We start from the raw sequence: 54,832 nt of genomic DNA on the forward strand, positions 1-54,832 counted from the left end.
TGTGAAAGTAGGTCATCGTCAGGCTCTTATAGCAAAGCAAACCCCCAGTCCCAAAAGACTGGGGGTTTTTTTGTGTAGCTGCAGTCGCTGAAGAGCTGGGCACTGTTCGCCGGTTTATGGCAAAAAGTGTCTTGTGTGCTGCGGCAGCAGCTATTGGAATGAGTGGTTTAGAAGTTTTGGTGGACGTTGGGTGATCTGATGATGCAACTTCAGGATATTTTGTATTCGCAGGGCTTTGGTATTCGCCGGGTGTGTTCGGGCTTGGTACAGCAAGGTTGGGTTGAGATTTGGGATAGCGAGCAGCAGGCGTTTGTGCCGGTGCGCGATTCGATGCTGGAGCTGGAGCCAGTGGGGTTGCGTTTTCGCGTGCAAGGTGTGGAGTGGCACTACCAAGCCAAGGGCTACATCATGCTGCACAAGCCGGCTGGAACGGAGTGTTCGCAAAAGCCTTCTGCCTGGCCGAGTATCTACACTTTGCTGCCGCAGCCGTTGCGCCAGCGGCCTTGCAAGGGGGCCATCCAGGGAGTGCAAGCGGTGGGGCGGCTGGACCAGGATACGACCGGGCTGCTGCTGCTCAGTGATGATGGCCAGTTTATCCATCGCATGAGTTCGCCCAAGAAACATGTGCCTAAGGTGTACCGGGTGACGGCCAAGCATCCAATCACAGCGCACATGGTGGAGCGTTTGTGTGCGGGAGTTGTGCTGGACGATGACCCCCGGCCGGTGCGGGCGGCCGCCTGCGCATTGGTGTCGGACTGCGTCCTGGATCTGACGCTGACGGAGGGCAAATACCACCAAGTCAAGCGCATGCTGGCGGCGGTGGGTAACCGGGTGGAGGCGCTGCACCGTTGGAAGATTGGCGATCTGGTCTTGCCAGAGGATTTGCCCTCAGGGCAATGGCGTTGGCTGACGGCGAAGGATTTACAGATGCTGGGCTTCCAAGGCGCGTAAAGGCATGTTGTAGCCACGCTCCAGCCACGCGATTGCCAGCGGGGGTTTTGGAATTTTTGCGCAAGCTGGTTTAACGCGGCTTGCGCTTTTTCTTTTTGGCTTTGGCCAGGGCCTCTTTGCGGGCCAGGCGCTCGGCATCGGCAATGGCGGCGATGGCCGCCCATTCGGCAAATTCTTCTGGGGTTTCCAGGGTGATACGGCCCAGGGCGTGGGTGCGGTAATCGGTGATCACCAACTCAGCTGCTTTTTGCATGTTTACGTGGCCACCGGTCATGACGGCACCGCGTTTGCGGCCGATCAGCTCCAGCAGGGCATCGTCGTGCAGGGCGGCGATTTCTTCTGGACTGTGCTCGAGTTTGTAGCGCGCTTGTAGCTCTTTGGCGTAGTGTTTTTGCAGATAGAGCAGTAGCTCCAGGGCGACCAGCTCCTCATCGTAGGCATTGCGGCCAATGGAGCCGCTGGCCGCCAGATTAAAGCCGCTTTGGCTGATGGAGATGCGCGGCCAGAGCATGCCGGGGGTGTCCCACAGGTAGAAATCGTCGTCCAGCACGATGCGCTGCTCGTCTTTGGTGATGCCGGCTTCGTCAGCGGCTTTGGCTTGTTTTTTCCCCGTCATGGTGTTGATCAGGGTGGATTTGCCGACGTTGGGGACACCGCAGATTAAAACCCGCATGGGCCGGGACATCCCGCCGCGCTGGGGGGCCAGCTCGCGGCACAGGGGGATGAGGCGGCGGGCGGGGGCCGGGTCACTGGCATCCATGGCGATGGCGCGGGTGTCCGCTTGGGCGTTGTACCACTGCAGCCAAGCCTGGGTTTGCACCGGGTCGGCCACGTCTTGCTTGTTGAGCAGCTTGACGCGGGGCTTGTGGCCGGTGAGGGTTTGCAGCAGGGGGTTGAAGCTGGAGCCAGGGATGCGGGCATCGAGCACTTCGATGACGACATCGATGGCCTTGATGCGCTCCTCAATCAGCTGGCGCGTGAGGTGCATGTGGCCGGGGTACCACTGGATGAACGACATGAAAATCCTTTATTTTAATAGCTGCTTCCGCTTTAAAACAAAGGGTTTCAGTGGTTTTTAAACTGGAAGTTGTTTGTTTATCAGCGGAAAGTGCTCGAGAAAATTTTCTTCTTAGAGAAGATTGGCCACGTCCATGTAGCGCAGACGCCATTCTTCAAAGCTGCCAGTATCGGCTTTTTCAATCTCGCGCTGGGCTTGGATGGAGGCGCGGCTGAGCTGGGCGAAGGTTTTTTCCAGTGCGGCATTGCGCGGCAGGCCCAGCAGGTATTTTTTGCTGGCGTGGGTTTGGGCCAAGCCAAAAGATTGGAAGTTGTTGCTGTATGCGCGGGTGCCGTCCAAAACACGCGCAGAGGGCGTGAGGTGGGGAAATTGCACGACATCGTGTGCGGCCAGGAGGGCTTGGCTGTAATCGTCGCTGCCATGGGTGGCATCCAGGGCTTGGGCGATGGGGTGGCAGGCGGTCAAAATTTCATGGGCCCACTCGGTTAAGAGAACTTCTTTTTTACCGCGCAGGATGCGCAAGCCTGGCTCGCGGCCACGTTCGGCAGTGCGCAGCTGGTTTTCTTTGAGCGCTTCAATTTCTTCCGGCGTATCCAAGGGGCTGTCGGTGAGCAGGCAGTGCAGCAGGAAGATATCGAGCATGCGCATGGTGCTGGCACTGATGCCGATGGGCTCAAAGGGGTTGATGTCCATCAGCCGCACTTCGACATATTCGACACCGCGCTCGCGCAGCGCGTGCAAGGGACGTTCGCCCCGGCGCACGGTGCGCTTGGCGCGGATGGGGCTGTACAGCTCGTTTTCGATTTGCAGCAAGGTGGTGGCCAGCTGGTTGTAATCGCCACCAGGGTTGCGCACGCCCAATTGCTCGTAGGCCGGGTAGGGGCGGGTGAGTGCCTCCTGCAGCGAGTTGGCGTACTCATCCAAATCGTTAAAGCTGGCGTTGATGCTGGACTGTGCCTCGCTTTGGTAGCCCAGACGGCCCATGCGCAGTGATGTCGCATGCGGTAGGTACAGCGCCTTGCCTTCGGTGCCCAGGGGTTGCAGGTGGTGTTGGCGCCCTTCCACGAAGCATGGGCACAGGGTGGGCGAGGCGCCAAAAAGGTACAGCAGCAAGAATGCTTGGCGGCGGAAATTTCGGATTAAGCCTAAATATTCAGCACTGCTGACACCTGGCAGCGACCAGTTGTAATGAATGCCTGAAATGGTCTGCATGCGCCGCCCATAGCGGTGGCCTAAACCCATGCGGTAAATGCTTTTAGAGCGGCCAATGTGCGAGTTGCCATAGCGCCCCAGCGGGATGGTTTCATCCGTGGGCAGGGTGCAGGGCATGCTGGCGGCCCACATCATTTCCTCGCCTTCAGCGGCCATGCTGCGGTACACGTATTGGTGGATGGCTTGCAGCTCGTCCAGGCAATCTTGTACGCCCAAGTGGGCACCGGTAATCAGCTCCAGTTGCGATTCGCTGTAGTCGGTGGTGATCAGCGGGTGGGTCAGTGCTGAGCCCAGGGCTTGGGGGTGGGGGGTGAGCGCCAGAGCACCATTGGGCAAGACCCGCAGGCCTTCTTTTTCAATTCCACGGCGAATTCCTGCCAGGCGTTCAGTTGCCAGAATAGAAAAAGAGGGTGTCTGCACAATCATGCCGATAGATGAGAGAGTGGGAAAGAGGGGCGAAGTTACCACGCTCGGGCTAGGCTTGGCCTGCGCAGGGACTAGAAATGGGTGGATTTTTCGCGATTTTTTTAGGAGGTCGCTCGGCGATAGGTTTATCCCCGGCTGGGCGGCACAATGCTGTGGAAAACCCTGAACAACTGCGCAACAACTGGGGCAAAGGCTTGTTTTGCAATGAAAAAGAGAAATTGATTAAAAAATAGTCAATTTTAAAAAAATACTGCCAACTTGTTCGTCTGAAGTCTGTACAAACTTGTGCATAAACACGCTGAAGTCTTTTAATTTGCTTGTTAAGTTATTGAAATAAAACTAAAAAAATCAATCTGCTGAAAGTTTTAGCAGTGCTGGTGTCGGTTTGCTACTGGGCGGTAGGGATGTGCGCGTGCGATGGGAGGATCTGTGCTGGTGGCGGGATTATCCCCGTTCACTAGGGATAAACTTGTGGATAACTGTGGTGTGCCATGCACAGGGGCGCGTCAGCATTGGCTTTTTGGCGTTCAACCCTGGGGTGCGGAAAAAATGGGCAGCTCTGGTGCGTTGGAAAACAGGCACAATGCGCGGTTGTTTTGTTTTTTCTTGTTGGCATGGCTGCAGTTTCCTCTCCCGAATTTTTTACGGCCCAACTCGATCCTAGCGGTGAGCAATGCGATGCGTGGGCCAATCAACCACTGTTGCACTCTTTGGAAGCCGGTCGCATTGATTGGCCCAGTTCTTGCCGCAATGGCACCTGCCGCACCTGCTTGGGGCAGCTAAAAAGTGGTCGTGTGCGGTATGAGATTGAATGGCCAGGCTTGACCACCGAAGAAATGGAAGAGGGCTGTGTTTTGCCCTGTGTGGCTTATCCCGAGAGCGATGTTGTCTTGCAAGACCCGGGAAATTAAGGTGCTGCGCTGGGCCAGGGCTGCAAGCTCAGGTGGGAGCCATTAAAATCTGCAGCACTTGTGTTGTAAGTTATTTGCAAAATTCTCAGGGCCGGCAGCGGCCCGCATCTTTTTATGCAGCGCAGCGCTTGGAATCAAGTGCCGTGTGCTGTCACCGTTCTTAAGGAACAGTCATGACAAGCCCTTTTACCCCTGTGGCAATTTCTCCAATTGAAGAAATTGTTGCTGATATGCGTGCTGGCCGCATGGTCATTTTGGTCGATGAAGAAGACCGCGAAAACGAGGGTGATCTGATTTTGGCTGCGGACCACGTCAGTGCCGAAGCCATTAACTTCATGGCCAAGTTTGGCCGTGGCCTGATTTGCCTGACGCTTACGCGTGAGCGTTGTGAGCACTTGCGCCTGCCTCCCATGGCCGCACGCAATGGCACGGTGTACAGCACGGCGTTTACGGTGTCGATTGAAGCGGCTGAAGGTGTCACCACCGGCATCAGTGCGGCAGACCGTGCCCGCACGGTGCAGGCAGCGGTTGCGCCCCAGGCTCAGGCCAGTGATTTGGTGCAACCAGGCCATATTTTTCCCCTGCAAGCGGTCGATGGTGGGGTGTTGATGCGTGCTGGGCATACTGAAGCGGGGTGTGACCTGGCTGCTTTGGCCGGGTGCAGCCCCTCTGCCGTGATTTGTGAAATCATGAAAGACGATGGCACCATGGCCCGCCTGCCTGATCTGCAGGTGTTCGCGGCCGAGCATGGCCTGAAGATTGGCACGATTGCCGATTTGATCCAGTACCGCAGCCGCACCGAATCGCTGCTAGAGCGTGTAGGCACCCGTGCCCTGCAAACGCACCATGGCGTGTTTACCGCCCATGCATTTGTGGACAAACCCAGCCAGTCGGTGCACTTGGCTTTGGTGCGCGGCAACTGGACGGAAGCAACAGAGGTGGCTGTGCGCGTGCATGAGCCTTTGTCTGTTTTGGATGCCCTGGAAGTGCGCCGCCCGATGCACTCCTGGAGTCTGGATGAGAGCTTGTCTTATTTGGATAAAACCGGCAGTGGCGTGGCCGTGCTCCTGAACTGCGGGGAAAGCGCCGCCCAACTGCTGGATCAGTTTGAGGGCAAGGCCCGCTCCGCCCATGCCCCTGAGCGTGGACGGATGGATTTGCGCTCGTATGGCATTGGTGCCCAAATCCTGCGCGAGGTGGGGGTGCGCAAAATGCAGCTGCTAGGCCAGCCCCGGCGCATGCCCAGCATGGCTGGCTACGGGCTGGAAATTACCGGATACATCACGAAGGAATAAAAGGATACCTCCATGCAAAAAGCAGAAAAAGGCCAAGGGCCAGAACTAAGCGGTGTTGGCCTGCACATTGGGATTGTGCAAGCGCGCTTTAATGCCGACATTACCGATGCTTTGGCCGATGCCTGCAAAGAAGCGCTTTTGGATTTGGGCGTGCAAGAGGAAAACATCACCTTGGTGCAAGTGCCCGGTGCCTTGGAAGTACCCATGGGCCTGATGGCCTTGGCCGAGCGCGATGAGTTTGATGCCTTGGTGGCCCTGGGGTGCATCATTCGAGGTGAAACCTACCACTTTGAATTGGTTGCCAATGAATCGGGGGCCGGTGTCACCCGTGTCGGGCTGGACTATGGCATTCCAATTGCCAACGCGATTTTGACGACCGAAGATTTAAGCCAAGCCATTGCCCGCCAAACTGAAAAAGGCCGGGATGCGGCCTATGTTGCTGTGGAGATGGCACAGCTATTGACGGATTTGGCCCCCAGCGAATAACAACAAAAAAACAACAAAAAACAACCAAGCAACTCTATGCAAGACGCAACCCCCTCGAAACGCCCCCCACGCCAACAGCGCAAGGGCTTGACCAGCACTGGCGTGCGCAAAGCCGCCTCTAAATCGGCCCGCAGCCGCTCGCGTGAATTTGCGTTGCAGGCGCTGTACCAGTATGTGGTTGGTGGCAACGATGTCGCCAGCATTGACCAATTTACGCGTGAATTGATCGGCTTTCATAAGTGCGACGCAGCCCACTACGATGCGCTGGTGCATGGCTGCATTGAGCAGCAGGCCGATTTGGATGCGTTGATCGCGCCCAAGCTGGACCGCAACCTTGGCGAGTTATCGCCAATTGAGCACATTTGCATGTGGATTGGCGCTTATGAGCTGCTGCATGCGCTGGATGTGCCTTGGCGCGTGGTGATGAATGAAGCCATTGAGCTGGCCAAAGAGTTTGGCGGCACCGACGGGCACAAATACGTCAATGGTGTCTTGGATGCCTTGGCACCCGCGCTGCGCACTGCAGAAGTACAAGCCGATCTGGCGGCAAAAAATAAAACAGATCACAAAGTGGATAACACAGCAGATTAATTCTGCGGCAAACCTAGGGATTGAGTGGTTTCATGCAATTTGCTGCACGTACAGAAAAGATAGAGCCCTTTTATGTCATGGAGGTCGCGAAAGCGGCCCAAGCGCTGGCCGCTCAGGTGGCAGATAGCGACAACCCCATGATTTTTTTGAATATTGGGGAGCCAGACTTCACTGCCGCGCCGCTCGTGCAGCAAGCCGCCCAAACCGCAATTGCCCAAGGGCAGACCCAGTACACCAGCGCCTTGGGCTTGCCTGCGCTGCGCACGGCCATTGGCCAGTGGTACGCCGATCGCTTTGGCGTGCAGGTGGATGCCGGGCGCATTGTGGTGACCGCTGGGGCCAGCGCTGCTTTGCAGTTGGCCTGTCTGGCTTTGGTGAATGCGGGCGATGAAGTGCTGATGCCCGACCCTAGCTACCCCTGCAACCGCCACTTTGTCAGCAGTGCCGATGGGGTGGCGCGCTTGATTGCCACCACGCCAGACCAGCGTTACCAACTCACCAGCGAGCAGGTGCAGGCCCATTGGGGAGCCCAAACACGCGGTGTGTTGCTGGCCTCGCCCTCCAATCCCACGGGCACCTCGATTGCTCCGGATGAATTGCAGCGCATCCACGCCGTCGTGCAAAGCAAAGGGGGATTCACCATTGTTGATGAGATTTACCTCGGCTTGTCGTACGAAGAGGCCTTTGGCCGCAGCGCCTTGGCTTTGGGCGAGGACATCATCAGCATCAACAGCTTTAGCAAATACTTCAGCATGACCGGTTGGCGCTTGGGCTGGATGGTGTTGCCACCGGCCATGGTGCCGGTGGTGGAGCGCTTGGCGCAAAACCTGTTTATTTGCCCTTCGACCATTGCCCAGCATGCCGCCTTGGCCTGCTTTGCTCCAGAGAGCTTGGCCTTGTATGAGCAGCGCCGGGCGCAGTTTAAAGCGCGGCGGGACTTTTTTATTCCTGCGCTGCGCGAGCTGGGGTTTGGCGTACCTGTGATGCCCGATGGCGCGTTTTATGCTTGGGCCGATGGCCGGGCTTTGTTCCCCAAGCTGGGGGTGAGCAACAGCTGGGATTTTGCCTACGCCTTGATGGAGCGGGCCCACTTGGCGGTCACCCCAGGGCGGGACTTTGGCGCTAGCGATACGGGGTGCTACATACGTTTTTCAACGGCCAATGCCATGGAGCAGTTGCAAGAGGCGGTGCAGCGCATGCGCCGTTTGTTTGCCTGATGCCCGCTGTGCTGGCTGCCGACACCGCTATGCCAACCTTCTCTTTGCCGATCAGGGTGTATTGGGAAGACACCGATGCTGGTGGCATCGTTTTTTATGCCAATTACCTGAAATTTTTTGAGCGGGCACGCACCGAATGGTTGCGCAGCCTGGGCTGGAATCAGCAGCAGCTGCGCGACACCGACGGCGGCATGTTTGTCGTCACCCACGCCCAATTGGAATACCTGCGCCCGGCGCGGCTCGATGATGTGCTGCACGTGACGGCCAAGCTTGAAGCGGCAGGCCGTGCTTCGCTCACGCTGGCCCAGCAAGCTTTTTTACAGCCGCTGTCAGCCGATAGCGCTGCACAACTGTTATGCCAAGGCTCGGTGCGCTTGGGGTGGGTTGATGCAACCAGCCTGCGCCCGGCCCGTATCCCTTCTTCTTTGATTGAACAACTGTCCTCACTGCCATGAACCCTTCTCAAGACATGTCCATCCTCTCTCTTGTGCTGCAGGCCAGCTGGGTGGTGCAACTGGTGATGTTGATTTTGGTGGCAGGCTCGGTGGCCAGCTGGGCCACGATTTTTCGCAAAGCGGCCGCGCTCAAGCGCGTGCGCAAATTGAATGAAGAGTTTGAAGAGGATTTTTGGTCGGGCAACAGCCTGAATGACCTCTACACCCGCGCCACCCAAAATGCCAAAACGGGCGGCCCCATGGAGCGTATTTTTGCCAGCGGCATGCGCGAATACCGCAAACTGCGCGAGCGCCAAATTCACGACGGCACCACCTTGCTTGACGGCACCCGCCGCGCAATGCGGGCCAGCTTTCAGCGGGAAATGGACCAGGTGGAATCTGGCTTATCGTTTTTAGGCACCGTTGGCTCGGTATCACCCTATATCGGCCTGTTTGGCACCGTTTGGGGGGTGATGCACGCTTTTACTGGCTTTGCGTCCATGGAGCAGCTCACCTTGGCCACCGTGGCCCCAGGGATTGCTGAAGCCTTGGTGGCCACTGCCATGGGCTTGTTCGCGGCCATTCCGGCGGTGACGGCTTACAACCGCTATGCCAACCACATTGACCGCGTGGCCAGCGCCCAGGAAACCTTTGTGGAGGAGTTTTCTAACATCTTGCAGCGCAACATCAATAGCCCGGTGCAGGCCACGGCCTCGGGGCATTAAGGCGCAGCCGCTATGAGTACCGAAAGTTTTCGCAGCCCCCGCCGTCGGCGCACCGTCAATGAAATTAATATGGTGCCCTTTATTGATGTGATGCTGGTGCTGCTCATCATTTTTATGGTCACCGCCCCCATGCTGACCCCCGGCGCCATCAATGTGCCCAGTGCCGGCAAATCAACCAAGCCGCCCATGAAGCATGTAGCCTATGTTTTGTTGTCAGAAGACGGCAGTATCCGGCTCAAAGCCGGTAAAAATGAACAAATCCTGAGTTTGCAAGACTTGGGTGCGGCTACCGTCAGCTGGCAGGCACAAGAAAGCGAAGAAAGTGCCGTTTTGATCCAGGCAGACAAAACCCTGGCCTACGAGCATGTGGTGGCCGCGATGGGAGAGCTGCAGCGTGCCGGGGTCAAGCGCATTGCTTTGGGCGTGAAATCAGCCGCCAAATAGCCCCAGACCAACCTCACACGATAGAACCCCTGCGCATGTCTGCCCACCTGGATCACGACCCTTTTGCCCCGCCCCGCGCTCAGCCCAAGTTGCTCAGCTGGGTTTTGGCGCTGCTGGCCCATGCGCTTTTGGTGGGGGCGTTTGTCTGGAAAATTACCCCGCCGCCCACAAGCAGTGAAGAAGCGGTAGAGGCGGAGCTGTGGGCCGAGCAGTTTGAGCAGGCGGCACCCTTTGTGGCCCCCGCTTTGCCCAAAATAGAACCCAAACCTGAGCCTAAGCCCGAGCCTAAGCCCGAGCCTGAGCCCAAGCCAGAACCAAAACCTGAGCCCAAGCCAGAACCTGTGCGTCCCACGCCGGCAGAACTGCAAGCGCAGCGCGATGCCGAGCTGGCCCTGCAAGAGCAGAAAAAGCAACAAGAAAAGCGCAAAGCCGAAGAAAAAGCCCAGCAGCTAGAGCGCGAACGCAAAGAGCAGGAGCGCCAAGAAAAACTAGAAAAAGAAAAGCTGGAGAAAGAAAAGCTGGAGCAAAAGCGCAAAGCCGAGCAGATGGAGAAAGAAAAACGCGACAAACTCAAAGCCGAACAGGCCGCTAAAGACAAGGCCGCCAAAGAAAAAGCGGAAAAAGAGCGGCTTGAAAAAGAGAAGCTCGAAAAAGAGAAGGCGGCCAAAGCCGAAGCTGCGAAAAAAGCCGCAGAAGACAAGCAAAAGAAAGAACAAGCCGCCAAAGAGGCCAAAGAATCTGAAGCCCGCCGCAAAGAGCAGATGGCACGCATGGCTGCCATGGCTGGCTCGGGGGGCACCGGCAGCGCGGCGCAAAGCAGTGGCCCCAATGGCGGCAAAGGCACCGGTGGCGGTACCGTCGGCACGTCCGCAGGGTACGGTGCCAAAGTGGCCGCCAAGGTCAAGCCCAACATCGTGTATCCGGACATGGTCAGCGGCAACCCCCGTGCCGAAGTGCGGGTGCGCGCGGCCCCCAGCGGAGCGATCTTGAGTGTGCAACTGACCCAGTCCAGCGGCAACCCCGCGTGGGATGAAGCCGTGGTGCGGGCGCTGCACAAAACCCAAACACTGCCGCCCGATGTGGGCGGGCGCGTCCCCAGCGATTTGCTGATTGGTTTCCGACCGAACGACTAAGCTTTCTTAAAAATAAGAGCTGCCTGCGCTTTTAAATAAAGGGTTTCATGGGGTTTTAATAAAAAATCCCAATCTTTTAAAGCGCAAGCAGCTCTTTATTTTTGTTGATTGTTCTCGTTTTGGAAATAATGAAACCTGCTGGATGTGATTTTTCTTATCGGCCCAGACCCCGACAATGCACGCCATGGATTCTTTATCTTGAATTTTTTTTTGGAGATTGATCTTGAAACTGCTGCACATTGACTCATCCATCACCGGCCAAAATTCTGTTTCGCGCACCTTGAGCGCCAACATTGTTGCTGCTTTTAAAGCGGCCAACCCGGATGTGAAGGTGGATTATTTGGACTTGGCCGCCGATGCCCCGGCACACTTCACCATGGATGCGATGTGCCCCCGCACCGGCCAGACGGACAACTTAAGCCCTGCACAAGTGGCGGAAAATGCCGTCTCTGAAAAACTGGTTGAGCAATTTTTGGCGGCCGATGTGGTGGTCATTGGGGCACCGTTTTACAACTTCGGCATTCCATCCCAGTTGAAAGCGTGGATTGATCGCATTGCCCAGCCAGGGCGTACTTTCCGCTACACCGCCCATGGCCCTGAGGGCTTGGCCGGTGGCAAAAAAGTGATCATCGCCTCTTCGCGCGGCGGGGTGTATTCCACCAGCCCCCAAGGCCAGGCCCTGGAGCACCAAGAAAGCTATTTGCAAACTGTGCTGGGCTTTTTTGGTGTGACCGATATTCAATTTATCCGTGCTGAAGGGGTTGCTTTAGGACAGGAAAGCAAGGACCAAGCCATGGCCCAGGCCGCACAAGCTATTGAACAATTGATGGAAGAGCAACTGGCCGCTGTGGCCTGATCTGGCACCACCAGCCTGGGGGCCGGATTGGTGCAACCTAAGGTCATAATTCAGGCCATGACCGATGCCCATCCTGCCTCTCATCCTGCCCCTTCTTCGTATGTGCTTGCCGCCCCTCGCCACCCGCACTATGTGCGGGTGTTGTCCATTGCGGGGTCTGACAGTGGCGGTGGCGCCGGCATCCAAGCCGATTTAAAGACGTTTTCTGCCCTGGGTTGCTATGGCATGACGGCCATTACCGCCATCACCGCGCAAAACACGCAAGGTGTGCGGGCCATTCATGGCATTCCCGCAGCCATGCTGGGTGCGCAAATCGATGCGGTTATGCAAGATATCGGGGTCGATGCCGTCAAAATCGGCATGTTGTCCACCCCGGATGCCGTGCGCGTGGTGGCCGACAGCATCCGGCGTTACGGTGTGACCCAGGTGGTACTGGATCCGGTGATGGTGGCCACCAGCGGTGATCGCTTGATTGCCGAAGAAACGGCCCAGGCCCTGGTGCAAGCGCTGTTTCCCCTGGCCTCTTTGATTACGCCCAACCTGGATGAAGCCGGGTGGTTGATCCAGCAAACCCTCAGCACCACCGAGGCCATGCAGGCTGCAGCGCAGCAGCTGCAGGCAATGGGGGCGGCCAATGTGTTGGTCAAAGGCGGGCATTTACCGGGCAATGAGGTGGTCGATGTGCTGCTCTTGCAAGACGGTAGCACCCGGCAGCTGGCCAGCCCGCGTATTGCGACCCACAACGGCCACGGCACGGGTTGCACCCTGTCGTCGGCCATTGCGGCGTATTTGGCCCAGGGGGTTGCCTTGCCCGAGGCGGTGCAAGCCGGGCGCAACTACATCTTGGGGGCCATTGCCGCCGGTGCCCACGTTTACACCGGGCAAGGCCAGGGGCCGCTGAACCATGGCTTTGCCCCGTGTGTACAACGGGTTTGCGCATAAAGCGCACCGGCAGGCGCTTGGATCGGGTTGGCCATGGCTGAAAACAATCACTCCCCTGAATTGCTGGCACAAGTAGCGGCGTTGCCTGGACTACCGGGGGTTTATCGCTACTTTGATGCGCAAAATCAACTGCTGTATGTGGGGAAAGCTCGCAATTTAAAGCGGCGGGTGAGCAGCTATTTTCAAAAAGACCATGGCGGCACGCGCATTGGGCACATGGTCAGCAAAATTGCTCGGCTGGAAACCACCGTGGTGCGCACGGAGGCCGAGGCGCTGCTGCTGGAAAACAACCTGATTAAAACCCAGCACCCCAAGTACAACATCCTGTTTCGGGACGATAAAAGCTATCCCTACCTGAAAATTACCGGCATCGCCGCACAAGACGGGCAAGGCGATGCGCCAGGCCAGCGCTTCCCGCGCATTGCCTACTACCGGGGCAGCACCGACAAAAAGCACCGCTACTTTGGCCCTTACCCCAGTGCCTGGGCGGTGAAGGAAACCATCGAGTTGCTCCAAAAAGTCTTTCGCTTGCGCACCTGCGAAGACACGGTATTTGTCCACCGCACCCGGCCCTGCTTGCTCTACCAAATTCGCCGCTGCACCGCCCCTTGCGTGGGGTACATCAGTGCGCAGGCCTATGCCGCCGATGTGGCCGATGCCCAGGCGCTGCTGGCAGGCGAAACCTCCACCTTGCTGGCGCAGTTGCAAGAGCGCATGCTGGCGCATTCTGAAAAGTTCGAATACGAGCAGGCTGCGCAAATTCGCAATCAAATTGCCGCTTTGGCCAAGGTGCTGGAGCAGCAGGCAATGGAGTCGGCCGATGAGCGCGATGTGGACATCCTGGCCGTGCACGTGCACGGGGGCCGCGCCTGCGTGAATCTGGCCATGGTGCGCGGGGGCCGCCATTTGGGCGACCGGGCGTACTTCCCCAGCCAGTTGGAGGATGCCTTGGCCCTGGCCAGCGCCAGCGAGCAGGCCGGGGTTACCGAAGATGCCGATGGTGTGACCGTGGGAGAAGAAGGCCACAGCGGCTGGCACAGCGCCCAGGCGCAAATTTTGAGCGCCTTCATGGCACAGCACTACGCCGACCAGGCCTTGCCCAGCGCGATTGTTTTGAGTGATGCGGTCGATCCCGTGCTGCTGCAGGCCTTGAGTGCGCAAGCGGGCCGCAAAATTCTCACCACCACCCAGCCGCGTGGCCAGCGGCGCATCTGGCTGGAGCTGGCCCAGCAGGGCGCGGCCCTGCAATTGACGCGTTTGCTGGCGGAAGAGGGCTCCCAGCAGCAGCGCACCCGCGCCTTGGCCCAAGCGCTGGATTTGCCCCAAGAGCAGCTCGATGCTTTGCGCATTGAGTGCTTTGATATCTCCCACACCGCGGGCGAAGCCACCCAGGCCTCCTGTGTGGTGTTTGCCCAACACAAGCTGCAACCGAGCCAGTACCGACGCTTCAATATCCAGGGCATTACGGGGGGGGACGATTACGCGGCCATGCGCCAAGTGCTCACGCGCCGTTACCAGCCTGTGGCCAACGCCTTGCAGGCGGCCGGTGGTGCGCCACTGCCTGCCAATGCGCCGCGCTTGCCCGATATTGTGCTGGTCGATGGTGGCAAGGGCCAGGTTAGCATGGCACGTGAAGTGTTTGAGTCCTTGGGCCTGGACATTGGCCGCATCATTGGCGTAGAAAAAGGCGAGGGCCGAAAAGTAGGCCTTGAAGAGCTGGTTTTTGCCGATGGCCGCGCCAAGGTGTACCTGGGCCACGATTCGGCAGCGCTGATGCTGATTGCCCAAATCCGCGACGAGGCGCATCGCTTTGCCATCACCGGCATGCGTGCCGCCCGCGCCCGGGTGCGCACCGGGGGCAGCAGTTTGGAAGAAATTCCCGGCATCGGGCCCAAACGCCGCGCAAGCTTGTTGCAGCGTTTTGGTGGCGTGCGCGGTGTTGCCAATGCCAGTGTGCAGGAGCTGCAGACGGTTGAAGGCATTTCAGCCCAATTGGCGCAAGAGATTTACCGGGCACTGCATTAAGAATCCCCGGCCCACGTGCCACAATCTGGCCCCATGTTCTTAACCATTCCAACCGCCATGACGTGGACGCGCATTGTCGCGATTCCGCTAATTATTGGGGTGTTCTACTTGCCGCTGCCCATGGCCATGTGCAACACCATTGCTGCCATTTTGTTCATGGTGTTTGCCGCCACCGATTGGCTGGATGGTTTTTTGGCGCGGCGTTTGAACCAAACCTCTTCGTTTGGTGCTTTCTTGGACCCGGTTGCCGATAAATTTCTGGTATGTGCCAGCCTGCTGGTGCTGGTGCATTTGCAGCGTACCGATGTTTTTGTCGCGCTGATTATCATTGGCCGAGAAATCGCCATCTCCGCCCTGCGCGAATGGATGGCGCAGATCGGTGCCAGCAAAAGTGTGGCCGTGCACATGTTGGGCAAACTCAAAACGGCAGTGCAAATGGTGGCCATCCCCTTTTTGCTCTACGACGGGGTGGTGTTCCAAGTGGTGGACACCCATTTTTGGGGCCAAATTTTGATTTGGCTTGCGGCCGTGCTTACCATCTGGTCGATGGCGTACTACTTGCAAAAAGCAATCCCAGAAATTCGGGCCCGCGTCAAGCGTTAAAACCTTGGCACAGCCAGCCTGTGGCTCAAGGTATAAATGCAAGTTTTCCTAGCTCTAAAAAATTTTTATTTTTTCCCAAAAACTTGGCGAAAACCCATCTAGAATCTCGGCCATCGTGCAAACGACGGCTAAGACGCCAGGACAAAACCACTTTGAAAGGCATCTTGTGAACAAGACAGAATTAATCGAATACATCGCCAAGGATGCAGATATCTCCAAGGCCACAGCAACACGTGCTGTGGAATCTGCGATTGAAGCAGTCAAAAAAACCTTGAAACGCGGTGGTACGGTTTCTTTGGTTGGTTTTGGTACTTTCTCTGTCGGTAAACGCGCTGCCCGCACTGGTCGCAATCCTCGCACTGGCGAGTCGATCAAAATCAAAGCAGCCAAAGTTCCCAAGTTCCGTCCTGGCAAAGCGTTGAAAGATGCAGTGAATTAAGTTTTTTCGAGTGGGTGCTTAGCTCAGTTGGTAGAGCGGCGCCCTTACAAGGCGTAGGTCAGCGGTTCGACCCCGTTAGCACCCACCACTCAAAATTAAAAGAAATCAAGGGCTTAGAGAAATCTAAGCCCTTTTTCTTTGTCTGGCGATCCGGCAGTTTTTTATTGATAGCTGTCAATGCTCATCTGGTAAGCATTGACAGCCAGTTTTACTGATGTTTGCTTATTTGTTTTCGCTTTCCAGCTGCGCCAAAGCGGTGGTGCTGTTCAGGGAGAGCAGACCGGCCTTGGCGTAGATGGCCAGCTTGTCGCGCGTGTCCATCAGGTCCAGGTTGCGCATGGTCAGTTGGCCGATGCGGTCCAGGGGGCTGAACGGTGCGTCTTCCACTTTTTCCATGGACAGGCGCTCGGGCGCGTAGGTCAGGTTGGGCGATTCGGTGTTCAAAATGCTGTAGTCGTTGCCACGGCGCAGCTCCAGCGTCACGGTGCCAGTGACGGCGCGGGCCACCCAGCGCTGAGCGGCTTCGCGCAGCATGATGGCCTGGGGGTCGAACCAGCGGCCTTGGTAGAGCAGGCGGCCCAGTTTCAGGCCGTTGATGCGGTACTGCTCAATGGTGTCTTCGTTGTGGATGCCGGTGACCAGGCGCTCGTAAGCGATGTGCAGCAGGGCCATGCCGGGGGCTTCGTAGATGCCGCGGCTCTTGGCTTCGATGATGCGGTTTTCGATTTGGTCGCTCATGCCCAAGCCGTGGCGACCACCAATGCGGTTGGCCTCTAGGAACAGCTCCACCGGGTCGGCAATGGCTTGACCGTTCAAGGCCACGGGGCGGCCTTCTTCAAAGGTGACGCTGACCTGTTCGGCCTTGACTTCCACCTCGGGCTTCCAGAACGCCACGCCCATGATGGGTTGCACGATGTGCATGCCGCTGTTCAAGAACTCCAGGTCTTTGGCTTCGTGGGTGGCACCCAGCATGTTGCTGTCGGTGGAGTAGGCTTTTTCGGCGCTCATTTTGTAGCCGAAGCCTTCTTTGGTCATGAAGGCCGACATTTCAGCGCGACCACCCAGCTCGTCGATGAAGGCGTTGTCCAGCCAGGGTTTGTAGATTTTCAGCTGCGGGTTGGTCAGCAGGCCGTAGCGGTAGAAGCGCTCGATGTCGTTGCCCTTGAAGGTGGAGCCGTCGCCCCAGATGTGGACGTCGTCTTCCTTCATGGCGGCCACCAGCATGGTGCCGGTCACGGCGCGGCCCAGGGGGGTGGTGTTGAAGTAGGCGATGCCGCCGGTGCTGACGTGGAAAGCCCCGGCCTGGATGGCGGCGATGCCTTCATTGGCCAGCTGGGGGCGGCAGTCGATCAGGCGGGCTTTTTCTGCGCCGTATTCCATGGCTTTGCGTGGGATGGCGTCGTAGTCGGCTTCGTCGGGCTGGCCCAGGTTGGCGGTGTAGGCGTAGGGCTGGGCACCTTTGTTTTTCATCCAGCGCAGGGCGGCGGAGGTGTCCAGGCCACCCGAGAAGGCGATGCCGACTTTTTGGCCGACGGGAACAGTTTGCAGAATGGTTTGCATAATGGGCTTTCGTGCTTCTAAATATATAGCTGTTAGCGCTTGATGGGTAAGCGTTTGATGGTGATTTTGTTTAAATACTCCTCGCCCTGCGCAGGGGCGGGTGCAGGAGGCGAATCAGCCCGGCATTTTAGGCCAGGGCTGGCCGCTGGGATGCCGCCGCCGTGGGCCATTGCCTAGTGTTTGGGGCGTGGGGCGGGTGTGGTGCCGGGGACGGTGATGGGCGCGGTGCGCAAATCCAGCACGATGGGGATGTCTGGCTGGGGGCTGCGGTACTCGATGCTCTCGGTGCGCCCAGCCACCGGGGCAGAGCCATAGCTTTTGCGCCCGGGGTGTACGGTTTCGTGGTTGGGTTGCGAGCTGTACTGCTGGGTGGCGCGTGGCGGTTGCACGATCACGGTGGGGCCGGGGTCGTACGGCAGCTCGGTGGTAAAGCGCCGCCCCCGGTATTCGTAAGTTACCTCGTAGCCTTGCGCCACTTCCTGTTGCACGGTGGTGGTTCGGCAGCGCTGGCGCTGCTGGGGCAGGTCAATGCAGTCTTCTTGGGGGACGGCCTCTTGCACCAGGATGGGCACCACCGAAATGACCTCGGCCAGCTCGGTGGGGGCAGGTTGTGCCCAGGCGGGGCTGATCGCCAGGCCCAAGCAAAGGCAAGTGGTGTAAAGGCAAGTGGTAGGGGCTAGGCGCATGGCGCTCTCTCTGTTGCGTGCGGTGGATCTTCAGCCCGCGTGGGTCAGCAGCTGCTGCCAATCCTCGGCGTTGAAGCCGATGGTGATGGTGCCGCTGGGCCACTGCACGACAGGGCGTTTGATGGCGCTGGGCTGTTGCTGCAAAAAAGCGGCAGCACTGGCCGCGTCGGTGATGCTGGCCTGGGTGGCAGCATCGAGCTTGCGCCACGTTTGCCCTTGGCGGTTGAGCAGTTTTTCCCAGCCCACGGCCTGCTGCCAGCGGGTGATGTCGGCGGCCTGCGGTGCGGCTTTTTTAAAGTCGTGAAATTGGTAATCCTGCCCTTGGTCGGTGAGCCATTGGCGGGCTTTTTTTACGGTGCTGCAGTTGGCAATGCCGTACACCTGCAAAGCGGGATCGGGAGTCAAGGTAGTCATGCTTGCGATGATGGCATGCTTTGCTGCGTCACAATCGCGGCCCTATGCAAAGCACTTATTTCTCTACCTTGGCGCAGTGGCTGGAGCACTGCGAGCGCATTCACCCGGAAAACATCAGCTTGGGGCTCGATCGGGTGCGCGAAGTGGCCCAGCGCCTGCAATTGACCATGCCGTGCCCGGTGATCACGGTGGCCGGCACCAACGGCAAAGGCTCCACCTGCGCCATGCTGGAGGCGGTGGCCCTGCAGGCTGGTTACCGGCCCGGGGTGTACACCTCGCCACACCTGGTGCATTTTGAGGAGCGCTGCCGCGTGCATGGCGAGATGGTTGCTGCCGATGCGTTGCTGCCGCACTTTGCCGCCGTGGAAGCGGCCCGCCTGGCGGGTGAGGAAGTGCTGCTGACTTATTTTGAATTCACCACGCTGGCGATTTTGCGGCTGCTCAGCCAGGCCAAGCTGGATGTGGCGATTTTGGAAGTGGGGCTGGGCGGGCGGCTGGATGCCACCAATATCATTGACGCTGACTGCGCCATCATCACCAGCGTGGATGTGGACCACACCGCATTTTTGGGCTCTGACCGCGAAACCATTGGCCGCGAGAAGGCCGGCATCATGCGCGCAGGCCGCCCGGTGGTCGTCAGCGACCCGGTGCCGCCGCAAAGCGTGATCGACCATGCGCAGGCCATTGGTGCCGACCTGTGGCGTTTTGGCCAAGATTTCAACTACAGCGGTGATCCGCAGCAATGGGGCTGGGCCGGGCGCGGGCGGCGCTACGCCGGCCTGTCCTACCCCGCGCTGCGCGGTGCCAATCAGCTGGTGAATGCGGCCGGGGTGCTGGCCGCGTTTGAAGCCTTGCGCGACAAAGTGCCGGTCACGGCCCAGGCCGTGCGCACCGGTTTGGCGATGGTGGAGTTGCCCGGGCGCTTCCAGGTTTTGCCCGGCGAGCCGGTCTTGGTGCTGGATGTGGCACACAACCCGCACTCGGTGGCGGCCTTGGCGGCCAATCTGGATTCGATGGGGGCGACTTTTCCCACCACCCATGCCGTCTTTGGTGCCATGGCCGATAAAGACCTGGCCCCGATGCTGGAAAAAATCAGCCCCTTGATCAACCGCTGGTATTTCACCGATTTGCCCGTGCCCCGTGCCGCCAAGGCCGTCGATTTGCAACGCCAGTGGCGCAGTCTGGAAAAGAACGCCGCCCCGCACGATGCCGTGCCGCCCGAAGCCGTTTTCTCGGAAAAAGCCGACCCTGCGGTGCGCTTGAGTGTGCACCGCAATAAATCTGCCCAGTCGCCCCAAGGGCAGGCCCAGGCGGCCCAAAAATTTAGCCAAACCTTTGCCCAGCCTGAGCACGCCTTGAAGGCCGCCCTGGCTGCGGCAGGCCCGGCTGATAGAATTGTCATTTTTGGTTCCTTCTATACGGTAGGCGAAGTGGTCAAAGACGGGCCGCCGCGCCTGCATGCCAAACACTTAGGCTAAGGCCTGCCGACGCAGCATTTCATGGCATTTTTCAAGTTTCCCTGGTTTGGCAAGCGCAGCGATGGCGCAGAGCCTGCGCCCCTGCGCCACTCCTCGCGGGCGGCGCAAGCCCAAAGCGTCGAACAATTGCGCCAGCGGGCACGGCACCGGTTGATGGGCGCTGCGGTCTTGATTGGCTTGGGGGTGATTGGCTTTCCCATGCTGTTTGACTCGCAGCCCCGGCCCATTCCGGTGGATATTCCGATTGAAATCCCCGATCGCAACCAGGTTGCGCCCTTGGTCGTGCCCGGTGAGCAGGCCACCACCCAGACGGACACCCCGGATATGCAGCGCGTGGCCAAAGCGCCGGGCCAAGAAGATCCAACCGATGATTCCTTGAGCGACAGCGAAGAGTGGGTGCCCCCGGTGGCACCGATTCCCCAGCCGCCGCGCATTGTTCCTGCCGCGCAGCCGCAAACCAAGCCGGTGGAGGCCAAAGCACCCGCCCAGCCCAGCGTAAAAGCGGAGCCCAAGCCTGAGCCTAAACCAGAGCCCAAGCCCGAGGCAAAGCCGACCCCTAAGCCTGCCCCCGCCACCCGCACGGTAGAGCAAGAAACCGCCCGCGCCAAAGCGATTTTGGAAGGCCGCACGCCGCCGCCTGCTACCGCACCTTCTGCACCGGCAGCCGCCTCCGGCGAGCGCTTTATTGTGCAAGTGGGGGCCTTTGCCGATGTGTTTGCCGCCAACGAGGTGCGCCGCAAGCTCGAAGGAATAGGGCTGAAAACCTATACCCAAGCCGTCAATACGAAAGATGGGCAGCGCATTCGCGTGCGTGTTGGCCCATTTACCAGCCGTGACGAAGCGCAAAAAGCCGCCGATCGGGCCAAAAGCTTGGGCTTGGCCGGTGCGGTATTGACGCTGTAACCCCCCTCAGCAAAACCCCTGGCCCCACAAGCGGCAAGATAAGCGGCAAGAACACACAAGCATGCTGGCGATGGCAACTTTGGACTGGATCGTGCTGGGCGTGCTGGCCCTGTCGTTGGCCGTGGGTGCGTGGCGCGGCCTGGTGTATGAGCTGTTGTACGGCGTAGGCTGGGTGGTGGCGTTTTTTATTACGCGTTTGTTGGTGCCCCAGCTGGCCGCTGCTGTGCGCCCTTACGCCAGCAGCTGGAGTCCCACCGTGCTCTATGCCGCAGTGTTTATCGTGCTGTTTATTGCGCTGGTTTTTGCCTGGGGGCTGGTGGCCGTCCTGGCCAAAAAGCTGGTGCAAATGGCCGGGCTGCGCCCGGTGGATCGCGTGCTGGGCGCTTGCTTTGGGGCTGTGCGCGGCGTGGTGGTGCTGCTGGTGCTGACCCTGGCCGTGCAGGCCGGGCGCTGGCACAGCGATGGCTGGTGGAGTCAGTCGTATGCGGGCCCGCGGCTGCAGCAAGTGTTGGCCTATGCCCTGCCGTATGGTGGTGGGCTGGGCGGCGCGGCGGGCTGGGATTGGCAGCGCTGGGTGCCCGGGCCGAGCTAGCGCGGTGATGTGTGAGAAATTTCGGGCGGCTGGCCAGGCCTTGCGGCCGGGGCAGTTGCCCAACAACCCAACGCGGGGCGTGCCCCGCACAATGATGGAAAACTTCCTATGTGTGGAATTGTCGGTGTTGTAAGCACCACTCCTGTCAATCAACTGATTTATGACGCTTTGCTGCTGCTGCAGCACCGGGGCCAGGATGCCGCAGGCATCGTCACCCAGCAAGAGCGCAAATTCTTCATGCACAAAGCCAAAGGCATGGTCAAAGACGTGTTTCGCACGCGCAATATGCGTGGGCTGCCGGGCCTGGTCGGTTTGGGGCAGGTGCGCTACCCCACGGCGGGCAATGCGGCCAGCGAAGAGGAGGCCCAGCCGTTTTACGTGAACGCGCCGTTTGGCATCGTCATGGCGCACAACGGCAATTTGACCAATGCCCGCCGCCTGCGCCGCGAGCTGTTCGATACCGACCACCGCCACACGAACACCGAAAGCGATTCCGAGGTGCTGCTCAACGTGCTGGCCCACGAGCTGGGCCGCGCCAACAGCGGCACCCCTTTGAAAACACAAGATGTTTTTGCCGCCGTGCGGGCCGTCCACCAGCGCGTTCAAGGCTCGTACGCTGTGGTGGCCTTGATTGCCGGCTATGGCCTGCTGGCGTTTCGCGATCCCTTTGGCATTCGACCGCTGTGCTTGGGCAAAGGCCCGGGCGGCACGGTGATGGTGGCCAGTGAGTCCGTCGCGCTGGAAGGCACCTTGCACACTTTAGACAGTGACATTGCCCCGGGCGAGGCCGTATTCATCCATTTGGATGGCCGCATCGAGCGCCAGCAGTGCGCCCAGCACAGCCAGCTCTACCCCTGTATTTTTGAATACATCTACCTGGCCCGCCCCGATTCGGTGATGGATGGCATCTCGGTGTACCAAGCGCGTTTGAACATGGGCGAGACGCTGGCCAAGCGCGTCATCTCCACCGTGCCACCCAACCAGATCGACGCCATCATTCCCATCCCCGAATCCAGCCGCCCCAGCGCCATGCAGCTGGCCCAGCGCCTGGGCATTCCCTACCGCGAAGGGTTTGTGAAAAACCGCTATGTGGGCCGCACCTTCATCATGCCGGGCCAGGCCACGCGCAAAAAATCGGTGCGGCAAAAGCTCAACGCCATCGGCAGCGAGTTCAAGGGCAAAAGCGTGCTGCTGGTGGACGACTCCATCGTGCGCGGCACCACCTCCAAAGAAATCGTGCAAATGGCCCGCGATGCCGGTGCGGCCAAGGTGTACCTGGCCTCGGCGGCGCCGCCGGTGCGTTACCCCAACGTGTACGGCATTGACATGCCCACCAGCGAAGAGCTGATTGCCCACAACCGCACTGAAGAAGAAATTCGCCAGTGGATTGGCTGCGATGCGCTGATTTACCAAGACCTGGAGGCCATGAAACAAGCCATCGCCCAGGTCAATCCCGCCAACGCAGGCTTTGAGGCCTCGTGCTTTGATGCGCAGTACATCACCGGCGACACCTCGGACGAGCCGCGCACCCATTGCCAGCAGCCAGTCAGCGCCGATGGCGAGGACGATGGCGAAGGCAGCTCGCGCCTGTCCCTGCCCAATGCGCAGCACTGAGCTACCTTGCAACTTCTGATTAAAAAGTGAGCTTGTTGCGCTGAAGGTATAAAGATTTCAAAGTAATAAGCTTCTGAAATTATTTAAATACAAGCGGGATAAGCTCTTATTTTTTAGCATTCAAGGAACCGCCGTGACCCACCAACCTTTGCCTGCGGGCCTGCATCCCGAAACCCTGGCCGTGCGCCAGGCCCAGCCGCGCAGCCACTGGGGCGAGCATTGCGAGGCGCTGTTCATGACCAGCAGCTTCGTGCAGCCCGATTGCGCCACCGCCGCCGCGCGTTTTGCCAATCCGCAGGAAGGCTTCACCTACAGCCGCACCGGCAACCCCACGGTGGCCAGTTTTGAAGAGCGTCTGGCCGCCATGGAAGGCACCGAATGCGCCGTGGCCACCAGCACCGGCATGAGCGCCATCTTGCTGGTGGCGCTGACCGCCCTCAAAGCCGGCGACCACATCGTTGCCAGCCAGTCAATGTTTGGCTCCACCATGAAACTGCTGGGCACCGAAATGGCCCGCTTTGGCATTGAAAGCACCTTTGTGCCGCAAACCGATGCCCAGGCGTGGGCTGCCGCCATCCGGCCCAACACCAAACTGCTGTTTGCCGAGACACCGACCAACCCGCTCACCGACCTGTGCGACATCCAGGCGCTGGCCGACATCGCCCACCACCATGGCGCTTTGTTGGTGGTGGACAACAGCTTTGCCACCCCGGTGTTGCAGCGCCCAGTTGAATTTGGCGCGGACATCGTCGTGCACTCTGGCACCAAGTTTTTGGATGGCCAGGGCCGCATCATGATTGGCGCTGTCTGCGGCACCACTGCTTTGGTCGATAAGGTCATGGGCACCTTTTTGCGCAGCGGCGGCCTGAACGCTGCCCCGTACAACGCCTGGACGGCGATGAAGGGGCTGGAGACGCTGGCCCTGCGCGTCAAGGCCCAAAGCGCCAGCGCCCTCACGCTGGCCGCGTGGCTGCAAGACCACCCCAAAGTGGCCCGCGTCTATTACCCCGGCCTCCAAAGCCATCCCCAGCACGCCCTGGCCATGCGCCAGCAAAACGGCATGGGCGGGGCCGTGCTGGCCTTTGACGTGGTGGGGCAGGGCGCAGAGCAATTGCGCCGCAACGCCTTTCACGTCATCGACAGCACCCAAGTCTGCTCCATCACCGCCAACCTGGGCGATGTGAAAACCACCATCGTCCACCCGCCCACCACCTCGCATGGCCGCTTGACCGAAGAGCAGCGCCAGGCCGCTGGCATTCAGCAAGGGCTGATTCGCATCAGCGTTGGCCTGGAGCACCTTGACGACCTGAAAGCCGACCTGCTGCGTGGCCTGGACAGCCTGTAATTCCATTTCTGAAAAATCCATGACTTCCAAAATTCGTACCCGTTTTGCCCCTTCGCCCACTGGCTTCATTCATTTGGGCAACATCCGCTCGGCCCTCTACCCCTGGGCCTTTGCCCGTGCCAACGGCGGTGACTTCATCCTGCGCATTGAAGACACCGACCTGGAGCGCTCCACCCAGGCCAGCGTGGATGTCATTTTGGAAGGCATGGCCTGGCTGCAACTCACGCATGACGAAGGCCCGTTCTACCAAATGCAGCGCATGGAACGCTACAAAGAGGTGCTGGCCCAGTTGCAAGCCAGCGGCCACGTTTACCCCTGCTATATGAGCATGGCCGAGCTGGACGCACTGCGCGAGCGCCAAATGGCGAACAAAGAAAAACCGCGCTACGACGGCACCTGGCGACCCGAGCCCGGCAAAACCCTGCCGCCCGTGCCCGAAGGCGTGCAGCCCGTGCTGCGCTTTAAAACACCCAAAGACGGCGTCGTCGCCTGGGACGACAAATGCAAAGGCCGCATCGAATTTCAAAACAGCGAGCTGGACGACCTGGTCATCGCCCGCCCGGACGGCACCCCCACCTACAACTTCTGTGTCTGCGTGGACGACATGGACATGCAGATCACCCACGTCATCCGTGGTGACGACCATGTGAACAACACGCCGCGCCAGATTCATATTTTTGAAGCCCTGGGCGCTGCCGTGCCGGTCTTTGCCCACCTGCCCACCGTGCTCAACGAGCAGGGCGAGAAGATGAGTAAGCGCAACGGTGCCAAAGCCGTCACCCAGTACCGCGACGAAGGCTACCTGCCCGATGCCATGGTCAATTACCTGGCCCGCCTGGGCTGGAGCCATGGCGATGATGAAATCTTCAGCCGCCAGCAGTTTTTGGAGTGGTTCAACCTGGATCACCTGGGCCGCAGCGCCGGCCAGTTCGACGAAGCCAAGCTGCGCTGGGTGAATGCCCAGCACATGAAGCTGACCGATAACGCGCAGCTTGCTGAGCTGGTCAAGCCGTTTGTGCTCAAGGCCGGGATTGCTGCCGACGTGCTGGATGCCCGCCTGCCCGAGATTTGCGCCTTGTTCAAAGACCGCTGCGAAACCTTGGTCGATCTGGCCGCCTGGGTGCGCCGGTTCTACCTGGACACCATCGAGCGCAACGCCGACGACTATGCCAAACACGTCACAGCCGAAGCCGCCCCTTTGCTTGATGCCTTCGTCGCGACATTGCAAACCGTGGAGTGGAGCCAAGAAGCCATCGCTGCGGCCATCAAGCAAGTGCTGAAAGAGCAGGGCGTGAAAATGCCGCAACTGGCCATGCCGGTGCGCGTGCTGACTCTGGGGACGGCACAGACCCCCTCGGTGGATGCCGTGCTGTTTTTGCTCGGAAAAGAAAAAGTTTTGGCGAGTTTGCAAAACCGCTAAAAACCTGTCTATAATTCGAGTCTTCGCAAACAACGACAAATTAATTTGAAGTTGAATGCAAAGGGGGTATAGCTCAGCTGGGAGAGCGCTTGCATGGCATGCAAGAGGTCATCGGTTCGATCCCGTTTACCTCCACCAAAAAATTGAAGAAATCGAGAAATCGGTTCCTAGGATTTGACCCTATCGTCTAGAGGCCTAGGACATCACCCTTTCACGGTGAGTACCGGGGTTCGAATCCCCGTAGGGTCGCCAAGTTTGAAACGCTTGATGCTACGAAAGTAGATGCAAAGTTTCCTGCCAGGAGTGGTAGTTCAGTTGGTTAGAATACCGGCCTGTCACGCCGGGGGTCGCGGGTTCGAGTCCCGTCCACTCCGCCAGTTTTGATAATGCTTTTAGATCAGCCAAGTGTGCGAAGGCAATGTGCGGCCATACTGAAGTACGGCAAGCAGCGCCGGCAAAGCAATTGGTAGGTATAAAAGCATTGGGGGGTATAGCTCAGCTGGGAGAGCGCTTGCATGGCATGCAAGAGGTCATCGGTTCGATCCCGTTTACCTCCACCAAAATAAAGACGCCAAGTTGCAAAACTTGTACCGTTCTAGGATTGACCCTATCGTCTAGAGGCCTAGGACATCACCCTTTCACGGTGAGTACCGGGGTTCGAATCCCCGTAGGGTCGCCAAGTTTGAAACGCTTGATGCTACAAAAGTAGATACAAAGTTTCCTGCCAGGAGTGGTAGTTCAGTTGGTTAGAATACCGGCCTGTCACGCCGGGGGTCGCGGGTTCGAGTCCCGTCCACTCCGCCAAATTTTGAAGGGACTGCATCACTGCAGTCCCTTTTTTATTGCCGGTTTTGTCCACTTTCGCCTGTTTGCTGGAGACGTTGCCATGGCCATCGCGCATTACATCAAAGAAATTGGCCGAGGTGCCCGGGGTGCCAAGGCGTTAGAGCGGGCGCAGGCCGCCGACCTCATGGGGCAGCTGCTCGATGGCCAGTTAAACGACCTGGAAATCGGTGCCTTTTGTGTCGCCATGCGCATCAAAGGCGAAACGGTGGAAGAAATGTGCGGCTTTCTGGATGCCGTGCAAGCGCGCAGCCAGTTATTGCCCGCCACAACGCGCCCGGTCATCGTGCTGCCCAGCTACAACGGTGCCCGCAAGTTACCAGTGCTTACACCGCTGCTGGCGCTGCTGCTGGCACGCGAGGGCTTTCCGGTGTTGCTGCACGGTATGCGCACAGAAGCGCGGCGGGTGTTGGCCAGCGAGGTGCTCCAGCGGCTAGAGGTGCCGGCTTGGGGGCAAATGCAGCCGCTGGCGGTTGGCCAGGTGGCCCATGTTGCTACCGAGGTGCTGCACCCTGGCTTGGCCCGTTTGCTGGCGGTGCGGCAGGTGCTGGGCCTGCGCACGCCGGGGCATAGTTTGGTCAAACTGCTTGCGCCGTGCGCAGGCCCGGCAGTGCTGGTGGGCAGCTACACCCATCCTGAATACAGCGGTTTGATGCGTGATGTGCTGATCGCACGGCAGATGACGGGCCTGTTGTCGCGTGGGTTAGAGGGCGAAGTGGTCTGCGACCCGCGCCGCCAGCCACGCTACGACGCCGTTTGGCAAGGGCAGGCGTATTGCGTGGCGGAGCAGCAAGCGGGCACCTTGGCCGCCGTGCCGGGGCTGCCGCAGGCGATTGATGCCCAAACCACCGCGGATTACACCCGTGCTGTGCTGGCAGGGCAGCTCCCTGTCCCCCAGGCGGTGGCCGCGCAGGTGGCCCATATCACGGCATTAGCACAGCGCTGAATCGGGTATAAAAAGAGATAAAAAAAGGCCTATAACGTAGGCCTGATAAGCGGTGTTAGCTATCAATAATGGGGTGGCAGTTCATCACGCAGGTTGTGCTGGCCGGGTGGGCCGGCTTCGGGCATGCGCTCCCCCAGCTGGCGCACAGTGGCCTGCAAGCTGTCAATCAGCTGCTGTTGGCGGTAGAGCGTGAGGTTCAGGGTTTCGAGCAAATCCTCGTGAAAGCTGGCTTTGATCTCCAGCGCCTCGATGCGCGCTTGTAGCTGGGCGGGGGTGCTGGTGTCGGTCATGCCAGCGCCTTGGCAAGGCAGCGAACGCCTTCGCGTATTTTTTCTTCATTGACCGTGGCAAACGACAGGCGCAGGCTGCTGGGATCGGGGTTTTGGCTAAAGAAGGGGGCCCCCGGAACAAAGGCTACGCCCTGCTCGATGGCGCGTTTGGCCAGTTCTGCCGCATCGGTCAGTTTGCCGTTGGCACCGGTTAGGCGCAGCCACAAAAACAGGCCGCCTTGTGGGGCGGTAAATGCCACGGCAGCGCCCAGTTCCTCACGCAGGGCCTGCATCATGACCTGGGCCCGCTGGGCGTACACCTTGCGCACCTTGGCCAGGGCCGCAGGCATGTGGCCTGCAGCCAGGTAGTGCGCTGCGGTGGCTTGGGCAAAGGTGCTGGTATGGGCATCGGAAAACTGTTTGCACATCACGGCCTTGGCCAGCAGGGCCGGGGGGGCGATCAGCCACCCAATGCGCAAACCGGGGGAGAGCACTTTGCTCAGGCTGCCGCAGTGGGCCAGAAAATCACGGCTGCCAGGGATTTGGGCGGACAGCGCCAGCAGGCTGGGTGGGGGCGGGGCATCAAAGTACAAATCGCCATACGGGTCGTCTTCTACGATCAGCACCTGGTAGCGCATGGCCAGTTCTAGCAGGCGTTGGCGCCGTTCCAGGCTCAAGGTGGCCCCGCTGGGGTTGCCAAAGGTGGGGATGGTGTAGATCAGCTTGGGGCGGTGCTCGATGATGAGCTGCTCCAGCTTATCGATCTGCATGCCTTCGGCATCAATCGGGGCGCTGATGACTTCAGCGCCGTAGAGCCGAAAGCATTGGATGGTGGCCAGAAAGGTGGGGCCTTCCACAATCACTTTATCGCCTTCATCAATCAGGCACTTGCCCATTAAATCAAGTGCTTGCTGGCTTCCTGTGGTGACGATCAAATCTTGTGCGGCCAGGGTTGGCACGCCTTTGGCCTGCATGAATTGGGCAATTTGCTCGCGCAGCGGTTGGTAGCCCTCGGTGGCACCGTATTGCAGGGCCGCGCTGGGTTCTTGCGCTAGGGCCTGCTGGCTGGCAGTTTGCAGGCCGGCTACGTCAAACAGGGTGCTGTCGGGAAACCCTCCCGCGAAACTGATGATGCCGGGCTTGCCCAGCAGTTTGAAAAGTTCGCGAATCGCCGATGTTTCTACTTTGTTCAGGCGCTGGGCCAGTTGTCCCTCTTGCATACCGCTTCCTTGTTTTGTCAAAGCGTGGAATCTTAAAGCGGTTGTGCCCTTTCTTCTTTGTATGACAATCGCCCCCTTATGAAGAAGTCCGACATCAGCGCTTTTTTTGCCATCTTGCAAGCGGCCAACCCACACCCGAAAACGGAGCTGGAATACTCCAGCCACTTTGAGCTGCTGGCGGCCGTGCTGCTGTCAGCCCAGGCCACAGATGTGGGGGTGAACAAGGCCACGCGCAAATTGTTTGCGGTGGCCAATACGCCGCAAGCGATGCTGGATTTGGGGCTGGAAGGCTTGGAGGGGTACATCCAGACCATTGGTCTGTACCGCAGCAAGGCCAAGCATTTGCTGCAAACCTGCCAAATTTTGCTCGATCGTTTTGATGGCCAGGTGCCCAATACCCGTGAAGCGCTGGAAACCCTGCCCGGGGTGGGGCGCAAAACGGCGAATGTGGTGCTGAACGTGGCGTTTGGCCAGCCGACCATGGCGGTGGATACCCATATTTTCCGGGTGAGCAATCGCACCGGGCTGGCACCTGGGGCGACACCGTTGGCGGTAGAGCAGGCCCTGCTCAAACGTGTGCCCAAGGAATATTTGCAGCATGCCCACCATTGGCTGATTTTGCTGGGCCGTTATGTCTGCCAGGCCCGCAAACCACGCTGCTGGGAGTGCAGCGTAGCGGCGCACTGTGATTTCAAGCCCAAAACGCCACTTAAAACGCCGCTCAAAACGCCACTTAAAACGCCTGCGTCGTGAGCAAAGCAAGCGGGCGCGCTTGCGTCGCTACCACCGCCCCAATTGTTTAATCGGCGTTTCTTAAGGGATCAGCGCCTGCGGTGGCGTTGGTTTGTATCAATTCGATTTTGTAGCCATCGGGATCGGTCACAAAGGCAATCACGGTGCTACCGCCTTTGACGGGGCCGGGCTCCCGGGTGATTTTGCCTCCGGCGGCGCGAATTTTTTCGCAAGCGGCGTAGGCATCGGGCACGCCCAGGGCAATGTGGCCGTAGGCGGTGCCCAGGTCGTAGTGGTCGGTGCCCCAGTTGTAGGTCAGCTCCAGTTCGGCTTGGGCCGGATTGCCGCCGCCAAAGCCTAAAAAGGCCAGCGAGTATTGGTATTGCGGGTTTTCTGAGGTGCGCAGCAGCTGCATGCCCAAGACCTGGGTGTAAAAATCAATCGAGCGTTGTAGGTTGCCAACGCGAAGCATGGTGTGAAGAAATTGCATACCCGCTATTGTCCAATAACGTGCGTATTCGATGTGCGTAGCGCAGAAGAAACCGAAAATACCCTCCTATGCACCTTCCTGAAAAACTTTCTTTGCCTTGCCAGCCCCGTGTGGTGGCCTTGCTCATGAATGAGCTGCGCAGCACCAACCCCAGTTTGCGCCGGCTCAATCAGTTGTTTGGCAGCGATCCGGTACTGGCCGCGTGGCTGCTGGAGCAGGCCAATGCCGGCATTTACCAGCTCAGCGGCATGGTGCAGACCATTCCGCAGGCGGTGGCTTTGCTGGGGGTGGCGCAGCTGCGCAATCTGCAAAAAAGGGCTTTGGGGCATATCGCCCAGAGAATCCCGGGCCTGGAGCAGCTGGGGCCGTTTAGCTGTGATTGCGCCCGCTTGGCCCGCAGCTTTGCCTCTGCATTGTCGCTGGATGGCGGCCTGGCGTATACAGCGGGCTTGCTGCATGGCTTGGGGCAAATTGTTTTTCTGCAAACCCAGCCCCAGGTGCAGGCGGTGACCAAGATGGAGTCGTGGGCGATGGGGCCTTGGGACCCTTTGCGTGCGCAATGGGAGCGCAAACATTTTGGCTATACCGCCACCCAAGCCTGTGCCAAGTTATTGGCGCAGTGGGGCATCCCCGCGCCGGTCACGCAGCTGATTGATGCGCTGGAGCAGCCTTTGGAGATGGCCGATTTCGATCCCTTGGTCGCCGTACTGCATCTGGCCGTCTGGGTGCAGCGTGGTCACTATTCGAAATGGACAGACCGGGAAATGGTGCGCAACTTCCCCATTGAAGTGGCCTTGGCCATTGGCCTGGACATGGATGTGGTGCTGCAACAAGAAGCGCCCGATTGGTCGCAATCGGTTTATTAACCTAACCCCCCCTCTTTTTTCTTTACTTGCAGCGATGGAAACCTTCCCTTTGACCCCGGCCATGGCCGGTGTTTTGCGGGGCCTGCACCGGGCCAAGCGCCCCGCGTTGCACAGCTTAAGCCCCGCGCAGGCCCGCATCGCCTATGCCGCAGGCAGCGATGTGCTGGAGCTGGACAAGCCGGCGCTGCCGTGGGTTGAGGCCTTGCGCATCCCCGCGCGGGATGGCACGGCTTTGCCAGCGGTGCTGTTTGCGCCCCGCCAGGCCACAGAAACGGCGCATCTGCCCGTGCTGCTGTATTTGCACGGTGGTGGTTTTACCGTGGGCAGCGTGCAAACGCACGAAGTGTTGTGCCGCAGACTGGCCCAGCAGGCCGATTGCGCGGTGGTATCGCTCGATTACCGTTTGGCACCGGAATTTAAATTTCCCACCGCACTGCACGATGCCTGGGATGCGTTGCAGTGGCTGTCTGTGCATGGCCCGGCCTTGGGCTTGGATACGGCGCGTTTGGCCGTTGGCGGCGATAGTGCGGGCGGCACGCTGGCGGCGGTGTGCGCAGCCTTGGCGCGGGATGCGGGGCTTGATTTGGCGTTGCAGCTGCTCATCTACCCTGGCACCAGCGCCCACCAAGACAGCCCCAGCCAGCAGCGTTATGCCCAGGGCTTGGTGCTGGAGCGGGCCGCCATTGACTGGTTTTTTGGCCACTATCTAAACACCCCGGCCGATCGGGAAGATTGGCGCTTTGCCCCCTTGCTGCTGCCCGATGCCCAGGGCCTGGCCCCAGCGCATGTTTGTCTGGCCGAGCTGGATCCCATGGTCGATGAAGGCGTGGACTATGCCGACTTGCTGCGCATGGCCGGGGTGCCGGTCAGTTTGGAAATTTACAAAGGCGTGACCCACGAATTCATCAAAATGGGCCGCGCCATTCCTGAGGCACGGCAGGCCCAGCACGATATAGCGCAGGCACTGCGCCAAGCTTTTGCTATTAATTTTGTGATTGAACAATGATGCAGACAACACCTTCTTTTGAGATTCGCCAAGGCGCTTGGAACGATTTGGGGCGCATGGCCGGGGCTTTGCGCACGGCGGTTTTTGTGCGCGAACAAGGCGTGCCACCAGAGCTGGAGATGGATGTGCTGGACCCGCTGTGCCTGCATGTGCTGGCACTGGCTGCCGATGGCCAGGCCGTGGCCACCGGCCGCTTGGTGACAGAGGCCCCCGGCATTGCCCGCATTGGCCGCATGGCCGTGCGCCAAAGCGTGCGCGGGCAGGGCGTGGGGCGCTTGGTGTTGCACGCCTTGCTTAACGCCGCCCAGCAGCGCGGGGACCACGAAGCGGTGTTAAGCGCCCAGTTGCATGCCCAGGGGTTTTATACCCAGGCGGGATTTGTGGCCGAGGGCGATGTGTACGACGATGCGGGCATCCCCCACATCACCATGCGCAAAAAATTGAACGCTTAAATATCGTCCAGCAAAGGGTAGGGCAGGGGCAGCACCGTCAGTGCTACGCCGTTGGATTGCAGCGCGTGCGCTGCTGCATTGGTTTGAATAGCTATTACTGCAGACCATTGGCCATTTTTATACGGGTTTGGTGCTGAAATGACGACTAAACCTGCGGGTTCATCTACATTATTAATAGCAAATACTTCGTCCCCAGGAGCCACCGCCCCAGCCGCCTGCGCCAGGTAAGCGCGGCGTTTGAGCGTGCCGCGAAACTGACTGCGGACCACCACCTCTTGGCCGGGGTAGCAGCCCTTTTTAAAGTTCACGCCGCCCACCGATTCGTAATTGAGCATTTGGGGAACGAATTGCTCGTACACCGCCGCCGACACCAAGGGCACCGCGCTCATCACCTCCAGCCATTGCCAGGTGGCCGCGGGCAGCTGCGGAACTGGGGGGGGCGCAGTGTCGGCGGGGGCCAGCCACAGGGCGCGGGCATGGTCGGCCCCTGGGGGCAGGCCAATGGTGTGCGCCGTGCCATCGCTGTGCACCTGCCAGGCGCTGGCGCAGGGGGCGGGCACGCTGGCACCGACCAGGCCCCACAGGGCAAAGGCCTCGCTGGCATCGTCGAGTTGGCATTGGGCCCGCAGCACAAACATGCGCAGGCGCTTGAGTGTTTGCGCCAAGAGGCTGCGCTCGCACACCAAAAGAATCGTCTGCGCATCGGGTTTGATGCCAATAAAACTGGCCTGCATGCGCCCTTTGGCGTTGCAAAACGCGGCCAGCCGGGCCTGGTCCGGCCCTAGCAACACAAAGTCTTGCGAGAGCTGGCCATGGATGAATTGGGCGGCATCGGCCCCCCGGGCACGGATAACGCCCCAATGGGGCAAAGGGCTTGCGCCTGAAAAAGTCTCGGTCATGGGTGAATTATCATCCCGGCTCTTTCCCTTAAAAGGCATGGGTTTGTGCGACGTATTTTTCAATTTCTTTTCTTGAGCCTGGTGCTGCTGGCGTGCGCAGCAGGCGCAGCGGCGTGGTGGTTGAGCCAGCCGCTGACTTTGCGCAACCCCACGGTGGAGCTAGAGATTGAGCCCGGCACCGCCCCGCGCGCCGTGGCCCAAACGGCAGTGGCCGCTGGGGTCCAGACCGATGCGCGGCTGCTGTACGCATGGTTTCGCCTTTCGGGCAAAGACCGCCAGATTCGCGCCGGCAATTACGAAATTTTGCCCGGCACCACGCCCTACAGCCTGCTGCAAAAACTGGTGCAAGGCGATGAAAGCCTGGTGGCCATCACCTTTGTGGAGGGCTGGACATTTCGCCAAATGCGTGCGGCCATCGCCAAAGAGGCCACTTTAAAGCCCGACATTGCAGCGCTGACCGAGGCGCAAATCATGGCCGCTTTGGGCAAGCCCGGTGTGCCGGCAGAGGGGCGCTTTTTCCCCGATACCTACACCTACGCCAAAGGCAGCAGCAGCCTGGCCGTGTTGCGCCGTGCGGCCGCAGCGATGGACAAGCGCCTGGCCCAGGCCTGGGAGCTGCGCGACCCCGCCACCCCCTTGAAAACGCCGGAAGAGGCGCTGATTTTGGCCAGCATTGTGGAAAAAGAAACCGGCCAAGCCAGCGATCGTGCGCAGGTGGCGGGCGTATTCACCAACCGCCTGCGCAAAGGCATGCTGCTGCAAACCGACCCCACGGTGATTTACGGTCTGGGCGAAAACTTTGACGGGCGGCTGCGCAAAGTGCATTTGCAAACCGACACGCCATGGAACACCTACACCCGCCCCGGCCTGCCGCCCACACCCATTGCCATGCCGGGCAAGGCCGCGCTGCTGGCCGCCGTGCAGCCGGCCAACACCCCGGCTTTTTATTTTGTTGCCCGGGGCGATGGCAGCAGCCAATTTAGCGCCACCTTAGAGGAGCACAACCGGGCAGTGAACCGCTATATCCGGGGCAAGGGCACCGCCCCTCAAACACCATTAGCACCCTGAATACCCCGAATCCAGCATCGCCATGGGCCGTGCGCAACACCTAAGCAATGAATGAGTAACACCGGCTTTTTTCTGAGTTTTGAAGGCATTGATGGCGCGGGCAAATCCTCGCACCTGGATGCCTTGGCCGCCGCCCTGCGCCAAGCGGGGCACACCGTCACCCTAACCCGTGAGCCTGGCGGAACGCCGTTGGCCGAGCAGCTGCGCCATTTGCTGCTGCACCACGCCATGGATGCGCACACCGAGGCCCTGCTGGCCTTTGCCGCGCGGCGCAACCACGTCTGCCAAGTCATCGCCCCGGCCCTGGCACGCGGCGAGGTGGTGATTAGCGACCGCTTTAGCGATGCCACCTTTGCCTACCAAGGGGCCGGGCGGGGGCTCGATTGGGATCTGCTCCTGCAATTAGAGCGCCTTACGCTGTCTGGATTTGGGCTAAACCCCGATTTTGTTCTCAAACCAGACTTAACGCTGTGGTTTGACCTGCCCGCTGCGGTGGCGGCCCAGCGCCTGGCCAGCGCGCGCCTGCCCGATCGGTTTGAAGCACAGCCGACCCCATTTTTTGCTGCCGTTGCCGGGGGCTATGCCCGCCGCTGCGCGGAAGATGCGCCGCGCTTTGCCCGCATTGAGGCCGATGCCCCGCGCCCCGCCGTTTGGCAGCAGGTGCTGGCCGCCGTGCAAAGCCGGGGCTGGCTGAAGGAGGGCGCGTGACAAGCGCCAGCCGCACCGCGCCACTGCCCCCTTGGTTGGCCAGCCAACAAAGCGCTTTGCTGCGCCAGCGTGGCCATGCCTGGCTGCTGCAAGGCCCGGCCGGGCTGGGGCAGTGGGAGCTGGGCCTGGCCCTGGTGCGCGCCTGGCTGTGTGAAAGTGCCGGGGCCGCCACCGAGGGCGCGTGCGGCCAGTGCCCCAGCTGCCATGCCATTGCCGTGCATGCCCATGCCGATCTGCTGGTGCTGATGCCTGAAGTGCGCTTGCTGGCGCTGGGCTGGCCCTTGCCAGAAAAAGCCCAGGCCGAGATTGACGACAAAAAGCGCAAGCCCAGCAAAGAAATTCGCGTCGATGCGCTGCGCCAAGCGGTCGAGTTTTGCCAGCGCACCAGCGCCCGAGGGCGGGGCAAAGCCGTGTTGGTGTACCCGGCCGAAGACATGAACGCCATTGCCGCCAATACCCTGCTCAAAACCCTGGAAGAGCCAGCGGGCAGCGTGCGCTTTGTGCTGGCCACCGAAGCGGCCCACCAGCTGCTGCCCACCATTCGCAGCCGCTGCCTGGCCCACACCATGGTCTGGCCGCAGCCGCTGGCCGCCCAAAGCTGGCTTGAAAGCCAAGGCCTGTCGGCCGCCGATGCCCAACTGGCCCTGCGCGCCATGGGCGGCAGCCCCCAGCAAGCCCTGGCCCTGGCACGCGCCCCCCAGGGCTTGCAGCTGGCCCATGATTTTGCCCAGTGGGTGCGGGCGGGCGACATGGCGGCCCTGGGCAGTTTGGCCCCCCAAGAACTGCTGGGTTGGTTGCAGAAGCTGTGCCACGATTTGATGTGCCTGGCCCAAGGCGCTGCGCCCCGCTACTTTTTGCCCGCCCATTTGCCCCCTGCGCCGCGCTTGGCCGTGCTGCTGCGCTGGTCGCAGGCGTTAAACCAAGAAATGCGGGTGGCCGAGCACCCTTTTCAGCCCGCTTTAACGGTGCAGGCGCTTGTCGTGCAGGCCCGTAGCGTCCTACACTCTAAAAACTAAAGCATTGAGAGACTGTTTCCCCGTATGAATGCACCTGCCACTCCCCGTCCCAGCGTTTTGCAACAAAACTTGAAAGAAAAAGGGGCCTTGTATGCCGCCTATATCTCTTCGTTTGCCAACGGGGGTATTTTTATTGCCACGGACCGCGAGTTTCGCCTGGGCGACGATGTGTATTTGCTCTTGAGCTTGCCGGACGATGCCGTCAAACACCCGATTGCCGGCAAAGTCGGCTGGGTGAACCCGGCCGGGGCGGGGCACCGCTCGCAAGGCATTGGGGTGGTTTTCCCGAAAGACCCAAAATGCGAGGAGCTCAAAGCCCGCATCGAAAATGAGCTGGGCACCTGGCTGGGCTCTGACCGCCCCACCCAAACCATTTAATTTTTTCTTCTGCCTACTCCGACAGCTCCGCAAGGGGCTGTTTTTACTGCATGTTTACCGATTCGCACTGTCATTTGAATTTTCCTGAGCTGCACCACCAGCTGCCCGCCGTATTGCAGGCCATGCAAGCGGCACAAGTGACCCGCGCCCTGTGCATTGCCTGCACCATGGAAGACTTCCCCCAAGTACACGCCCTGGCACTGGAGCATCCCCATTTATGGGCCACGGTGGGCGTACACCCTGACACCGAGGGACTGCACGAGCCCAGTGTGGATGAGCTGCTGGCCGCCGCCGCCTTGCCCCGCGTGGTGGGCATTGGCGAGACGGGGCTGGACTACTACGGCATGCAAGAGCGCAAGGGCGGGCGCAGCATTGCCGATTTGGAGTGGCAGCGCCAGCGCTTTCGCACCCACATCCGTGCGGCCCAAGCCTGCCGCAAGCCTTTGGTGATTCATACCCGCGCCGCTGCCCAAGACACCTTGGCCATCTTGCGCGAAGAGGGCGAAGACGGCAGCAGCCGCAGCGCTGGCGGGGTGTTTCACTGCTTTACCGAGAGTTTGGCCACCGCCAAGGCGGCGTTGGATTTGGGGTTTTTTATTTCGTTTTCCGGCATCGTGACCTTTAAAAATGCCCAGGATTTGCGCGATGTGGCCGCGTATGTGCCCTTGGATCGTTTGCTGATTGAAACCGACAGCCCCTACCTGGCCCCCGTGCCCTACCGGGGCAAGCTCAATAGCCCGGCCTATGTGCCTTACGTGGCCCAGTGCTTGGCCCAGCTGCGCGGTATGGCGGTAGAAGACATGGCCGCGCTGACGAGCAGCAATTTTGACCGCCTCTTTCCGTGCGTCACGCAAGGGGGCGGCGCATGATGGGGCGGCGGCCCCTGGTGCTGGGCTGTGCGCTGGGGCTGGCGCTGTCGGCGCTGTCTGCCCACGGTGGGGCTTTGGAAGACTTTCAAACCGCCATCGTGCGCGACAACGACCGGGCGATCGTCAATTTGCTGCTGCGCGGCATGGACCCCAACACCGTTGATGCCCAGGGCCAGCCCGCCTTGGTCAAAGCCTTGCGGCTGGAGTCGTGGCGGGTGGCCGATGCCTTGCTGCTGGGCCCCAAACTGGATGTGAACAAGGCCAATCCCCAAGGCGAAACGCCGTTGATGCTGGCCTGCATCAAAGGGCGGTTGGATTTTGTCGAGCGCCTCTTGCAAAAAGGGGCCCAGGCCAACCGCCCCGGCTGGACTCCGCTGCACTACGCCGCCAGTGCCGACCACCCTGACAGCGTGGCCATTGCCCGGCTGCTGATTCAGGAGCATTACGCCTACATTGATGCCCAATCCCCCAACGGCAGCACCCCGCTGATGCTGGCGGCGCAATATGGCTCCCAAGCCATGGTGGAGTTGCTGCTGGAAGAGGGGGCCGATAGCCACGTGCGCAACCAGTTGGGCCTGACGGCGCAGGATTTTGCCCAGCGCTCGCAGCGCGACTATTTGGTGGAGCTGTTGCAGGCGCAGCGGCGCAGCAGTCAGCGCGCGCCAGCGTCTTGGTAAGACTTGTTTAAAAGAAGCTGGTTGCGCATAATTTATAACGGTTTTGAATTGTTTTTAATTAAAATTACTTGTAAATTATGCGCAAACAGCTCTCTTTTTTATAGTTAGTGCTCAACGGCACCAAAAGCCTGCAAGCGGGCGTACAAGCCATCGTGGGCCAACAGCTCGGCATGCGTGCCTTGCTCCACGATGCGGCCTTGCTGCATCACCACCACCCGGTCGGCATGCTCAATGGTGGAGAGCCGGTGGGCAATCACCAAGGTGGTGCGCCCTTGCATCAGGCGCTGCAGGGCTTGCTGCACCAGGCGTTCAGATTCGGTGTCCAGGGCGGAGGTGGCCTCGTCCAGAATCAAAATCGGCGCATCTTTGTACAACGCACGGGCAATGGCCAAGCGCTGGCGCTGGCCGCCGGACAACTGGCTGGCGTTGTGCCCCAGCGGGGTGTGAATGCCCTGGGGCAGGGCACGCACATGCTCGGCCAAATTGGCCGCCTCCAGGCACTGCCACACGCGCTCTTCGTTGATGGACGCACTGCCCAAAGCGACGTTGGCGGCCACGCTGTCGTTGAACATCACCACGTCTTGGCTGACCATGGCAAATTGCTGGCGCAAATAGGCCAAATCCCACTGCGGCAGCGGCACGCCGTCAATCAAAACTTGCCCGCTATTGGGCTGCAAAAAGCGCGGTAGCAAATTCACCAAGGTGGTTTTTCCCGCCCCCGAGGGGCCCACCAGGGCCACCACCTGGCCGGGCTGCACATCCAGGTCAATGTGCTGCAGCGCCGGGGCCAGGTCGTCTCCAAACTGCAGGCCCACTTGCTGCAAAACAATGTGGCCGCGAACCGGCGCGGGCTGGGCAGTCCCGCCAGTCTCGGCCAGGCTGCCTTCGAGCAGGGCCAAGCCGCGCTCTAAAGCGGCAACGCCGTGCGTCAGGGGCTTGGCCACGTCGGCCACCCGGCGCAGCGGCGCAATCAGCATCAGCATGGCGCTGATAAAAGCCACAAAACTGCCCACCGACACCGGCTCGCCCGCGCTGCCCGCCTGGCGGCCCTGCCACAGGGCAATGCAAATGACCGCCGACAAGGCCATGGCAGCCAGCAGCTGGGTGGTGGGTGTCATGGCCGAAGAGGCAATCGTCGATTTAATGTTCAAGCTGCGCAATTGGCGGCTTAAATTCCAAAAGCGCTGGTTTTGCGCCGCTTGCGCCCCATGCAGGCGCACCATGCGGTGGGCCAGAACGTTTTCCTCCACCACGTAGGCCAGCTCATCGGTGGCTTGTTGGCTGATTTTGGTAATGCGGTAGAGGCGCTTGGAGAGGGTTTTCATAATCCATGCCACGCCAGGCACGATGACTGCGACAGACATCGTCAGCTGCCAATTGAGGTAGAGCAGGTAAGCGAGCAGGGCCACCAGGGTAAAACCATCGCGCGAGATCACCAAAAAGGCTTGCACCAACTGCTGCGCCCCGGTTTGCACCTCGTACACCACCGTGTTGGACAAGGCACTGGCCGAATGGCGTGAAAACAGTCCCATTTGGGCTTGCTGCACCCGCTCAAACAAGTCTTTGCGCAGGGCCAGCATGCCATCATTGGCAACGCGGGCCAGCGCGTATTGCGCGATAAATTGCGCAACCCCACGCACAAAAAACAAGCCAATGATGAACACCGGAACCAGCCACAGGTTGAGGTCACCCTGGGTAAACCCATTGTCCAGCAAGGGTTTGAGCAGCGCGGGAATCAATGGCTCCGTGGCTGCACCCACCAGCGTGGCCAACAGCGCGCCAGCCCAAGTCCAACGCAAATTACCCCAAAAGTAGGGGGCCACCCGGCGCAGGCGTTGGCGCAAAGGCAGGGATTGAATCCCCGAGAGGGCATTGCTGGGCACGGCGGCAGTGGGTTCAGGCATGGCGCGGGATTCTAAGTGGTAACCCTTGATTTTTTCGGGTCAGGATGCAGTTGGATACGGGTTTGCCCAGGATGTTGGGCAGCAGAGGCGATAACTATGTGTACCATCTATGTGTACCATATTCGGTGGTAGAGGCTTGCAAGCTTCTTTTGAGCGGATATTCATGACACTCACTTCTCTTTCTTCTGTGCACTCCCCGGTTCTTTCTTCCAGCGTTGTAGCCACTTCGCGGCGCAGCGTGTTGGCCTTGCTGGCCGCAGCCCCAGCCGCTCCGGCGCTGGCGCAATTTCGGGTGGAAATTTCAGGCGTTGGCCTGCGCCAGCTGCCCATTGCCCTGCCTGCGCTGCGCGGTGAAGGCACGGCGCCGCAAAAAATCTCGCAAATCATTCAAGCCGATTTGGAGCGCAGCGGCCTGTTCCGTGGCGTGCCCGCAGGCGATGTGCAGCTTGATGAAAACTCGGTCCCCGACATGGCCCAGTGGCGCCAGCGTGCGGCGGATGCTTTGTCCTGCGGCAGCCTCACCAAACTGGCCGATGGCCGCTACGACGTGCGCTTTCGGTTGTGGGATGTGGTCAAAGCCCAAGATTTGGGTGGCCAAGGCTTTGTGGTGGTGCAAGGCGACTTGCGCTTGGTAGCGCACCGAATTGCCGACTACATCTACGAAAAACTCACCGGCGAGCGCGGTGTTTTCTCCACCCGCATTGCCTATGTCACCAAAGGCGGCAGCCGCTATGTGCTGTGGGTGGCCGATGCCGATGGGGAAAATGCCCAGTCCGCCTTGGCCAGTGCCGAGCCGATTATTTCCCCCGCTTGGTCGCCCAACGGCACGCAGCTGGCCTATGTGTCGTTTGAATCGCGCAAGCCGGTGGTGTATGTGCACGATGTGGCCAGTGGCCAGCGGCGCATTGTGGCCAATTTCCGGGGCTCCAACAGTGCTCCAGCGTGGTCCCCCGACGGCAGCCAATTGGCCGTGACCCTGAGCCGCGATGGCTTGTCGCAGCTGTACCTGATTGATGCCCAAGGTGGCCAGCCACGCCGCTTGATGCAAAACAGCGGCATTGATACCGAGGCTACTTTTGCCCCAGATGGGCAAAGCCTGTACTTTGTCAGCGATCGTGGTGGATCCCCCCAAATTTACAAGGTGGGGGTCGGTGGGGGCAATGCCCAGCGCGTGACGTTCAGCGGCAACTACAACATCTCGCCCAGCATCAGCCCAGACGGTAAAACCTTGGCCTATATCTCGCGCGTTGGCGGCGCGTTCAAGTTGCATGTGCTGGATCTGGACTCTGGCACCGTCACAGCCTTGACCGATACCTCTGACGATGAAAGCCCCAGCTTTGCGCCCAACAGCCGGTTGCTGGTGTACGCCACCCGCCAGGGCGGTGAAGCATTGATGACCACGACGCTGGACGGCAAGATCAAAGCCCGGTTGGCGGGCAAGGGTGGGGATATTCGTGAACCGGCCTGGGGCCCCTATCAAAAATATTGAAATTGCCCAGAATTTTTGCGTCAACCCTTTCCTCTGATTAACCGTTTTTTACCGTTCTAGGATTTTCTAGGCTTGGAGTAATTTTCTATGAAAACTTTTCAACGTATCGCCTTGATGGCTGCTTCTGCAGCGGTGATGGCCGGTTGCAGCTCGGGGGTCAAACTCAATGATGCTTCGGTCGAAGATCGCAACGCCAATGCCAACGCCACCAGCGGTGTGACCGGTGTGGACTTGACTGGTAAAGACATCGCTCCCGATGGCGGCCCGGCCAACGTGGGCCGCGTGGTGTACTTTGACTTTGACAGCTACGTGGTCAAGGCCGATGCCCAAGGCTTGATCGATGGCAATGCCCGCTTCCTGAACGCCGATGCCAACCGCAAAGTGGTGGTGGAAGGCCACACCGACGAGCGCGGTGGTCGTGAGTACAACTTGGCCCTGGGTCAAAAGCGTGCTGAAGCCGTGCGCCGCTCGCTCAATCTGTTGGGCGTGCAAGACAGCCAAGTCGAAGCCGTGAGCTTTGGCAAGGAAAAACCCGCTGCTGAAGGCGCGAATGAGGCCGCTTATTCGCAAAACCGCCGCGCTGAACTGTCTTACCGTCGTTAATTTTTCTTAGCCGATGCAGATACTCATCCCCTCTTTCCATCCAATCGTACGTGCCATCGCTGTACTGGGAGCCAGTATGGCTTTCCTGCCCAGCGCCCATGCGCTGTTTGAAGATGCCGAAGCCCGTCGTGCCATTTTGGAGCTGCGCCAACGCTTTGATGCCAGCGCCCAAGAAAATGCACAAATGCGCCGCAGCCTGCTCGATTTGCAAGCACAAATCGAAACCTTGCGCGGCGATTTGGCCCAATTGCGTGGCCAAAACGAGCAGCTGGCCCGTGAAGCTTCGGAAATTCAGCGCACACAAAACGACTTGGCCCAGGGGGTGGATGAGCGTTTGAGCCGGTTTGAGCCGGGTGAAGTGCAGGTCGATGGCCTGCGCTTCATCGCTCAGCCGCAAGAGCGCAATGATTTCGAGGTGGCCTTGGAGCAGTTTCGCGCGGGCAATTTTGCCGCTGCACGCAAATCCTTTGCCGCCTTTATCAATACTTACAAGCAAAGTGGCTACCTGCCCTCAGCCCGGTTTTGGCTGGCCAACACCCAGTACGCTGATCGCGACTATAAAAACGCCGTACAAAACTACCGGGCCGTGGTCAATGCAGGGCCCCAGCACGAAAAAGCGCCAGAAGCGGCCTTGTCTCTGGCGAACTGCCAATTGGAGTTGAAGGACAGCAAGTCGGCCCGCCAAACCTTGGAGGCCTTGCTGCGTGATTACCCCAGCAGCGATGCTGCCGCCACGGGCAAGTCATTGCTCAATAGCTTGAAATAAAGCATGGCTGGTTTTGCCCCTGCTATCGCCGACCCTGTCGGCGATTCTTTTTTTACCAAGCCCGGCCTTGATGCTGAGTCTGCAGCGGATGAACAGCGCCGATTTGGTGGTCTGCAGCGTCTGTATGGACTGAATGGGGCCCAGCAGATCAGGGCTAGCCACGTGGTAGTCGTCGGTATTGGGGGGGTTGGATCGTGGGCAGCCGAGGCCTTGGCCCGCAGCGGCGTAGGGCGGCTGACGCTGATTGATATGGACCATATTGCGCCATCCAATATCAACCGCCAAATTCACGCGCTTACGCCCACCATTGGCCAGGCCAAGGTGCTGGCCATGCAAGAGCGCATTGCCAGCATTCATCCAAGCTGCCAAGTTATTACGGTTGATGATTTTGTAACCCCTGAGAATTGGCCTGGCTTGCTCACCCATCCGGTGGATGCCGTCATTGATGCCTGTGACCAAATGAGCGCCAAATTGGCGATGGCACAGTGGGCGCGCAAAACCGGGCAATGCTTTATCACCGTAGGGGCTGCGGGCGGCAAACGTTTGGCACACAAGGTCGATATTGATGATCTGGTAGCCACCACCCATGACCCCTTGCTGGCCCAGTTGCGCTACCGTCTGCGCAAGCACGATGGGGCACCTCGCGGGGGCAAAAAAATCGGTGTACCGTGCGTTTTTAGCCGCGAGGCTGTAGCCGGCCCCGATGCCTCATGCCAGTTGGAGGCAGGCGGCAGCCCCGATGGCAGCCTCAATTGCCATGGTTACGGTTCGGTGGTGGCCGTGACGGCCACTTTTGGGCAATGTGCCGCCGGTTGGGTGTTGGATCGATTGGCACACACCAAGCCGCAGCAGGAAAAAAATCATGGTTTTTCCTAGGCGCCAAAAAAATACTGCTAGAATATCGGTCTTCGCTGGTTAGGATGATTTTTAATTAACTTGATTAGCATGGGTCTTTAGCTCAGCCGGTAGAGCAGCGGACTTTTAATCCGTTGGTCGCGAGTTCGAATCTCGCAGGACCCACCAAACTATTTCTTTGCAATCGGGCGCATGCCCAGTTGCTTGGGTCTTTAGCTCAGCCGGTAGAGCAGCGGACTTTTAATCCGTTGGTCGCGAGTTCGAATCTCGCAGGACCCACCAAACCATTTCTTTGTAATCGGGCGCATGCCCAGTTGCTTGGGTCTTTAGCTCAGCCGGTAGAGCAGCGGACTTTTAATCCGTTGGTCGCGAGTTCGAATCTCGCAGGACCCACCAAACCAAAAAGCATCTCAATCCACGATTGAGATGCTTTTTTCATGCCTATGCCCGGCACAGATGGCACCGGTGCGCTGATGCTTCCTTTATGCGCGTAAAGCCGTATGGCGCATTTCTGACAGGAATTCAATAATTTTTTATGGAATATCCGTTGGAAATAGCTGCTTTGGAGGGGACGCTATGCAAAAAATCGCTGTTGTCGGGGCGGGGCGCATAGGCACAACGATTGCCAGTATGTTGGCGCATACCGGGGATTACCACGTTCATGTCCTGGATCCTCATGACCAGGCTTTGGCCGCTTTACCGAAGCATGCGGCGATTGTGCCGGTGCAACTCACGCCGCAAATGGAGGGTACTGATTTAGCAGCGCTGCTGGCGGGCAGTTTTGCCTTGTTGAGTGCCGCACCATTTCACCAAATGCAACGCTGGGCCCAGGCGGCGGTGGCCGTGGGGGCGCATTACCTGGATTTGACCGAGGATATTCAATCGACCCAGGCAATTGCCGCGCTGAGTCAGCAGGCCAGCACGGCCTTGATTCCCCAGTGCGGGTTGGCACCGGGCTTTGTCTCAATTGCTGCGCACCATTTGTGCCAAGCGTTTGACGCTTTGGATACCGTGCATTTGCGCGTCGGAGCGTTGCCGCGTTGTGCCGATAACAGCTTGGGCTACCAGCTGTCCTGGAGTACCGAGGGGGTCATTAACGAGTATTGCCAGCCGTGCGAGGCGATTGTGGATGGTCAGCGGCAATCGCTGCCGGCCTTGCAAGGGCTGGAGCGGCTGCGGGTGCTGGGCCAAGATTACGAAGCCTTTAACACCTCGGGCGGCGTAGGCAGCTTGGTGCAAAGTTTGGCCGGGCAGGTGCGCGAACTCAATTACAAAACCTTGCGCTACCCCGGTCACGCTGAGCGCATGCGCTTTTTGCTGGATGAACTGCGGCTGCGCGATCAGCGGGAGTTACTGCGGCAAATTTTGGAGCAAGCCCTGCCAGCGACGGAGCAAGACGTGGTGGTGATTTTTATCAGCGTCAGTGGCCAGCAGGGTGGGCGCTTGCTGCAGCGCCATTACGCCCAAGAGATTTACGGCACCACGCTGCATGGGCGCGCGATCAGTGCGATCCAGAGCAGCACAGCTTCGAGTATTTGCGCGGTGCTGGATTTGCTTGCCCAGGGGCAGCTGCCGCAAAGCGGTTGGGTGCGCCAAGAAGCGATTGCCTTGCCCCTGTTTCTGGCCAACCGCTTTGGTGCGGTGTACGCCCCGAAGGTTGATTGCGCCCACTCTGCAGATGTTGCAGACCCTGCCCATTTCCGTTCACTCTAAGCTTTGGAGGTCACGCCATGCCGCAGCAAACCATTCAATATTCAGAATATGCCAGCACCGCTGCCCATATTTTGCAAACCCTGGGGGTGGCGTTGCCACCGCTGGAGGCCGCAGGCCCCCATTTATTCATCCACAGCCCCATTGATGGCCAGCGCCTGGCACTGCTGCAATGCACCACGGTTGCGCAAACGCGGCAGCAGGTGGCGCAAGCACAACAAGCCCAAGCGGCTTGGCAGCACGTCCCCGCCCCCCAGCGCGGGGCGGTAGTTCGGGTGTTGGGTGATTTGGTGCGCCAGCACAAGGCGGCATTGGCCGAGCTGATCAGTCTGGAAGTGGGCAAAATCCGCAGCGAAAGCCTGGGCGAGGTGCAGGAAGTGATCGACATGTGCGATTTTGCCCAGGGCCTGTCGCGCCAGCTGTATGGGCTGACCATGCCCAGCGAGCGCCCCGAACACCAACTGCGCGAGACTTGGCACCCGCTGGGCGTGGTGGGCATCATCACCGCGTTTAACTTTCCCATGGCCGTGTGGGCGTGGAATGCGGCCTTGGCCCTGGTGTGCGGCAATGCCCTGGTGTGGAAACCGTCAGAGAAAACCCCGCTGTGCGCCCTGGCCTTGCACCAGTTGCTGCAGCAGGCGTTGCAAGCAGAAGGTCACGCGCCAGCCATTTCCAGTGTGGTGCTGGGCCATGCCGATGTGGGCCAGGCCTTGGTCGAAGCGCCTGCGGTGCGCCTGGTCAGTGCCACCGGCTCCACCCCAATGGGGCGGGTGGTGGGGCAAGCCTGTGCCCAGCGTTTTAAACGCAGCTTGCTGGAATTGGGCGGCAACAATGCGGCGGTGGTGTGCGCCAGTGCTGATGTGGCCCTGGCTTTGCGAGCGGTGGTGTTCGCGGCGGTGGGTACGGCGGGGCAGCGCTGCACCACGCTGCGGCGTTTGTTCATTCACCGTTCCTTGTACGCCGATTTTGTGCAGCGCTTGCAAGCGGTGTACGAGCATTTGCCCGTGGGCAACCCGCTGGCCGCTGACACGCTGGTGGGGCCGTTGATAGACAGCCTGGCGTTGGAATCCATGCAGGTGGCGCTGCTGGAGGCCCAGGCGCTGGGGGCGCAGGTGTACGGTGGGGAGGTGCTCAGCCATGGCCGGGGCAGCTATGTGGATCCGGCCCTGGTTGAAATGCCCAGCCACAGTGGGCCTATGCTGCGCGAGACGTTTGCGCCGATTTTGTATGTCTTGCCCTTTGATACGCTGGCCGAGGCGATCGCCCTGGTCAATGCCAGCGAGCATGGCCTGTCGGCCTCCATCTTCACCCATGACTTGCGCGAGGCGGAGCTGTTTTGCAGTGCCGCCGGGGCTGAGTGCGGCATTGTGAATGTGAACATTGGAACTTCCGGCGCAGAAATTGGCGGGGCTTTTGGTGGCGAAAAAGCCACCGGCGGCGGGCGCGAAGCGGGCTCAGACAGCTGGAAGGCGTATATGCGCCGCACCACCAACACCATCAATTACGGCCACAGCCTGCCATTGGCCCAGGGCGTGCGGTTTGAGGTGTGAGAGAAGGATGATTTTTGATTAAATAAGGAGCTGTTCCCGCTGTAATAGCAACAAATTTAAGCAATAAATCTTGAAATTTGTTGTAGATAAAGCGGGAGTAGCTCTTTTATTTTTTGATTAGCAGCGCAATGGCCCGCGCTTCCATGGAATGCCCTGCGCCCACGGGGCCCAGTTTTTCGGCGGTTTTGGCTTTGACGTTGATTTGGCCGACATCAACCCCCAACGCCTGGGCAATGCAGGCGCACATGGCCGGGATGTGCGGGGCCAGTTTGGGTTTTTGGGCCACGATGGTGCTGTCCAGATTGATCAGCTCGAAACCTGCCGCACGCACGCGGCGCATGGCTTCGGCCAGCAGTACGACGGAGCTGGCACCGTAAAACTGCGCATCCGTATCGGGAAAATGGCGACCAATATCGCCCAGGGCGGCCGCGCCCAGCACGGCGTCGGTGATGGCGTGCAAGAGCACATCGGCATCCGAATGCCCCAGCAGGCCGTGGCTATGGGGTACGGGCACACCGCCCAGCAGCAAGGGGCGACCTGGGACGAGGGCATGCACATCCCAGCCTTCGCCGATGCGTAAATGGAGTAAGTTCATTAAATGGATAGCTTTCTCGGCTGATATGGCAAGGATTTTTCTGGTTTTAGATGTTTTTTTCTAGCGATTGGCTTTCTGGGCTGGTGCCCGCCGCTTCAATCAGGTGGGCCAGCAGCTGCGGGATGTGTTCGCCGCTGCGCACCAATTCCATTTGCCAGTCGCCCATGAATTCGCTTTGCACCGTGCCCAGCAGGAACTGCAGCATGCTGTCGTAATAGCCTGCGACGTTGAGGATGCCAATGGGCTTGTCGTGGTAGCCCAGCTGGCGCCACGTCCACACCTCAAACAATTCTTCAAACGTACCAATGCCGCCGGGCAGGGCCAAAAAAGCGTGGCTGCGCTCGGCCATCATGGCTTTGCGCTGGTGCATGTTGGCGACGACGTGCAGCTCATCGCACAGCGGGTTGGCCACTTCGCGATCGACCAGCGCCTGCGGGATGATGCCCACCACGCGCCCGCCAGCTTGGCGGGTGGCCTCGGCCACCTGGCCCATCAAGCCGGTGCGCCCGCCGCCATAGACCAGTTGCCCGCCGTGGTGGCCAATCCATTGGCCCACGGCGGTGGCGGCATCCAGGTAGCGGGCATCGTTGCCGGGGCGCGAACCGCAGTAAACGCACAGGGAAAAAGTCGGTTCTGTGTTGAGCATGCGTGGTGGTGTGTTGGGAGCAATCAATGTGCTGAAAAATTAAACAACGAACCGGGCCAGCAAGGCGCTGCCCCAGGTCAGACTGAGCAGCACCAGGCTAACCAAGACGGCGGCGCTGCCCAGGTCTTTGGCTTTTTTGGACAGCGGGTGCAGCTCTGGGCCAATGCGGTCAATGGCCGCTTCGATGCCGCTATTGAGCAGCTCCACTATCAAAACCAGGAGCACACTGCCAGCCAGCAGCATGCGTTCTACCCAGTTTTGGCCTAAGAGAAAAGCGGCGGGCAGCAAGAGGATGGACAGCTGCACCTCTAGGCGAAAAGCCTTTTCTTGCCAGCCAGCGTGCAAGCCTTGCAAAGAATAGCCCGTGGCATGCCACAGGCGCGAGAGGCCTTGGCGGGCTTTGTGTGGATGGGGGGCCGTCATGGGGCTTGCAGCAGTTGGGTTTTGGCCCAAGCATCGTGCCAAAACTGGCCTTGGGGGTGCAGGCGGCTGGCCAGCATCCACAGCACCACCCACACGCCCAGCACGATGGACAAATGCGTCACCGCCAAAGGCCAGGGCGTGAGCTGCAGCAGCAGTGGCAGCCCCCAAATCCAGCTAAAAGCATAGCGGGTAAGGGCCCGGATGCGGGTGAGTCGGTAGCCTTGGGCATCGACGATGGTGATGCGCCAAGTCTTCATCGGCAGGGTTTGGCCACGCTGCCAAAAATAAACGAAATAAGCGCCCCACAGCGTCAAGGTGCTGGCTTGCAGCAGGGCTGGGTGGTTCAGGGCGGGCAGCACTAGCGCTAGCGCACTTTGCAGCAGCACCGCCACCATCATCAAAGCAAACAGCACCAAGCCTTCATAGAGCCAGCAGGCCATGCGCCGGGCCAGACTGGCGGGAACCAAGGTGGGGGTGGGGGGAGTGGCCATGCCGCGCAAACGCTTCCTTTGGAAAAATCAAGGTTGCGAGTGTAGGGCCTCTGGCGCGGGGGCGGGCGCTGCCGGGGTGGCCGGTGCTGGCAAGGCCGATAGCGGGGGCAGCTCCATGGTGTACATGGGCTGGGGAACTTCGACTGGAGCGGGGGCCGCTTCGACCAGCGGGGGCAATGGGGTGGCCTGCACGGGCGTGGAGGTGGTGACGGCGGAGGTGCTGGCACCAGAGGACGGGCTGGGCGGCGTTGGCAGAGGCGCGGTATGGGCTGGCGGCAGCGGGGCCGGCGCTGGGGTGGGGCGCACAAACGGTTTGGGGCGGTTGAGCTTGCGGCGTGTGTTTTTGGCTTTGCGCTTTTGTTCTGCTTTCAGGCCTTCGGCCTTGAGGCGCTCTTTTTCAGCCGCCGTGAGGGCCTGGTATTCCTGCCATTTGAGCAGCAAATCGTCCGGGGTCAGGCGTTTGGCATTTTCAAAATTAAGCCGTGCCTGGTTGCGTTGCTGGGCGCTCAAACTGGCCCAGGAGAGCATGCGCTCGTGCAGCTTGGCCTGCTCTTTTTCGCTCATGCTGGGGTAGCGGTCGGCCAGCACCAGCCAGCGGCGCTTGGTCAGCGCGCCCATGGTCGGCCATTGCAGGTGCAAAGGGTCGAGAATTTGACGCTGCGCAGCAGTGATGTCTTGCCACTCGGGCCCGGCGCTGCTCAGGCGCAGCCGGTTGGGCGTATCGGTGGTGAGGCGAGGGCTGTTTTGGTCTTCATGCACCGCCAAGGCGGGGGGTACGGCGCTGGGGGCCATGGCCATATAGGGAATCAACCACGCACCGATACCGGCCAGCACTGCCAGCACCGCCCCAGCGAAAACCAGGGGCAGGTGTGCAGTCTTTTTTTTGCAAGGCAAAGAGGAGGTAAGTGGCTGCATGCCGTGAAGAGGGGCCTTGTGCAATGGCAGGGGGTGAATCTGAGGCGTTAAGAGTAGGCCGGTTAAGGCGTGGTTTTTTGACTGGTTTCCAAGAAATGCAAGAAGCCTGGGTCTGTGTAGGCATCCGGCGGCAAGGCACTGGTGAGCAGCTCGGCATCGACATTGGCCAAGCCAACGGTGGCGCGGCTGTCTTCTTGGATGCCGATGGTGATCACGCCAATGGCCAGGATGAGCAGTGGCAAAAAGGTGAGCGCTTTGCGAATCCAGGATGCGGTGTTGTCGGGTAAATGGCCACCAACACCAGCCGTTTGCAACTGCGGGGCGCTCGCATATTGACGCAAGGGCGCCGCACCGCGTTTGCGCTGGGCCACCGCCTGCTCGCGGGCGGCGCGCAGGCGTTCGGTGACAACATAGGGCAGCTCCTCTTGCGACTGGTTCAGGTGCGCTACCAAAGAGCGGGCAAAGCGCTCTTGGGCGTGTTCATCCAGCGGTGTGAAGTGTTGGGGCTGAAGGGGCGTGGTCGAGGGGGTCATAGTTCTATTCCTTGGGCTTTGAGGGCTTTGCTCAATGTTTGCGCAGCCCGAAAGCAATGGGTCTTGACGCTGCCTTCTGAGCAGCCCATGGCGGCAGCGGTTTCGGCAACATCAAGCTCCTCCCAGTAACGCAAAAGAAAGGCTTCGCGTTGACGTGCAGGAAGCATTTGGATTTCTTTTTCAATACTTTGCAACAACTGTTTGCGCTCTGTCAGTGTTTCGGCACTGCTTTCAACGTACTCGGGGTTGCTGCTGGCGTAGGTTTGCAGCCAGTCAAAGTCATCGCCATCGGCGTTGATGGCATGCTCCAGCGCCGATATGTTGGTAAAGAGCGCATTGCGTGTTTTTTGCCGCCGAAACCAGTCCAAGGTGCTGTTGGCCAGGATGCGGTGAAACAGCATGGGCAGCTCCTCGGGCGGTTTATCCCCGTAGTGGTGGCTGAGTTTGAGCATGCTGTCTTGGACGATGTCCAGCGCGGCCTCCTCATCACGCACTTGATAAACCGTGCGTTTGAAAGCGCGTTTGTCCACGCTTTGGAGGAAGGAGTTGAGCTCTTGTGCGGTGGCCAAGGGGCGGCAAAGGAAAATGAACGACAAGTGTAGCGATTGCGGTAACGCTGTCGCCTACAGGAAAAGCAGGATTATCGCATTGCGTGGGCTGTGGCAGAAAAATGCTCGGTGAGGCGATTGTTGCAGTGCCATAATAAATTCTTGCAGTGCAACATATCGCGCAGTGCAAAAAAGGCAAACGGGTCACCGTTCGGCGTTCGTAGCTATTGGTAGCAGCGCCTATGGCGATGGCACAAAGTCCCAAGCCGGCCTCAAAAGGGCTGCGTGCAAGGGGCACCGAAGGTTTTTCGTCAGAGAAATTCACAAAGGTTGAATCACACATATGGAACTCTCCAAATCCCAGGCAGCGCAGGCTGCCGATGCTTCTTTCTCCCCCGCTTCTTCCCCGGCCAATCTTGCCCCTGAATTGATGGGCGGAGAAATCCTGGTCAAAGCCTTGCAGGCCGAGGGCGTGCAATACCTGTGGGGTTATCCCGGCGGGGCGGTGCTCTATATCTACGACGCGCTTTACAAACAAGACAGCATTCAGCATGTCCTGGTGCGCCATGAGCAGGCGGCGGTGCATGCGGCCGACGGCTTTGCCCGTGCCACCGGCGAGGTGGGCGTGGCGCTGGTGACTTCTGGCCCCGGGCTGACGAATGCGGTGACTGGTATTGCCACGGCGTACACCGACTCGATTCCGCTGGTGGTCATCAGCGGCCAGACGGCCACGGCGGCCATTGGCACCGATGCCTTTCAAGAGTGCGACACCGTGGGCATTACGCGCCCGGTGGTGAAGCACAATTTTTTGGTCAAAGACGTGCGCGATTTGGCCATGACGGTCAAAAAAGCGTTTCACATTGCCCGCTCGGGCCGTCCTGGCCCGGTGGTGGTGGATATTCCCAAGGATGTGTCGTTCAAGAAAACCGCTTTTGCCGGCTACCCGCGCGAGCTGGAAATGCGCTCTTACAACCCGGTGAAAAAAGGCCACTCGGGCCAGATTCGCAAGGCCTTGCAATTGCTGCTGGCGGCCAAGCGCCCGTATATCTACACCGGCGGCGGCGTGCTGCTGGGCAATGCCTGTGCCGAGTTGCGCGAGTTGGTGGACATGCTGGGCTACCCCGTCACCCACACCTTGATGGGCCTGGGCGCTTACCCGGCCAGCGACAAGAAATACCTGGGCATGCTGGGCATGCATGGCACCGTGGAAGCGAACAACACGATGCAGCATTGCGATGTGCTGCTGGCCCTGGGTGCGCGTTTTGATGACCGGGTGATTGGCAATCCCAAACATTTTCAGGCGGCCGACCGCAAGATCATTCATGTCGATGTTGATCCCTCCGTCATCGCCAAGCGCGTGAAGGTGGACATCCCCATCGTTGGTGATGTCAAAGAAGTCCTGGCCGAGCTGATCGCCATGATCAAAGAAACCGATCAGCGCCCCGACAGCGGTGCCTTGACCGCCTGGTGGGCTCAAATTGAAGCTTGGCGTGGCCGCAATTGCTTGAAATACAGCAAAGGTCAGGGCGACGTGATCAAGCCCCAGCACGTGGTGGAAACCCTGTGGAATCTGACCAAGGACACGGACACCTACATCACCTCCGATGTCGGTCAGCACCAGATGTGGGCGGCGCAGTATTACCGCTTTGACGAGCCGCGCCGTTGGATCAACTCCGGTGGCTTGGGCACCATGGGCGTGGGCCTGCCGTATGCCATGGGCATCAAGCTGGCCAAGCCCGATGCCGAGGTGTTTTGCATCACCGGCGAAGGCTCGATCCAGATGAACATTCAAGAGCTGGCCACCTGCTTTCAGTACAACACGCCGGTGGTGATTTGCGCCTTGAACAACCGCTTTTTGGGCATGGTGCGCCAGTGGCAAGAGATTGAATACTCTGGCCGCTACAGCCACAGCTACATGGATTCGCTGCCCGATTTTGTCAAGCTGGCCGAGGCCTATGGCCATCGCGGCTTCAAGATTGAAGACCCGGCACTGATCGAATCGACCTTGCAGGAGGCGCGGCGCATTGTCCGTGAAGAAGGCAAAACCGTCTTCCTGGACTTCCGCACCGACCCGACCGAAAACGTCTTCCCGATGGTGCAGGCCGGTAAGGGCATTACCGAAATGCTGCTGGGCAAGGACGATTTGTAAGCCTTAAAACATAGCTTCTAGCGCTTTTATTTATTGGTTTTCAGGTATAAAACACGCTAAAAATCAATGATTGAAAGCGCAATAAGCTCCTTATTTTGAAGAATCTATTGCCTGCCAAACCCGGTGCTTACCGGCACCGGGGGAGGGCAGCGAAAAACAACAGTTTTTTGCGACCACTTTGGGATCGTGCTGTTGTCGCAAAAAGAGGAAACACCCCACCATGAAACACATCATTGCCGTTCTGATTGAAAACGAAGCCGGGGCGCTGTCGCGCGTTGTCGGCCTGTTCTCCGCACGGGGCTATAACATTGAATCGCTCACCGTTGCCCCGACCGAGGACGCTTCGCTGTCGCGCATGACCATTCAAACCACGGGCTCGGACGACGTGATTGAGCAAATCACCAAGCACCTGAACCGCCTGATTGAAGTGGTCAAAGTGGTCGATCTGACCGAGGGCGCGTACACCGAGCGCGAGCTGATGATGGTCAAAGTCCGCGCCGTTGGCAAAGAGCGCGAAGAGATGAAGCGCATGGCCGATATTTTCCGGGGCCGCATCATTGATGTCACCGACAAGAGCTACACCATCGAAGTCACCGGTGATGCCAGCAAAAACGATGCCTTCCTGCAAGCCATTGACCGCAGCGCCATCCTGGAGACGGTGCGCACCGGCGCGTGCGGCATTGGCCGGGGTGAACGCATTTTGCGGGTGTAATAGCCGGTTTCGCGGGGGCTTTTGCGGTTGTAATAGCGCCCGGAAATAGCATCCGGATTTTTCCTTTTTTGGTTTTCTCTTTTATTTCAACAATCCAACAAATTTTTCTGGAGTCAATATGAAAGTTTTCTACGACAAAGACTGTGACCTGTCCCTCATCAAAGGCAAAACCGTCGCCATCATCGGCTACGGCAGCCAAGGCCATGCCCACGCGCAAAACCTGAACGACAGCGGCGTGAAAGTCGTGGTTGGTCTGCGCAAAGGCGGCGCATCGTGGGACAAAGTTGGCAAAGCGGGCCTGACCGTGATGGAAGTGGACGATGCCGTCAAAGCCGCCGATGTGGTCATGATCTTGCTGCCCGACGAAAACATTCCTGACGTGTACAAAAACAACGTCGAACCCAACATCAAGCAAGGTGCCACCTTGGCCTTTGCCCACGGCTTTAACGTGCACTACAACCAAGTTGTGCCCCGCGCCGACCTGGACGTGATCATGGTTGCCCCCAAAGGCCCCGGCCACACCGTGCGCTCGGAATACCTGAAAGGCGGCGGCGTGCCTTCGCTGATCGCCATCTACCAGGACAAGAGCGGCAAAGCGCGTGACGTGGCCCTGTCCTACGCCAGCGCCAACGGTGGCGGCAAAGGCGGGATCATTGAAACCAACTTCAAAGAAGAAACCGAAACCGACCTGTTCGGCGAACAAGCCGTGCTGTGCGGCGGTGCCGTAGAGCTGGTGAAAATGGGCTTTGAAACCCTGACCGAAGCGGGCTACGCCCCCGAGATG

General features: G+C 59.6%; 58 protein-coding genes and 10 tRNA genes (1 of these 68 cut by a window edge). 51 read left to right on the top strand and 17 right to left on the bottom strand.

Annotation, left to right across the window (positions count from 1 at the left end; translation table 11 throughout):
* The first annotated feature begins 201 nt into the window (after positions 1–201).
* Positions 202–951: a 16S rRNA pseudouridine(516) synthase gene (locus ACFO24_RS07495; protein WP_377737882.1), complete on the top strand. Its 750-nt coding sequence runs from the start codon at positions 202–204 to the stop codon at positions 949–951.
* A gap of 70 nt (positions 952–1,021) precedes the next feature.
* On the opposite strand, the gene ylqF is transcribed toward ACFO24_RS07495, so the two are convergent.
* Together ylqF and gshA are read right to left on the bottom strand one after the other, a co-directional pair.
* Positions 1,022–1,969 (bottom strand): ribosome biogenesis GTPase YlqF, encoded by a 948-nt coding sequence (ylqF, locus tag ACFO24_RS07500; RefSeq protein ID WP_207575173.1) that lies wholly within the window; start codon positions 1,967–1,969, stop codon positions 1,022–1,024.
* 111 nt (positions 1,970–2,080) lie between these two features.
* Positions 2,081–3,607 (bottom strand): glutamate--cysteine ligase, encoded by a 1,527-nt coding sequence (gene gshA, locus ACFO24_RS07505; protein ID WP_377737777.1) that lies wholly within the window; start codon positions 3,605–3,607, stop codon positions 2,081–2,083.
* Between the two features lie 614 nt (positions 3,608–4,221).
* On the opposite strand from gshA, the gene ACFO24_RS07510 reads away from it, so the two are divergent.
* The 15 genes from ACFO24_RS07510 (at position 4,222) to ACFO24_RS07580 (ending at position 15,796) form a co-directional block, all read left to right on the top strand.
* Positions 4,222–4,518, top strand: coding sequence for a 2Fe-2S iron-sulfur cluster-binding protein (locus ACFO24_RS07510; RefSeq protein WP_377737884.1), 297 nt, complete (start codon positions 4,222–4,224; stop codon positions 4,516–4,518).
* Between the two features lie 173 nt (positions 4,519–4,691).
* Positions 4,692–5,813, top strand: coding sequence for a bifunctional 3,4-dihydroxy-2-butanone-4-phosphate synthase/GTP cyclohydrolase II (gene ribBA, locus ACFO24_RS07515; RefSeq protein ID WP_377737778.1), 1,122 nt, complete (start codon positions 4,692–4,694; stop codon positions 5,811–5,813).
* A gap of 12 nt (positions 5,814–5,825) precedes the next feature.
* Entirely contained in the window at positions 5,826–6,299 is a 474-nt protein-coding gene (gene ribH, locus ACFO24_RS07520; RefSeq protein ID WP_377737779.1) for a 6,7-dimethyl-8-ribityllumazine synthase, read from the top strand.
* Positions 6,300–6,335: 36 nt separating this feature from the next.
* A complete protein-coding gene (nusB, locus tag ACFO24_RS07525) occupies positions 6,336–6,890 on the top strand; it encodes a transcription antitermination factor NusB (RefSeq protein WP_207575178.1) in 555 nt (184 codons plus the stop codon).
* A gap of 32 nt (positions 6,891–6,922) precedes the next feature.
* On the top strand, positions 6,923–8,107 hold the full coding sequence (locus ACFO24_RS07530) for a pyridoxal phosphate-dependent aminotransferase (RefSeq protein WP_377737780.1): 1,185 nt from the start codon (positions 6,923–6,925) through the stop codon (positions 8,105–8,107).
* A gap of 29 nt (positions 8,108–8,136) precedes the next feature.
* Positions 8,137–8,562 (top strand): tol-pal system-associated acyl-CoA thioesterase, encoded by a 426-nt coding sequence (gene ybgC, locus ACFO24_RS07535; protein ID WP_207575180.1) that lies wholly within the window; start codon positions 8,137–8,139, stop codon positions 8,560–8,562.
* Positions 8,559–9,266 (top strand): protein TolQ, encoded by a 708-nt coding sequence (gene tolQ, locus ACFO24_RS07540; protein WP_207575181.1) that lies wholly within the window; start codon positions 8,559–8,561, stop codon positions 9,264–9,266. The genes ybgC and tolQ overlap by 4 nt, the downstream gene beginning before the upstream one ends.
* A 12-nt stretch (positions 9,267–9,278) precedes the next feature.
* Complete coding sequence (locus ACFO24_RS07545) at positions 9,279–9,710, top strand: ExbD/TolR family protein (RefSeq protein ID WP_377737781.1); 432 nt, start codon at positions 9,279–9,281, stop codon at positions 9,708–9,710.
* A 35-nt stretch (positions 9,711–9,745) separates the two neighbouring features.
* Positions 9,746–10,843, top strand: coding sequence for a cell envelope integrity protein TolA (tolA, locus tag ACFO24_RS07550; RefSeq protein WP_377737782.1), 1,098 nt, complete (start codon positions 9,746–9,748; stop codon positions 10,841–10,843).
* A 223-nt stretch (positions 10,844–11,066) separates the two neighbouring features.
* A complete protein-coding gene (locus ACFO24_RS07555; RefSeq protein WP_377737783.1) occupies positions 11,067–11,699 on the top strand; it encodes an FMN-dependent NADH-azoreductase in 633 nt (210 codons plus the stop codon).
* 57 nt (positions 11,700–11,756) lie between these two features.
* A complete protein-coding gene (gene thiD, locus ACFO24_RS07560; protein ID WP_377737785.1) occupies positions 11,757–12,641 on the top strand; it encodes a bifunctional hydroxymethylpyrimidine kinase/phosphomethylpyrimidine kinase in 885 nt (294 codons plus the stop codon).
* A gap of 33 nt (positions 12,642–12,674) precedes the next feature.
* Entirely contained in the window at positions 12,675–14,666 is a 1,992-nt protein-coding gene (gene uvrC, locus ACFO24_RS07565; protein WP_377737786.1) for an excinuclease ABC subunit UvrC, read from the top strand.
* 33 nt (positions 14,667–14,699) lie between these two features.
* Positions 14,700–15,269, top strand: coding sequence for a CDP-diacylglycerol--glycerol-3-phosphate 3-phosphatidyltransferase (gene pgsA, locus ACFO24_RS07570; RefSeq protein ID WP_377737788.1), 570 nt, complete (start codon positions 14,700–14,702; stop codon positions 15,267–15,269).
* Positions 15,270–15,435: 166 nt separating this feature from the next.
* A complete protein-coding gene (locus tag ACFO24_RS07575; protein WP_207575187.1) occupies positions 15,436–15,708 on the top strand; it encodes an HU family DNA-binding protein in 273 nt (90 codons plus the stop codon).
* Positions 15,709–15,720: 12 nt separating this feature from the next.
* Positions 15,721–15,796, top strand: a tRNA-Val gene (locus ACFO24_RS07580).
* A 134-nt stretch (positions 15,797–15,930) separates the two neighbouring features.
* Here ACFO24_RS07580 and argG read toward each other — a convergent pair.
* The 3 genes from argG to ACFO24_RS07595 form a co-directional block, all read right to left on the bottom strand.
* A complete protein-coding gene (gene argG / locus ACFO24_RS07585; protein WP_377737789.1) occupies positions 15,931–17,268 on the bottom strand; it encodes an argininosuccinate synthase in 1,338 nt (445 codons plus the stop codon).
* Between the two features lie 173 nt (positions 17,269–17,441).
* Positions 17,442–17,954, bottom strand: coding sequence for a hypothetical protein (locus tag ACFO24_RS07590; protein ID WP_377737791.1), 513 nt, complete (start codon positions 17,952–17,954; stop codon positions 17,442–17,444).
* 30 nt (positions 17,955–17,984) lie between these two features.
* A complete protein-coding gene (locus ACFO24_RS07595) occupies positions 17,985–18,368 on the bottom strand; it encodes an ArsC family reductase (protein WP_377737792.1) in 384 nt (127 codons plus the stop codon).
* Between the two features lie 44 nt (positions 18,369–18,412).
* On the opposite strand from ACFO24_RS07595, the gene folC reads away from it, so the two are divergent.
* The 13 genes from folC to ybiB all read left to right on the top strand — a co-directional run bounded on the left by folC (position 18,413) and on the right by ybiB (position 27,509).
* Positions 18,413–19,846 carry a bifunctional tetrahydrofolate synthase/dihydrofolate synthase gene (folC, locus tag ACFO24_RS07600; protein WP_377737793.1) on the top strand — a complete coding sequence of 478 codons (1,434 nt, stop codon included), beginning with the start codon at positions 18,413–18,415 and terminating at the stop codon, positions 19,844–19,846.
* Between the two features lie 21 nt (positions 19,847–19,867).
* The gene (locus ACFO24_RS07605; protein WP_377737794.1) at positions 19,868–20,749 is read left to right on the top strand and encodes an SPOR domain-containing protein; all 882 of its coding nucleotides are present in this window, start codon (positions 19,868–19,870) and stop codon (positions 20,747–20,749) included.
* A 70-nt stretch (positions 20,750–20,819) separates the two neighbouring features.
* Positions 20,820–21,341: a CvpA family protein gene (locus ACFO24_RS07610; protein ID WP_377737796.1), complete on the top strand. Its 522-nt coding sequence runs from the start codon at positions 20,820–20,822 to the stop codon at positions 21,339–21,341.
* 108 nt (positions 21,342–21,449) lie between these two features.
* Positions 21,450–22,955, top strand: coding sequence for an amidophosphoribosyltransferase (gene purF / locus ACFO24_RS07615; protein ID WP_377737797.1), 1,506 nt, complete (start codon positions 21,450–21,452; stop codon positions 22,953–22,955).
* 133 nt (positions 22,956–23,088) lie between these two features.
* Positions 23,089–24,300, top strand: a complete 1,212-nt coding sequence (locus ACFO24_RS07620) for an O-succinylhomoserine sulfhydrylase (RefSeq protein WP_377737798.1) — start codon at positions 23,089–23,091, stop codon at positions 24,298–24,300.
* A 19-nt stretch (positions 24,301–24,319) separates the two neighbouring features.
* Positions 24,320–25,720 (top strand): glutamate--tRNA ligase, encoded by a 1,401-nt coding sequence (gene gltX / locus ACFO24_RS07625; RefSeq protein ID WP_377737799.1) that lies wholly within the window; start codon positions 24,320–24,322, stop codon positions 25,718–25,720.
* A 62-nt stretch (positions 25,721–25,782) separates the two neighbouring features.
* Positions 25,783–25,858, top strand: a tRNA-Ala gene (locus ACFO24_RS07630).
* Between the two features lie 38 nt (positions 25,859–25,896).
* Positions 25,897–25,972 (top strand) — tRNA-Glu (locus ACFO24_RS07635).
* A 48-nt stretch (positions 25,973–26,020) separates the two neighbouring features.
* A tRNA-Asp gene (locus tag ACFO24_RS07640) sits at positions 26,021–26,097 on the top strand.
* Positions 26,098–26,204: 107 nt separating this feature from the next.
* Positions 26,205–26,280, top strand: a tRNA-Ala gene (locus ACFO24_RS07645).
* A 43-nt stretch (positions 26,281–26,323) separates the two neighbouring features.
* Positions 26,324–26,399, top strand: a tRNA-Glu gene (locus ACFO24_RS07650).
* Between the two features lie 48 nt (positions 26,400–26,447).
* Positions 26,448–26,524, top strand: a tRNA-Asp gene (locus tag ACFO24_RS07655).
* Positions 26,525–26,606: 82 nt separating this feature from the next.
* Positions 26,607–27,509, top strand: a complete 903-nt coding sequence (gene ybiB / locus ACFO24_RS07660; protein WP_377737800.1) for a DNA-binding protein YbiB — start codon at positions 26,607–26,609, stop codon at positions 27,507–27,509.
* Positions 27,510–27,571: 62 nt separating this feature from the next.
* Here ybiB and ACFO24_RS07665 read toward each other — a convergent pair whose 3' ends face one another.
* Together ACFO24_RS07665 and ACFO24_RS07670 are read right to left on the bottom strand one after the other, a co-directional pair.
* Positions 27,572–27,799 (bottom strand): SlyX family protein, encoded by a 228-nt coding sequence (locus ACFO24_RS07665; protein WP_377737801.1) that lies wholly within the window; start codon positions 27,797–27,799, stop codon positions 27,572–27,574.
* Positions 27,796–28,998 carry an aminotransferase-like domain-containing protein gene (locus tag ACFO24_RS07670; protein ID WP_377737802.1) on the bottom strand — a complete coding sequence of 401 codons (1,203 nt, stop codon included), beginning with the start codon at positions 28,996–28,998 and terminating at the stop codon, positions 27,796–27,798. Before ACFO24_RS07670 ends, ACFO24_RS07665 begins: the two co-directional genes overlap by 4 nt.
* Before the next feature lie 78 nt (positions 28,999–29,076).
* Here ACFO24_RS07670 and nth point away from each other — a divergent pair, with 78 nt between their 5' ends.
* The gene (gene nth / locus ACFO24_RS07675) at positions 29,077–29,751 is read left to right on the top strand and encodes an endonuclease III (RefSeq protein ID WP_377737803.1); all 675 of its coding nucleotides are present in this window, start codon (positions 29,077–29,079) and stop codon (positions 29,749–29,751) included.
* Between the two features lie 46 nt (positions 29,752–29,797).
* Here the strand turns inward: nth and gloA are convergent, their stop codons facing one another.
* Positions 29,798–30,220, bottom strand: a complete 423-nt coding sequence (gloA, locus tag ACFO24_RS07680) for a lactoylglutathione lyase (protein ID WP_377737804.1) — start codon at positions 30,218–30,220, stop codon at positions 29,798–29,800.
* 68 nt (positions 30,221–30,288) lie between these two features.
* On the opposite strand from gloA, the gene ACFO24_RS07685 reads away from it, so the two are divergent.
* The 3 genes from ACFO24_RS07685 to ACFO24_RS07695 are packed head-to-tail and all read left to right on the top strand — an operon-like array spanning position 30,289 to position 32,544.
* The gene (locus ACFO24_RS07685) at positions 30,289–31,086 is read left to right on the top strand and encodes an HDOD domain-containing protein (protein WP_207575202.1); all 798 of its coding nucleotides are present in this window, start codon (positions 30,289–30,291) and stop codon (positions 31,084–31,086) included.
* A 34-nt stretch (positions 31,087–31,120) separates the two neighbouring features.
* Entirely contained in the window at positions 31,121–32,092 is a 972-nt protein-coding gene (locus ACFO24_RS07690) for an alpha/beta hydrolase (RefSeq protein WP_377737805.1), read from the top strand.
* Entirely contained in the window at positions 32,092–32,544 is a 453-nt protein-coding gene (locus ACFO24_RS07695; protein ID WP_377737806.1) for a GNAT family N-acetyltransferase, read from the top strand. Before ACFO24_RS07690 ends, ACFO24_RS07695 begins: the two co-directional genes overlap by 1 nt.
* On the opposite strand, the gene ygfZ is transcribed toward ACFO24_RS07695, so the two are convergent.
* The gene (gene ygfZ / locus ACFO24_RS07700) at positions 32,541–33,443 is read right to left on the bottom strand and encodes a CAF17-like 4Fe-4S cluster assembly/insertion protein YgfZ (protein ID WP_465251388.1); all 903 of its coding nucleotides are present in this window, start codon (positions 33,441–33,443) and stop codon (positions 32,541–32,543) included. The genes ACFO24_RS07695 and ygfZ overlap by 4 nt on opposite strands.
* A 45-nt stretch (positions 33,444–33,488) precedes the next feature.
* Here ygfZ and mltG point away from each other — a divergent pair, with 45 nt between their 5' ends.
* The 6 genes from mltG to ACFO24_RS07730 are packed head-to-tail and all read left to right on the top strand — an operon-like array spanning position 33,489 to position 38,159.
* Positions 33,489–34,511, top strand: coding sequence for an endolytic transglycosylase MltG (gene mltG / locus ACFO24_RS07705; protein ID WP_377737808.1), 1,023 nt, complete (start codon positions 33,489–33,491; stop codon positions 34,509–34,511).
* A 51-nt stretch (positions 34,512–34,562) separates the two neighbouring features.
* Positions 34,563–35,219, top strand: a complete 657-nt coding sequence (gene tmk, locus ACFO24_RS07710) for a dTMP kinase (protein WP_377737809.1) — start codon at positions 34,563–34,565, stop codon at positions 35,217–35,219.
* Positions 35,216–36,235, top strand: coding sequence for a DNA polymerase III subunit delta' (locus ACFO24_RS07715; protein WP_377737810.1), 1,020 nt, complete (start codon positions 35,216–35,218; stop codon positions 36,233–36,235). The genes tmk and ACFO24_RS07715 overlap by 4 nt, the downstream gene beginning before the upstream one ends.
* A 12-nt stretch (positions 36,236–36,247) precedes the next feature.
* On the top strand, positions 36,248–36,613 hold the full coding sequence (locus tag ACFO24_RS07720) for a PilZ domain-containing protein (protein ID WP_377737885.1): 366 nt from the start codon (positions 36,248–36,250) through the stop codon (positions 36,611–36,613).
* Between the two features lie 50 nt (positions 36,614–36,663).
* Positions 36,664–37,482 (top strand): TatD family hydrolase, encoded by an 819-nt coding sequence (locus tag ACFO24_RS07725; protein ID WP_377737811.1) that lies wholly within the window; start codon positions 36,664–36,666, stop codon positions 37,480–37,482.
* Positions 37,455–38,159, top strand: a complete 705-nt coding sequence (locus ACFO24_RS07730; protein ID WP_377737812.1) for an ankyrin repeat domain-containing protein — start codon at positions 37,455–37,457, stop codon at positions 38,157–38,159. Before ACFO24_RS07725 ends, ACFO24_RS07730 begins: the two co-directional genes overlap by 28 nt.
* Before the next feature lie 104 nt (positions 38,160–38,263).
* Here the strand turns inward: ACFO24_RS07730 and msbA are convergent, their stop codons facing one another.
* A complete protein-coding gene (msbA, locus tag ACFO24_RS07735) occupies positions 38,264–40,063 on the bottom strand; it encodes a lipid A export permease/ATP-binding protein MsbA (RefSeq protein WP_377737813.1) in 1,800 nt (599 codons plus the stop codon).
* Positions 40,064–40,226: 163 nt separating this feature from the next.
* On the opposite strand from msbA, the gene tolB reads away from it, so the two are divergent.
* The 9 genes from tolB to amaB all read left to right on the top strand — a co-directional run bounded on the left by tolB (position 40,227) and on the right by amaB (position 47,036).
* Positions 40,227–41,552, top strand: coding sequence for a Tol-Pal system beta propeller repeat protein TolB (gene tolB, locus ACFO24_RS07740; protein ID WP_207575213.1), 1,326 nt, complete (start codon positions 40,227–40,229; stop codon positions 41,550–41,552).
* A gap of 87 nt (positions 41,553–41,639) precedes the next feature.
* Positions 41,640–42,155 carry a peptidoglycan-associated lipoprotein Pal gene (gene pal / locus ACFO24_RS07745; protein WP_377737814.1) on the top strand — a complete coding sequence of 172 codons (516 nt, stop codon included), beginning with the start codon at positions 41,640–41,642 and terminating at the stop codon, positions 42,153–42,155.
* Between the two features lie 76 nt (positions 42,156–42,231).
* Entirely contained in the window at positions 42,232–42,921 is a 690-nt protein-coding gene (ybgF, locus tag ACFO24_RS07750) for a tol-pal system protein YbgF (RefSeq protein ID WP_242700444.1), read from the top strand.
* A 3-nt stretch (positions 42,922–42,924) separates the two neighbouring features.
* Positions 42,925–43,797, top strand: a complete 873-nt coding sequence (locus tag ACFO24_RS07755) for a tRNA threonylcarbamoyladenosine dehydratase (protein WP_377737815.1) — start codon at positions 42,925–42,927, stop codon at positions 43,795–43,797.
* A gap of 71 nt (positions 43,798–43,868) precedes the next feature.
* Positions 43,869–43,944: transfer RNA gene (locus tag ACFO24_RS07760), tRNA-Lys, on the top strand.
* 38 nt (positions 43,945–43,982) lie between these two features.
* Positions 43,983–44,058, top strand: a tRNA-Lys gene (locus tag ACFO24_RS07765).
* Between the two features lie 38 nt (positions 44,059–44,096).
* A tRNA-Lys gene (locus tag ACFO24_RS07770) sits at positions 44,097–44,172 on the top strand.
* A 180-nt stretch (positions 44,173–44,352) separates the two neighbouring features.
* On the top strand, positions 44,353–45,489 hold the full coding sequence (locus tag ACFO24_RS07775) for a saccharopine dehydrogenase C-terminal domain-containing protein (protein WP_377737816.1): 1,137 nt from the start codon (positions 44,353–44,355) through the stop codon (positions 45,487–45,489).
* 17 nt (positions 45,490–45,506) lie between these two features.
* Positions 45,507–47,036, top strand: a complete 1,530-nt coding sequence (gene amaB, locus ACFO24_RS07780) for an L-piperidine-6-carboxylate dehydrogenase (protein WP_377737817.1) — start codon at positions 45,507–45,509, stop codon at positions 47,034–47,036.
* Between the two features lie 106 nt (positions 47,037–47,142).
* Here the strand turns inward: amaB and ispF are convergent, their stop codons facing one another.
* The 7 genes from ispF to ACFO24_RS07815 form a co-directional block, all read right to left on the bottom strand.
* The gene (gene ispF, locus ACFO24_RS07785; RefSeq protein WP_377737819.1) at positions 47,143–47,631 is read right to left on the bottom strand and encodes a 2-C-methyl-D-erythritol 2,4-cyclodiphosphate synthase; all 489 of its coding nucleotides are present in this window, start codon (positions 47,629–47,631) and stop codon (positions 47,143–47,145) included.
* Between the two features lie 46 nt (positions 47,632–47,677).
* The gene (locus ACFO24_RS07790; protein ID WP_377737820.1) at positions 47,678–48,277 is read right to left on the bottom strand and encodes an LOG family protein; all 600 of its coding nucleotides are present in this window, start codon (positions 48,275–48,277) and stop codon (positions 47,678–47,680) included.
* Between the two features lie 39 nt (positions 48,278–48,316).
* The gene (locus ACFO24_RS07795; protein ID WP_207575221.1) at positions 48,317–48,700 is read right to left on the bottom strand and encodes a diacylglycerol kinase; all 384 of its coding nucleotides are present in this window, start codon (positions 48,698–48,700) and stop codon (positions 48,317–48,319) included.
* Positions 48,697–49,191 carry an RDD family protein gene (locus ACFO24_RS07800; protein ID WP_377737821.1) on the bottom strand — a complete coding sequence of 165 codons (495 nt, stop codon included), beginning with the start codon at positions 49,189–49,191 and terminating at the stop codon, positions 48,697–48,699. The genes ACFO24_RS07795 and ACFO24_RS07800 overlap by 4 nt, the downstream gene beginning before the upstream one ends.
* Positions 49,192–49,218: 27 nt before the next feature.
* Positions 49,219–50,085, bottom strand: coding sequence for a DUF3106 domain-containing protein (locus ACFO24_RS07805; RefSeq protein WP_377737822.1), 867 nt, complete (start codon positions 50,083–50,085; stop codon positions 49,219–49,221).
* 83 nt (positions 50,086–50,168) lie between these two features.
* Complete coding sequence (locus ACFO24_RS07810; RefSeq protein WP_207575224.1) at positions 50,169–50,639, bottom strand: DUF3619 family protein; 471 nt, start codon at positions 50,637–50,639, stop codon at positions 50,169–50,171.
* Positions 50,636–51,208 carry an RNA polymerase sigma factor gene (locus tag ACFO24_RS07815; RefSeq protein WP_377737823.1) on the bottom strand — a complete coding sequence of 191 codons (573 nt, stop codon included), beginning with the start codon at positions 51,206–51,208 and terminating at the stop codon, positions 50,636–50,638. The genes ACFO24_RS07810 and ACFO24_RS07815 overlap by 4 nt, the downstream gene beginning before the upstream one ends.
* A 322-nt stretch (positions 51,209–51,530) precedes the next feature.
* Here ACFO24_RS07815 and ACFO24_RS07820 point away from each other — a divergent pair, with 322 nt between their 5' ends.
* The 3 genes from ACFO24_RS07820 to ilvC form a co-directional block, all read left to right on the top strand.
* Positions 51,531–53,336 (top strand): acetolactate synthase 3 catalytic subunit, encoded by a 1,806-nt coding sequence (locus ACFO24_RS07820; protein WP_377737824.1) that lies wholly within the window; start codon positions 51,531–51,533, stop codon positions 53,334–53,336.
* 220 nt (positions 53,337–53,556) lie between these two features.
* Positions 53,557–54,048, top strand: a complete 492-nt coding sequence (gene ilvN, locus ACFO24_RS07825) for an acetolactate synthase small subunit (protein WP_207575227.1) — start codon at positions 53,557–53,559, stop codon at positions 54,046–54,048.
* A 118-nt stretch (positions 54,049–54,166) separates the two neighbouring features.
* A protein-coding gene (ilvC, locus tag ACFO24_RS07830; protein ID WP_207575228.1) for a ketol-acid reductoisomerase crosses the window boundary here: on the top strand, positions 54,167–54,832 show its 5' portion. It continues 351 nt past the right edge of the window; the window shows 666 of its 1,017 coding nt (coding positions 1–666); it begins with the start codon at positions 54,167–54,169; its stop codon lies off the right edge, out of view.

It is taken from the genome of Comamonas denitrificans (genome assembly GCF_042654745.1).
Lineage (GTDB): Bacteria > Pseudomonadota > Gammaproteobacteria > Burkholderiales > Burkholderiaceae_C > Comamonas > Comamonas denitrificans.

Bases quoted from the DNA above. Each gene is read 5' to 3' on its own strand.
- ACFO24_RS07755 (WP_377737815.1), top strand. From the start codon at position 42,925: ATGGCTGGTTTTGCCCCTGCTATCGCCGACCCTGTCGGCGATTCTTTT.
- ribH (WP_377737779.1), top strand. From the start codon at position 5,826: ATGCAAAAAGCAGAAAAAGGCCAAGGGCCAGAACTAAGCGGTGTTGGC.
- pal (WP_377737814.1), top strand. From the start codon at position 41,640: ATGAAAACTTTTCAACGTATCGCCTTGATGGCTGCTTCTGCAGCGGTG.
- ACFO24_RS07605 (WP_377737794.1), top strand. From the start codon at position 19,868: ATGGCATTTTTCAAGTTTCCCTGGTTTGGCAAGCGCAGCGATGGCGCA.
- msbA (WP_377737813.1), bottom strand. From the start codon at position 40,063: ATGCCTGAACCCACTGCCGCCGTGCCCAGCAATGCCCTCTCGGGGATT.
- ilvN (WP_207575227.1), top strand. From the start codon at position 53,557: ATGAAACACATCATTGCCGTTCTGATTGAAAACGAAGCCGGGGCGCTG.
- amaB (WP_377737817.1), top strand. From the start codon at position 45,507: ATGCCGCAGCAAACCATTCAATATTCAGAATATGCCAGCACCGCTGCC.
- ACFO24_RS07725 (WP_377737811.1), top strand. From the start codon at position 36,664: ATGTTTACCGATTCGCACTGTCATTTGAATTTTCCTGAGCTGCACCAC.
- gshA (WP_377737777.1), bottom strand. From the start codon at position 3,607: ATGATTGTGCAGACACCCTCTTTTTCTATTCTGGCAACTGAACGCCTG.
- ACFO24_RS07800 (WP_377737821.1), bottom strand. From the start codon at position 49,191: ATGGCCACTCCCCCCACCCCCACCTTGGTTCCCGCCAGTCTGGCCCGG.
- ACFO24_RS07495 (WP_377737882.1), top strand. From the start codon at position 202: ATGCAACTTCAGGATATTTTGTATTCGCAGGGCTTTGGTATTCGCCGG.
- ybgF (WP_242700444.1), top strand. From the start codon at position 42,232: ATGGCTTTCCTGCCCAGCGCCCATGCGCTGTTTGAAGATGCCGAAGCC.
- ACFO24_RS07670 (WP_377737802.1), bottom strand. From the start codon at position 28,998: ATGCAAGAGGGACAACTGGCCCAGCGCCTGAACAAAGTAGAAACATCG.
- ACFO24_RS07685 (WP_207575202.1), top strand. From the start codon at position 30,289: ATGCACCTTCCTGAAAAACTTTCTTTGCCTTGCCAGCCCCGTGTGGTG.
- ACFO24_RS07810 (WP_207575224.1), bottom strand. From the start codon at position 50,639: ATGACCCCCTCGACCACGCCCCTTCAGCCCCAACACTTCACACCGCTG.
- ACFO24_RS07510 (WP_377737884.1), top strand. From the start codon at position 4,222: ATGGCTGCAGTTTCCTCTCCCGAATTTTTTACGGCCCAACTCGATCCT.
- ACFO24_RS07545 (WP_377737781.1), top strand. From the start codon at position 9,279: ATGAGTACCGAAAGTTTTCGCAGCCCCCGCCGTCGGCGCACCGTCAAT.
- pgsA (WP_377737788.1), top strand. From the start codon at position 14,700: ATGTTCTTAACCATTCCAACCGCCATGACGTGGACGCGCATTGTCGCG.
- ribBA (WP_377737778.1), top strand. From the start codon at position 4,692: ATGACAAGCCCTTTTACCCCTGTGGCAATTTCTCCAATTGAAGAAATT.
- ACFO24_RS07665 (WP_377737801.1), bottom strand. From the start codon at position 27,799: ATGACCGACACCAGCACCCCCGCCCAGCTACAAGCGCGCATCGAGGCG.
- ybiB (WP_377737800.1), top strand. From the start codon at position 26,607: ATGGCCATCGCGCATTACATCAAAGAAATTGGCCGAGGTGCCCGGGGT.
- ACFO24_RS07790 (WP_377737820.1), bottom strand. From the start codon at position 48,277: ATGCTCAACACAGAACCGACTTTTTCCCTGTGCGTTTACTGCGGTTCG.
- tolB (WP_207575213.1), top strand. From the start codon at position 40,227: ATGACACTCACTTCTCTTTCTTCTGTGCACTCCCCGGTTCTTTCTTCC.
- nth (WP_377737803.1), top strand. From the start codon at position 29,077: ATGAAGAAGTCCGACATCAGCGCTTTTTTTGCCATCTTGCAAGCGGCC.
- uvrC (WP_377737786.1), top strand. From the start codon at position 12,675: ATGGCTGAAAACAATCACTCCCCTGAATTGCTGGCACAAGTAGCGGCG.
- ispF (WP_377737819.1), bottom strand. From the start codon at position 47,631: ATGAACTTACTCCATTTACGCATCGGCGAAGGCTGGGATGTGCATGCC.
- purF (WP_377737797.1), top strand. From the start codon at position 21,450: ATGTGTGGAATTGTCGGTGTTGTAAGCACCACTCCTGTCAATCAACTG.
- folC (WP_377737793.1), top strand. From the start codon at position 18,413: ATGCAAAGCACTTATTTCTCTACCTTGGCGCAGTGGCTGGAGCACTGC.
- nusB (WP_207575178.1), top strand. From the start codon at position 6,336: ATGCAAGACGCAACCCCCTCGAAACGCCCCCCACGCCAACAGCGCAAG.
- ylqF (WP_207575173.1), bottom strand. From the start codon at position 1,969: ATGTCGTTCATCCAGTGGTACCCCGGCCACATGCACCTCACGCGCCAG.
- gltX (WP_377737799.1), top strand. From the start codon at position 24,320: ATGACTTCCAAAATTCGTACCCGTTTTGCCCCTTCGCCCACTGGCTTC.
- ACFO24_RS07530 (WP_377737780.1), top strand. From the start codon at position 6,923: ATGCAATTTGCTGCACGTACAGAAAAGATAGAGCCCTTTTATGTCATG.
- ACFO24_RS07795 (WP_207575221.1), bottom strand. From the start codon at position 48,700: ATGACGGCCCCCCATCCACACAAAGCCCGCCAAGGCCTCTCGCGCCTG.
- ACFO24_RS07595 (WP_377737792.1), bottom strand. From the start codon at position 18,368: ATGACTACCTTGACTCCCGATCCCGCTTTGCAGGTGTACGGCATTGCC.
- tolQ (WP_207575181.1), top strand. From the start codon at position 8,559: ATGAACCCTTCTCAAGACATGTCCATCCTCTCTCTTGTGCTGCAGGCC.
- ygfZ (WP_465251388.1), bottom strand. From the start codon at position 33,443: ATGACCGAGACTTTTTCAGGCGCAAGCCCTTTGCCCCATTGGGGCGTT.
- ACFO24_RS07695 (WP_377737806.1), top strand. From the start codon at position 32,092: ATGCAGACAACACCTTCTTTTGAGATTCGCCAAGGCGCTTGGAACGAT.
- thiD (WP_377737785.1), top strand. From the start codon at position 11,757: ATGACCGATGCCCATCCTGCCTCTCATCCTGCCCCTTCTTCGTATGTG.
- ybgC (WP_207575180.1), top strand. From the start codon at position 8,137: ATGCCAACCTTCTCTTTGCCGATCAGGGTGTATTGGGAAGACACCGAT.
- argG (WP_377737789.1), bottom strand. From the start codon at position 17,268: ATGCAAACCATTCTGCAAACTGTTCCCGTCGGCCAAAAAGTCGGCATC.
- ACFO24_RS07590 (WP_377737791.1), bottom strand. From the start codon at position 17,954: ATGCGCCTAGCCCCTACCACTTGCCTTTACACCACTTGCCTTTGCTTG.
- ACFO24_RS07820 (WP_377737824.1), top strand. From the start codon at position 51,531: ATGGAACTCTCCAAATCCCAGGCAGCGCAGGCTGCCGATGCTTCTTTC.
- ACFO24_RS07610 (WP_377737796.1), top strand. From the start codon at position 20,820: ATGGCAACTTTGGACTGGATCGTGCTGGGCGTGCTGGCCCTGTCGTTG.
- tmk (WP_377737809.1), top strand. From the start codon at position 34,563: ATGAGTAACACCGGCTTTTTTCTGAGTTTTGAAGGCATTGATGGCGCG.
- tolA (WP_377737782.1), top strand. From the start codon at position 9,746: ATGTCTGCCCACCTGGATCACGACCCTTTTGCCCCGCCCCGCGCTCAG.
- ACFO24_RS07775 (WP_377737816.1), top strand. From the start codon at position 44,353: ATGCAAAAAATCGCTGTTGTCGGGGCGGGGCGCATAGGCACAACGATT.
- ACFO24_RS07690 (WP_377737805.1), top strand. From the start codon at position 31,121: ATGGAAACCTTCCCTTTGACCCCGGCCATGGCCGGTGTTTTGCGGGGC.
- gloA (WP_377737804.1), bottom strand. From the start codon at position 30,220: ATGCAATTTCTTCACACCATGCTTCGCGTTGGCAACCTACAACGCTCG.